Annotated in this window: 55 protein-coding genes (2 of these 55 cut by a window edge); 16 read left to right on the plus strand and 39 right to left on the minus strand. The window is 38.7% G+C overall.

The genetic code is table 11. The features are described 5' to 3' along the window. The 4 genes from EPA86_RS09815 to EPA86_RS09830 all read right to left on the minus strand — a co-directional run. A protein-coding gene (locus EPA86_RS09815) for an efflux RND transporter permease subunit (protein ID WP_140603269.1) crosses the window boundary here: on the minus strand, positions 1-2,429 show its 5' portion. It extends 853 nt beyond the left edge of the window; 2,429 of the gene's 3,282 nt are visible here — the first part of the coding sequence; its start codon is at positions 2,427-2,429; the stop codon falls past the left edge of the window. 126 nt (positions 2,430-2,555) lie between these two features. After that, entirely contained in the window at positions 2,556-3,680 is a 1,125-nt protein-coding gene (locus EPA86_RS09820) for an efflux RND transporter periplasmic adaptor subunit (RefSeq protein WP_140603270.1), read from the minus strand. A 588-nt stretch (positions 3,681-4,268) separates the two neighbouring features. Then, positions 4,269-4,790, minus strand: coding sequence for a substrate-binding periplasmic protein (locus EPA86_RS09825; protein ID WP_140603271.1), 522 nt, complete (start codon positions 4,788-4,790; stop codon positions 4,269-4,271). Positions 4,791-4,824: 34 nt separating this feature from the next. Further along, positions 4,825-5,022, minus strand: a complete 198-nt coding sequence (locus EPA86_RS09830) for a hypothetical protein (RefSeq protein ID WP_140603272.1) — start codon at positions 5,020-5,022, stop codon at positions 4,825-4,827. Positions 5,023-5,213: 191 nt separating this feature from the next. On the opposite strand from EPA86_RS09830, the gene EPA86_RS09835 reads away from it, so the two are divergent. Continuing rightward, the gene (locus tag EPA86_RS09835) at positions 5,214-5,447 is read left to right on the plus strand and encodes a hypothetical protein (RefSeq protein ID WP_140603273.1); all 234 of its coding nucleotides are present in this window, start codon (positions 5,214-5,216) and stop codon (positions 5,445-5,447) included. A gap of 74 nt (positions 5,448-5,521) precedes the next feature. After that, positions 5,522-6,304, plus strand: coding sequence for a metallophosphoesterase (locus EPA86_RS09840; RefSeq protein ID WP_281284875.1), 783 nt, complete (start codon positions 5,522-5,524; stop codon positions 6,302-6,304). 588 nt (positions 6,305-6,892) lie between these two features. Here the strand turns inward: EPA86_RS09840 and ssb are convergent. Together ssb and EPA86_RS09850 are read right to left on the minus strand one after the other, a co-directional pair. After that, on the minus strand, positions 6,893-7,570 hold the full coding sequence (ssb, locus tag EPA86_RS09845) for a single-stranded DNA-binding protein (protein ID WP_246058340.1): 678 nt from the start codon (positions 7,568-7,570) through the stop codon (positions 6,893-6,895). Positions 7,571-7,835: 265 nt separating this feature from the next. Further along, positions 7,836-8,237 (minus strand): acyl-CoA thioesterase, encoded by a 402-nt coding sequence (locus EPA86_RS09850; RefSeq protein WP_140603276.1) that lies wholly within the window; start codon positions 8,235-8,237, stop codon positions 7,836-7,838. Between the two features lie 111 nt (positions 8,238-8,348). Here EPA86_RS09850 and EPA86_RS09855 point away from each other — a divergent pair, with 111 nt between their 5' ends. Together EPA86_RS09855 and EPA86_RS09860 are read left to right on the plus strand one after the other, a co-directional pair. After that, positions 8,349-9,917 carry an amidohydrolase family protein gene (locus EPA86_RS09855; RefSeq protein ID WP_140603277.1) on the plus strand — a complete coding sequence of 523 codons (1,569 nt, stop codon included), beginning with the start codon at positions 8,349-8,351 and terminating at the stop codon, positions 9,915-9,917. A gap of 150 nt (positions 9,918-10,067) precedes the next feature. Beyond that, positions 10,068-11,825, plus strand: a complete 1,758-nt coding sequence (locus tag EPA86_RS09860; protein WP_211664926.1) for a BamA/TamA family outer membrane protein — start codon at positions 10,068-10,070, stop codon at positions 11,823-11,825. A 69-nt stretch (positions 11,826-11,894) separates the two neighbouring features. Here the strand turns inward: EPA86_RS09860 and pssA are convergent, their stop codons facing one another. Then, entirely contained in the window at positions 11,895-13,214 is a 1,320-nt protein-coding gene (gene pssA / locus EPA86_RS09865; protein ID WP_140603278.1) for a CDP-diacylglycerol--serine O-phosphatidyltransferase, read from the minus strand. Positions 13,215-13,308: 94 nt separating this feature from the next. Then, complete coding sequence (locus tag EPA86_RS09870; protein WP_140603279.1) at positions 13,309-15,339, minus strand: NADPH-dependent 2,4-dienoyl-CoA reductase; 2,031 nt, start codon at positions 15,337-15,339, stop codon at positions 13,309-13,311. A 224-nt stretch (positions 15,340-15,563) separates the two neighbouring features. Here EPA86_RS09870 and EPA86_RS09875 point away from each other — a divergent pair, with 224 nt between their 5' ends. Next, complete coding sequence (locus EPA86_RS09875) at positions 15,564-16,058, plus strand: hypothetical protein (protein ID WP_140603280.1); 495 nt, start codon at positions 15,564-15,566, stop codon at positions 16,056-16,058. Between the two features lie 16 nt (positions 16,059-16,074). Here EPA86_RS09875 and EPA86_RS09880 read toward each other — a convergent pair whose 3' ends face one another. From EPA86_RS09880 to EPA86_RS09890, 3 genes are all read right to left on the minus strand, one after another. Continuing rightward, entirely contained in the window at positions 16,075-16,290 is a 216-nt protein-coding gene (locus tag EPA86_RS09880; RefSeq protein ID WP_140603281.1) for a dodecin, read from the minus strand. A gap of 105 nt (positions 16,291-16,395) precedes the next feature. Then, on the minus strand, positions 16,396-17,766 hold the full coding sequence (locus EPA86_RS09885) for an MFS transporter (RefSeq protein WP_140603282.1): 1,371 nt from the start codon (positions 17,764-17,766) through the stop codon (positions 16,396-16,398). Positions 17,767-17,865: 99 nt separating this feature from the next. Beyond that, positions 17,866-19,245, minus strand: a complete 1,380-nt coding sequence (locus EPA86_RS09890; protein ID WP_140603283.1) for an SLC13 family permease — start codon at positions 19,243-19,245, stop codon at positions 17,866-17,868. A 143-nt stretch (positions 19,246-19,388) separates the two neighbouring features. Between EPA86_RS09890 and uvrA the strand changes: the two genes are divergently transcribed. The 4 genes from uvrA to EPA86_RS09910 are packed head-to-tail and all read left to right on the plus strand — an operon-like array spanning position 19,389 to position 24,416. Then, positions 19,389-22,214, plus strand: coding sequence for an excinuclease ABC subunit UvrA (uvrA, locus tag EPA86_RS09895; protein WP_140603284.1), 2,826 nt, complete (start codon positions 19,389-19,391; stop codon positions 22,212-22,214). Positions 22,215-22,243: 29 nt separating this feature from the next. Further along, positions 22,244-22,783, plus strand: a complete 540-nt coding sequence (locus EPA86_RS09900) for a GNAT family N-acetyltransferase (protein WP_140603285.1) — start codon at positions 22,244-22,246, stop codon at positions 22,781-22,783. A 42-nt stretch (positions 22,784-22,825) separates the two neighbouring features. After that, positions 22,826-23,485: a fused MFS/spermidine synthase gene (locus tag EPA86_RS09905; protein WP_140603286.1), complete on the plus strand. Its 660-nt coding sequence runs from the start codon at positions 22,826-22,828 to the stop codon at positions 23,483-23,485. Then, on the plus strand, positions 23,478-24,416 hold the full coding sequence (locus EPA86_RS09910; RefSeq protein WP_140603287.1) for a spermidine synthase: 939 nt from the start codon (positions 23,478-23,480) through the stop codon (positions 24,414-24,416). Before EPA86_RS09905 ends, EPA86_RS09910 begins: the two co-directional genes overlap by 8 nt. A gap of 110 nt (positions 24,417-24,526) precedes the next feature. On the opposite strand, the gene EPA86_RS09915 is transcribed toward EPA86_RS09910, so the two are convergent. After that, entirely contained in the window at positions 24,527-26,797 is a 2,271-nt protein-coding gene (locus EPA86_RS09915; RefSeq protein ID WP_140603288.1) for a collagenase, read from the minus strand. 204 nt (positions 26,798-27,001) lie between these two features. Between EPA86_RS09915 and EPA86_RS09920 the strand changes: the two genes are divergently transcribed. After that, positions 27,002-28,897 (plus strand): propionyl-CoA synthetase, encoded by a 1,896-nt coding sequence (locus EPA86_RS09920; protein WP_140603289.1) that lies wholly within the window; start codon positions 27,002-27,004, stop codon positions 28,895-28,897. A 21-nt stretch (positions 28,898-28,918) separates the two neighbouring features. On the opposite strand, the gene rluF is transcribed toward EPA86_RS09920, so the two are convergent. Further along, on the minus strand, positions 28,919-29,854 hold the full coding sequence (gene rluF, locus EPA86_RS09925) for a 23S rRNA pseudouridine(2604) synthase RluF (RefSeq protein ID WP_140603290.1): 936 nt from the start codon (positions 29,852-29,854) through the stop codon (positions 28,919-28,921). 107 nt (positions 29,855-29,961) lie between these two features. On the opposite strand from rluF, the gene EPA86_RS09930 reads away from it, so the two are divergent. Then, positions 29,962-30,675, plus strand: coding sequence for a glycerophosphodiester phosphodiesterase (locus tag EPA86_RS09930; RefSeq protein ID WP_140603291.1), 714 nt, complete (start codon positions 29,962-29,964; stop codon positions 30,673-30,675). 15 nt (positions 30,676-30,690) lie between these two features. Here the strand turns inward: EPA86_RS09930 and hutI are convergent, their stop codons facing one another. Further along, a complete protein-coding gene (hutI, locus tag EPA86_RS09935) occupies positions 30,691-31,926 on the minus strand; it encodes an imidazolonepropionase (RefSeq protein WP_140603292.1) in 1,236 nt (411 codons plus the stop codon). A 142-nt stretch (positions 31,927-32,068) separates the two neighbouring features. On the opposite strand from hutI, the gene hutC reads away from it, so the two are divergent. After that, positions 32,069-32,797 (plus strand): histidine utilization transcriptional repressor HutC, encoded by a 729-nt coding sequence (gene hutC / locus EPA86_RS09940; protein WP_140603293.1) that lies wholly within the window; start codon positions 32,069-32,071, stop codon positions 32,795-32,797. A 101-nt stretch (positions 32,798-32,898) separates the two neighbouring features. On the opposite strand, the gene EPA86_RS09945 is transcribed toward hutC, so the two are convergent. Both EPA86_RS09945 and hutH read right to left on the minus strand, forming a co-directional pair. Further along, the gene (locus EPA86_RS09945; RefSeq protein WP_140603294.1) at positions 32,899-34,902 is read right to left on the minus strand and encodes a urocanate hydratase; all 2,004 of its coding nucleotides are present in this window, start codon (positions 34,900-34,902) and stop codon (positions 32,899-32,901) included. A 12-nt stretch (positions 34,903-34,914) separates the two neighbouring features. Further along, complete coding sequence (gene hutH / locus EPA86_RS09950; RefSeq protein ID WP_140603295.1) at positions 34,915-36,426, minus strand: histidine ammonia-lyase; 1,512 nt, start codon at positions 36,424-36,426, stop codon at positions 34,915-34,917. Positions 36,427-36,616: 190 nt separating this feature from the next. Here hutH and EPA86_RS09955 point away from each other — a divergent pair, with 190 nt between their 5' ends. Together EPA86_RS09955 and EPA86_RS09960 are read left to right on the plus strand one after the other, a co-directional pair. Then, positions 36,617-37,513 carry a LysR family transcriptional regulator gene (locus EPA86_RS09955; RefSeq protein ID WP_140603296.1) on the plus strand — a complete coding sequence of 299 codons (897 nt, stop codon included), beginning with the start codon at positions 36,617-36,619 and terminating at the stop codon, positions 37,511-37,513. 86 nt (positions 37,514-37,599) lie between these two features. Continuing rightward, positions 37,600-37,989, plus strand: a complete 390-nt coding sequence (locus EPA86_RS09960; RefSeq protein WP_140603297.1) for a hypothetical protein — start codon at positions 37,600-37,602, stop codon at positions 37,987-37,989. Between the two features lie 5 nt (positions 37,990-37,994). Here EPA86_RS09960 and dusC read toward each other — a convergent pair whose 3' ends face one another. Genes dusC through EPA86_RS09985 form a run of 5 tightly spaced genes read right to left on the minus strand, consistent with a single transcriptional unit; the run spans position 37,995 to position 41,497 of the window. Beyond that, positions 37,995-38,927: a tRNA dihydrouridine(16) synthase DusC gene (gene dusC, locus EPA86_RS09965; RefSeq protein ID WP_140603298.1), complete on the minus strand. Its 933-nt coding sequence runs from the start codon at positions 38,925-38,927 to the stop codon at positions 37,995-37,997. After that, the gene (locus EPA86_RS09970; protein ID WP_140603299.1) at positions 38,927-39,163 is read right to left on the minus strand and encodes a hypothetical protein; all 237 of its coding nucleotides are present in this window, start codon (positions 39,161-39,163) and stop codon (positions 38,927-38,929) included. Before EPA86_RS09970 ends, dusC begins: the two co-directional genes overlap by 1 nt. Before the next feature lie 58 nt (positions 39,164-39,221). Next, the gene (locus tag EPA86_RS09975; protein ID WP_140603300.1) at positions 39,222-40,076 is read right to left on the minus strand and encodes an NAD-dependent epimerase/dehydratase family protein; all 855 of its coding nucleotides are present in this window, start codon (positions 40,074-40,076) and stop codon (positions 39,222-39,224) included. A 1-nt stretch (position 40,077) separates the two neighbouring features. Further along, positions 40,078-40,584, minus strand: coding sequence for a nuclear transport factor 2 family protein (locus EPA86_RS09980; RefSeq protein WP_140603301.1), 507 nt, complete (start codon positions 40,582-40,584; stop codon positions 40,078-40,080). 13 nt (positions 40,585-40,597) lie between these two features. After that, entirely contained in the window at positions 40,598-41,497 is a 900-nt protein-coding gene (locus EPA86_RS09985) for a bifunctional GNAT family N-acetyltransferase/hotdog fold thioesterase (protein ID WP_140603302.1), read from the minus strand. Positions 41,498-41,533: 36 nt separating this feature from the next. On the opposite strand from EPA86_RS09985, the gene EPA86_RS09990 reads away from it, so the two are divergent. Further along, complete coding sequence (locus EPA86_RS09990) at positions 41,534-42,295, plus strand: spermine/spermidine synthase domain-containing protein (RefSeq protein ID WP_140603303.1); 762 nt, start codon at positions 41,534-41,536, stop codon at positions 42,293-42,295. A gap of 472 nt (positions 42,296-42,767) precedes the next feature. Here the strand turns inward: EPA86_RS09990 and rpsQ are convergent, their stop codons facing one another. Genes rpsQ through rpsJ form a run of 11 tightly spaced genes read right to left on the minus strand, consistent with a single transcriptional unit; the run spans position 42,768 to position 47,719 of the window. Further along, positions 42,768-43,019: a 30S ribosomal protein S17 gene (gene rpsQ, locus EPA86_RS09995; protein WP_140603304.1), complete on the minus strand. Its 252-nt coding sequence runs from the start codon at positions 43,017-43,019 to the stop codon at positions 42,768-42,770. After that, complete coding sequence (gene rpmC / locus EPA86_RS10000) at positions 43,019-43,210, minus strand: 50S ribosomal protein L29 (protein WP_118958499.1); 192 nt, start codon at positions 43,208-43,210, stop codon at positions 43,019-43,021. The genes rpsQ and rpmC overlap by 1 nt, the downstream gene beginning before the upstream one ends. Beyond that, positions 43,210-43,623: a 50S ribosomal protein L16 gene (gene rplP / locus EPA86_RS10005; RefSeq protein ID WP_118958500.1), complete on the minus strand. Its 414-nt coding sequence runs from the start codon at positions 43,621-43,623 to the stop codon at positions 43,210-43,212. Before rplP ends, rpmC begins: the two co-directional genes overlap by 1 nt. A 12-nt stretch (positions 43,624-43,635) precedes the next feature. Beyond that, positions 43,636-44,331, minus strand: a complete 696-nt coding sequence (gene rpsC, locus EPA86_RS10010) for a 30S ribosomal protein S3 (protein WP_118958501.1) — start codon at positions 44,329-44,331, stop codon at positions 43,636-43,638. A gap of 11 nt (positions 44,332-44,342) precedes the next feature. Then, entirely contained in the window at positions 44,343-44,675 is a 333-nt protein-coding gene (gene rplV / locus EPA86_RS10015; RefSeq protein WP_118958502.1) for a 50S ribosomal protein L22, read from the minus strand. A gap of 11 nt (positions 44,676-44,686) precedes the next feature. Next, complete coding sequence (rpsS, locus tag EPA86_RS10020; RefSeq protein WP_118958503.1) at positions 44,687-44,962, minus strand: 30S ribosomal protein S19; 276 nt, start codon at positions 44,960-44,962, stop codon at positions 44,687-44,689. A 34-nt stretch (positions 44,963-44,996) separates the two neighbouring features. Continuing rightward, positions 44,997-45,821: a 50S ribosomal protein L2 gene (gene rplB, locus EPA86_RS10025; protein WP_140603305.1), complete on the minus strand. Its 825-nt coding sequence runs from the start codon at positions 45,819-45,821 to the stop codon at positions 44,997-44,999. Between the two features lie 11 nt (positions 45,822-45,832). Next, on the minus strand, positions 45,833-46,135 hold the full coding sequence (gene rplW / locus EPA86_RS10030; protein WP_130601358.1) for a 50S ribosomal protein L23: 303 nt from the start codon (positions 46,133-46,135) through the stop codon (positions 45,833-45,835). Next, a complete protein-coding gene (gene rplD / locus EPA86_RS10035) occupies positions 46,132-46,737 on the minus strand; it encodes a 50S ribosomal protein L4 (RefSeq protein WP_118958506.1) in 606 nt (201 codons plus the stop codon). The genes rplW and rplD overlap by 4 nt, the downstream gene beginning before the upstream one ends. A 16-nt stretch (positions 46,738-46,753) precedes the next feature. Then, the gene (rplC, locus tag EPA86_RS10040; RefSeq protein WP_140603306.1) at positions 46,754-47,392 is read right to left on the minus strand and encodes a 50S ribosomal protein L3; all 639 of its coding nucleotides are present in this window, start codon (positions 47,390-47,392) and stop codon (positions 46,754-46,756) included. Positions 47,393-47,407: 15 nt separating this feature from the next. After that, on the minus strand, positions 47,408-47,719 hold the full coding sequence (gene rpsJ, locus EPA86_RS10045; RefSeq protein WP_044833274.1) for a 30S ribosomal protein S10: 312 nt from the start codon (positions 47,717-47,719) through the stop codon (positions 47,408-47,410). A 687-nt stretch (positions 47,720-48,406) separates the two neighbouring features. Between rpsJ and fusA the strand changes: the two genes are divergently transcribed. Beyond that, positions 48,407-50,494, plus strand: a complete 2,088-nt coding sequence (gene fusA, locus EPA86_RS10050) for an elongation factor G (protein ID WP_140603307.1) — start codon at positions 48,407-48,409, stop codon at positions 50,492-50,494. A gap of 691 nt (positions 50,495-51,185) precedes the next feature. On the opposite strand, the gene EPA86_RS10060 is transcribed toward fusA, so the two are convergent. The 7 genes from EPA86_RS10060 to fis form a co-directional block, all read right to left on the minus strand. After that, the gene (locus EPA86_RS10060) at positions 51,186-52,061 is read right to left on the minus strand and encodes a M48 family metallopeptidase (RefSeq protein WP_140603308.1); all 876 of its coding nucleotides are present in this window, start codon (positions 52,059-52,061) and stop codon (positions 51,186-51,188) included. A 42-nt stretch (positions 52,062-52,103) separates the two neighbouring features. Further along, positions 52,104-52,586, minus strand: a complete 483-nt coding sequence (locus EPA86_RS10065; protein ID WP_140603309.1) for a YbjQ family protein — start codon at positions 52,584-52,586, stop codon at positions 52,104-52,106. Positions 52,587-52,589: 3 nt separating this feature from the next. Continuing rightward, positions 52,590-52,904, minus strand: coding sequence for a YbjQ family protein (locus tag EPA86_RS10070; protein ID WP_140603310.1), 315 nt, complete (start codon positions 52,902-52,904; stop codon positions 52,590-52,592). A 171-nt stretch (positions 52,905-53,075) separates the two neighbouring features. Then, positions 53,076-54,368, minus strand: coding sequence for a phosphoribosylamine--glycine ligase (gene purD, locus EPA86_RS10075; RefSeq protein ID WP_140603311.1), 1,293 nt, complete (start codon positions 54,366-54,368; stop codon positions 53,076-53,078). Between the two features lie 34 nt (positions 54,369-54,402). Beyond that, on the minus strand, positions 54,403-55,242 hold the full coding sequence (locus EPA86_RS10080; RefSeq protein WP_140603312.1) for a class I SAM-dependent methyltransferase: 840 nt from the start codon (positions 55,240-55,242) through the stop codon (positions 54,403-54,405). Between the two features lie 521 nt (positions 55,243-55,763). Continuing rightward, a complete protein-coding gene (gene purH / locus EPA86_RS10085) occupies positions 55,764-57,365 on the minus strand; it encodes a bifunctional phosphoribosylaminoimidazolecarboxamide formyltransferase/IMP cyclohydrolase (RefSeq protein WP_140603313.1) in 1,602 nt (533 codons plus the stop codon). A 141-nt stretch (positions 57,366-57,506) separates the two neighbouring features. Continuing rightward, positions 57,507-57,671, minus strand: partial view of a DNA-binding transcriptional regulator Fis gene (gene fis / locus EPA86_RS10090; RefSeq protein ID WP_118958520.1) — the 3' portion only. Its footprint extends 123 nt past the window's final position; 165 of the gene's 288 nt are visible here — the last part of the coding sequence; the start codon falls outside the window, past its right edge — the gene reads right to left on this strand; its stop codon occupies positions 57,507-57,509.

A 57,671-nucleotide genomic window follows, 5' to 3' on the forward strand; every position in this document is an offset into this window, starting at 1 on the left:
CGCACTAAAATATCAATTTTCCTATCGAGCAAAGTGTATTTACTGGCAATATTTCCGCCAACTTTCACCGCTAGCAAGCGTGCAATATCGGGGGCGTTTAATCCTAACTGGGCGATTTTTTGCTGATTGAAATGAATAGCTAATTCAGGCTGACCTTCACGCTGACTATTTGCCACATCAACAAACACCGGAGAACTTTCCATTTTTTGTGTTAATTGCTTACTGTATGTAGATAGCAAATCAAGATCATAGCTCGCAAGCTCAATACTAATAGGCTTACTAAAGGTGAACAGCTCAGGTTGATTTAACTGTGTTGTTGCACCTACAAGCTTACGAGTGAATTGTCGAATATCATCCATCACTTGTTGCTCATCTTCGCTATTATGAAGCATTACTTGCAAGCGTGCTTGGTGCTCACCACCTTTATCAGCACTACTGGTCATCAAACTACCACGACCAGTTAATGAGTAACTACTTTTTACCCTATCATCTTTTTGTAAGTATTCAGCGACTTGATTAATAGTGCGATCAGTAACAGCTAACGGTGTACCTGGTGCTAACTCTAATTCCACATAAAACTCACCTTGCGCAAGCGGTGGTAATAACTCAACGCCAATTCTTGGCAAAATAACTAATGCAGAACCAGCAAATAGAAGACTAATAAATAATGTCGTAACGCTATGCTTAAGAGATAGTGACAATGATTTCGCGTATACCTTAGCTAATTGCTCAAATAAGTAATTAAAACCCGCAGTAATTGGTTTCATGATAATAGAAGCGACTTTATTAACCCCATGAAACACTAATAAGACAATACGACTTATCAACATAGGCAGCCAAGTAAATAACAACTTAAATGGTAAACCCAATATGAAAATTATTTTTTTATGCCAGACTAACTGTTTAAATGAAGCAGATTTTGAGCTAGCTTCTGAGGCGGGAATATCTTCAGCCGACTTCATTTGTCGTGATGCCAACATAGGAATTAAGGTTAACGCGACAAACAAAGAAGCAATTAATGCAAAAGCAACAGTCATAGCTTGGTCTGCAAATAACTGTCCTGCAACACCTTCAACGAAAATCAATGGTACAAAAACCGCTAACGTCGTAAGTGTTGAGGCAATAATGGCACCACTTACCTCTTTAGTTCCTTTTCTAGCAGCTTCGATAACACTACAGCCTTGCTCTTTGTATCGCGCAATATTCTCTAGTACGACAATCGCATTATCCACGAGCAAGCCTGTAGCCAATGCAATACCACCAAGAGACATAATATTTAAGCTAATACCATTGCCATACATCATATTAAATGTCGCAATAACTGATACAGGAATCGATAGAGAAATAATCAAGGTTGGCGTAATTGAACGTAAGAATAAATACAAAATAACCATAGCAAGTAAGCCACCAATAATTGCAGCAGACTTCACTTCACTAATTGCATTACTAATAAAAGTCGATTGATCATAAACAACCGTTAACTCATACTTATCGCCTAGCAGTTTATTAATGCTATTTAATTTTCGTTTAATAAGCTGCGCCACTTGTACTGTATTGGCATCACCTTCTTTATAAATAGCCAATTCTACCGCTTCAATTGCATTAATACGTGTTACATCGGTACGCTCTTTATAACCATCCACAATAGTAGCAATATCATTCAACATAATGATTTGATCATTCTCACGATAAACCACCAACTCACCAATTTGACTGATATCGGTAAATTGATTCAAAGTGCGTACAAGATATTGCGTATTACCTTCAATTAATTTTCCTGCAGAGACATTAATATTTTCTGCATTAATGCGATTAATGATTTCCTGACTACTCAGGTTTAACTGCGCTAATTTGTGTTGGTCAATTATTACTTGGTACTCTTGCTCTAAACCACCGCCTAGTTTAACTGAAGCAACACCTAGTAACGATTCTAGTTGGCGCTTCACATCATACTCAGCAAAAGTTCTTAGTTTAGTTAGGCCAGACACCGAATTATCTTTGGTTTGTAAACCTAAACGAACAATGGGATCTAAAGACGGATTAAACTTGAGAATCAGTGGCTTTTGCACATCAAGAGGTAAACGTATTAAATCTAGTTTTTCTCTCACTTCTAAGCTGGTGATATCCATAGCGACGTCCCACTCAAACTCAAGTAAAACATCAGATTGACCTGCTTTCGATACAGAACTTATCTTTCTTAACCCTTTAACAACGCCAACGGCTTCTTCAATGGGTTTAGTGATTAATTGTTCAACCTCTGCTGGCGCTGCACCGGTATAATTGGTTCTCACGGTTAAGGTTGGATAAGACAGCTCAGGCAATAAGTTTACAGCAAGACGTGATAAGCCAACCAAACCAAATAGCATGACAGCAAAAGTAAACATCCACACCGTTACAGGACGTTTTATAGCAACATCAACAATACTCATGAAAGTGCTCCAATAGTATTAACACTCGCACATAGCAGCGTCAAAAAAGTAATGGCAACCGCAATGACGGGGTGTTTTGCCACGGAAAAGAATAAGGCATCAAATAAGTTAATCATGGCTAATCCTTTACTTACCTGCCTTGGCAATTGCAGTATCACTCTCTTTTACAACTTCATCAGATAGAGAACCTTCTTCTGATTTACCATTTAGCACTTCTACTAACGCATCGGCTTTTAGATTATGCTGACCATTAACAACGACAATATCACCTTCTTGTAATTCACCGCTTATTTCTGTTATTTGTTCTTGTACAAAGCCTTTTTCAATCACAACTTCAACCGCTTTATTATCTTTAACTAAGTACACCTTGCTTTGGTTATCTAGCGTGATAATGGCATCACTTGGAATCGTTAAAGTATTTTCATGGGTATCAAACGTTAAGGCTATTTGTGCAAACATACCTGGCTTTAATTCCAAGCTGCTATTGTCTAATGATAAAATGACTTTAAAAGTGCCGCTTCGGCTATCAATAACCGGTGAAATAGAACGAACTTCAGCCATAAACTGTTTGCCTTGACGGGCACTAAAACTTAGCAAGGCGCGTTGTTGTAATTTCACATGACTCAATTGATGTTCAGGTAAATAAACAACCGCTTGTAAACTTGATTGATCAACGATATGAAAAAGTTTCTGATAGCCTTGAGTAAAATGACCAGCTTTTACAAATCGCTTAGAAATATAACCTGAAATTGGTGCAACAATTTGGCTATCTTTTAAATCTAACGCTGCTAACTCTCTAGCCGCTACCGCGCCTTGGTGTTGATATTTCAACTTATCAGACGCTTGAGCACTTACCAATTGTTTTTCAGCCATCAAAGATAAACGTTGTAACTCTTGATTGATGCCAGCTAACTCAGCATCAGCTTTAGCTAATGCCAACTCATAACGACGAGGATCAATTCGAGCTAATACTTGCCCTTTCTCAACAAAATCACCTTCTTCGATGGTTAACTCTTCAATAATTCCGGTTACACGAGTAATAATATCTGCTTCATTACGTGACTCTAAGGTTGCTGTCGTATGAAAATTTGATGATATGTCATTACGCTCGATATTGGCTACCATCACAGGTATAGCAAATTCTTCTTTTACTGTTTCATCTTCTTTCGCTTTTGGTTCAGAACAAGCTGATAACAAGACTGTGGCGCTCATAGCAGTCACTAGTAATAATTTTTTTGATAAAGTAAGCATTAGTTATTTCCATATTTATTTTGATGCTTTTAAAATAGCACAGGGTATGCCAACAGGTTATTTTCTATATGTAACAACAAATTACATAACCTTACATAAAATTACCTGATGATAAATTAGTGAAATTGACTAATAGTGTGGTCAATTTAGTCAAATAGTAACAAGTCTTAATAAAGTCCTTATTTCATAGCTTTACAAATAAATTTGACGCATAAAAAAGCCTCGTAAATACGAGGCTTCGCATATAATAGTCATTTTCACTCAACGCTATTACCACATAAAAATTAATATAAATGTTAAATGTTTCTGTATTCTAATAAATTGAATAAAGTGCTTCTCAACTCAATCTATCTGAAAATTTCTCTTCAAAAGCCATTAAGACATCATGCAACTTAAGTGACAGACTATTTTAATAATTTTTACATCTTTTATTTTTTGCCAAAATGCTTACTAAACCAAGTAAATGCTCAATTATAGGATTCATGCTAGGCCCTATGGCTTTATTTCGGTAAGAGAGAAAAAAATATCAGGGGACTTTTGGACAATATCATTGTAGTGGCAGAAATATTGCCGCAATGGGGAATGCTATCAATATAGCCACTTAGTCATAATGTCATTTAACGAGCCGTCTATTTCCATTGCTCTAAAAGCATTCCTGTACTTTTCAACAAGGGCTTTTTCACTTTGTAGATTAAATGCAAACCCCAATTGCTGCTTATTTATAATTCCTGCGGATTCAACAGTAAATTTATCAAGGCAATACCCTAAGGTAATAATTTGATAACGCAAGGAGGTTTTACCAGCAACAATGTAGTCCACACGCTCCTTTACCAACATATCAATCGCTTGTGCAAAGCTGTTCACAAGATATAAGTTTGAGTTAATTTCAAGCCCTTTAGTTAACAACAAAGGCAAGTTTGAATCTTGCCTCGGAATAGCAGAAGTCAAACCCTGAACATTTACCCAGTTTAAAGGAGGTCGTTTTTTTCCGCTATTAAGGGTCCAAAAGCTAATTTCATCTTCCAATGGAATCAAACCAACCCATTGAAATAGAGATTCTCTTTCTTTCGTGTATGTCATACTGAAAATTAGTGTATTTGGCTTAGACATTGCTAATTTATATGCTCTAGCCCACGGATATACATTAATTTTTTTCTATATTAAGCCGTCGATTTAATTTTTTTACTATATCAATTGATACTCCCTCAACCCCATCACTGCTCTGAATTTGATAGGGTGGAAAGTGCTCTGTTACTATCTCTGCAACCTCTTGTGAAAAGACATTTGGCACTAAAAAAATGTAGCTAAAGACAACAGAAAAATAAACCGACAGTAAACGCATACAGCTCGCCTAATAAAGTGCCAATTACGAACATATCATTATATATACCCTCGCATTTGAAAACATCATAGGTAACTGACTTAACCTGATGAAAGCCTACTAAAGCTGATATTTGCGAAAGCAATATTGAGACGCTCTAACTAATCATAGACTATATGAAAAGATTTTATTCTTGCTAGGTATTGGAGCACATGAAGATCACCTTATTAGAATGTATTAGTTATGTAACGTTGTTAAGTTTAGCTACAGCACTTAACATAGATAAAGTTACTGCAAAACAAATAGACAATATTACCGATGGCCCATATGTTCGTTATGTTAACAATAGCGACTCTTTAAATTTTGTTTGGCTTTGCAATGGAAAGATTAATCAACGAGATATAAAATCCTCATCCCTAGAACGCAGTTTAATGAGTGCGGTTTAAAAGCTAATATCCCCAAAAACCTCTCGGTTATTCCGCCACATTCAGTTGAGCTAACCAAAGCAAAAATAGCAGCGATAAGTGATATTCATGGTCAAATTGATATTTTTAAAACTCTATTAGCTAAACACGCTATTACAGATAAAACGGGCAACTGGATATTTAACGACGGTCATTTAGTCATTACGGGAGATATCTTTGATCGTGGCGATAATGTGACAGAAATATTGTGGTTTTTGTTTGAACTAGAGCAACAAGCAGAGTTATCAGGAGGGAAATTACACCTTCTTCTGGGCAATCACGAGGTAATGGTGCTTACCAATGACCTAAGGTATTTAAGTGATAAATATCTTCACGTTGAAAAGTTATTAAATCAAAGCATGACAGAGTTATATGCACCAACATCAATATTAGGCACCTGGTTGCGAAGTAAGAATGTCGTTCTTAAATTAAATGATATGGTTTTTCTGCATGGTGGATTGCATCCTGAACTTGTAGACAAGTCTCTTTCCCTAGCGGACATTAACCAACTTTTTCGTCTGTATCTTTCTGAAAAATCACTAAGTGAAGTCGATAAAAATATTGCAGAGTATTTACATGGCATTGATGGACCAATTTGGTACCGAGGCTACTTTAACGAAGAGCAGCCAATAGGTTTTGCAAAGTTAATTGCTCATTTTAATGTATCTAAATTCATCGTAGGCCATACATCTCAAGAGCAAATTGAAACCAGATACAAAGATAAAGTTATTGCAATCGATTCAAGTATTAAATACGGAAACAACGGTGAAATACTGCTAATTGAAGGTGATAAATTTTATCGAGGCCTTCTTAATGGTCAAAAAATTCAACTTCTTTAAATTTAGCCTCGCAATAAAAATAAATTTATAGAGCAGTCTTATATTCAACAACATGTAACTTATAATTAAAGGTTAAAAAATGTCCCTAAAAAGCCAAGACCGTCAACAAATGAAGTTACCAATAATTTCAGCAGAAGACTGTCGAATATCTCCAGAGTTAATCATTTTATTTAAAAGTCTGCCTTTACCTTGCGAGGAATATAAGAGCCTTCCTATAATATTGGCCTATTGTGGCCTAAATTACGTGGAGCTTTTAGGAGAAAGCCATGTAGCTATGCTTTATGTTATGTACAAACATTGGCAGTTAACACAAAGTAATATTATAAAACAAACTGAACTAATTGACGCTTCAAATGCCCTTATAAATAACTCCAAGTTTAATAAGAGATATCAGTGGGCTAGATTGGTATCTAAGCAACCCCCTCATCATGGCTACTCATGCCAAATAGCAAACAATAGTAATGCATAATACATTCAAAATTCACATTTTTCATAAATATGGATATTAAAAAACCCGCTGACTAAGCGGGTTTCATAAGTTTTAGTAACACTGATATCATTCTAAGTGCGTTACATTTCTACGAGGTCTCAGAACGGGATATCATCATCAAAATCAATTGATGGTTCTTGTGGGTTTACTTTTGGTGCTTGTTGCTGCTGTTGTGGAGCAAAGCCACCTTGTTGTTGACCTTGGTTAGCAAAACCGCCACCTTGTTGTGGTTTATTATAACCTTGTTGTGGTGCAGCTTGCTGTTGGCCTTGGTTAAAGCCGCCTTGTTGCGGTTTATTATAACCTTGTTGAGGTGCCGCTTGTTGTTGGCTTTGGTTAAAACCACCTTGTTGTGGTGCTTGCTGTTGGAAGCCACCTTGTTGAGGTGCTGGTTGCTGGAAACCACCTGGCTGTTGGCCGCCTGATTGACCACGACCATCTAGCATTTGCATGGTACCATTAAAACCTTGAACTACCACTTCTGTTGTATATTGATCTTGGCCTTGCTGATTTTGCCATTTACGCGTTTGTAATTGGCCTTCAATATAAACTTTTGAGCCCTTTTTAAGGTATTCACCCGCAATTTCAGCCAACTTGCCAAACATTGCAACACGGTGCCATTCAGTTTTCTCTTTTTGCTCACCTGTTTGCTTATCTTTCCACGAATCAGACGTTGCAATAGTAAGGTTAGCTACTGCGCCACCATTTGGCATAAAACGTACCTCAGGATCTTTGCCTAAGTTACCTACAAGAATTACTTTATTTACACCTGCCATGAAAATTTCCTATTGAATGTGCATAGAATTTTATCGCGCTGTACACAATAAAATCACTTTTGAAAAAATTTAGTTAAGAGGACAATTCTATAGTGAGAAGGAATAATTTTCGAGAGATTTTTAATTAAATCGTGAATTATTTTGTTCTTCAACTTATCTTAATATTGAAAAGCTATACAGAAGAAAAACAACTTCTATTTTAGTTAATTGATTCTATTCAATTTAGCCTATTCTTTTAACTTTTAGCGTATTATTTAAAATGAAACTATTCTTGCTCTGCTATCAAATGTGTTTGTAATTTCGTTCTGATTTCATCTGAAATTTTCTTCGAAGCTTGAGCTTGGTAATCAAAGTTAACCATGGTCGCAATACCTGTAACGCATTTTTCATTATGCTGCCAAAGTTCTTGATATACTTCAAACGAAGCACCACCAATACGCTTAATAAAAGTACGCATTTCTATAGGCTGACCAAAGTATAATTGCCCTAAATAAGAAATTTCTACTTTAGCAATAATTAACTGCCACTTTTTAGGATCTAGATCAGGTGTGAAAAATCGAAAGATCCCTTCTCTACCACCTTCAAACCAAGTTGCCACTCTCGTGTTATTAATATGCCCTAAAGCATCAGTATCACTAAAACGTGGCGTTATATTCTCACTAAACATAAGTTTTCACCTACTCTTTTTCACATACTTATAAACAAGTTAAGCATCATATACCAAAACACATGAAGGTATAGTATCTTAAATTAACTTATCTATTTGCTCTGGTGCACTATGACAAAATTTATTCACTTCATTTTCATTATATTACTCTGTTTTTCAACAGCCTCAATTGCTTTTGCAGATTCAATAGCACCAGAGAGAAGTGTTGGTGAAGGTCCATATAAACGCTTAATACTAAGAGGTGGTATTGTTGTCAGTGGAGAAGGAGCTCCAGCAAGAGGGCCGATGGATATCGTAATAGAAAATGATCGCATAGTAAAAATGGTCAGTGTCGGTAACCCAGGGGTGCCAATAAAAAGCAAATATCGCCCTGTAGCTCGCAAGGGCGATGTAGAAATGAATGTAGAAGGCCAATATATTTTGCCTGGCTTTATTGATATGCATGCACATATTGGTGGTAGTGCCCCTAATATACCTGCTGAATATGTATTTAAACTTTGGTTAGCTCACGGCATTACCACCATCAGAGAGCCAGGTAGTTTTAATGGGGCAGAATGGGTAGTTGATCATGTTAAACGTAGTGAAAAAAATACCATTGCTGCTCCACGCATTGTTCCTTACTTTATGTTTGGACTAGGTGAAGATGCCCCTATTAATACTCCTAAAAAAGCGAAGCAATGGGTAAAATCGATTACCAAGCAAGGCGCTAAAGGGATTAAGTTTTTTGGCGCAACACCAGAAATAATGACAGCAGCGTTAACTGAGGCTAAAAAACAAGGATTAGGAAGCATGATGCATCATGCCCAGCTAGAAGTTACCAATATGAATGTGGTTGATTCAGCAAGACTTGGTTTAACTACAATGGAGCATTGGTATGGTCTACCTGAAGCACTTTTTGAACATCAGCACATTCAAAACTATTCGCCTGATTATAACTACAATAATGAACAAGACAGGTTCGGTGAGGCAGGAAGACTTTGGCAACAAGCTGCAAAAGAAGGCAGTGAAAAATGGTTAGCCGTTCGAGATGAATTACTCGCTTTAGACTTCACTTTAGACCCAACCTTTACCATATATGAAGCGAGTCGCGATTTAATGCGGGATATGAATGCTGATTGGCATAAAGACTACACCTTACCAACACTTTGGAACTTTTTTCAACCAAATCGCTATGCTCATGGCTCTTATTGGTTTGATTTTACCACAGATGATGAAATCGCGTGGAAAAAGAATTATCAACAATGGATGAGTTTTGTGAATGATTATAAAAATAATGGTGGGCGCGTTACTGTTGGCTCTGATTCCGGCTACATATTTAAGATTTATGGTTTTAGCTATATTCGCGAGCTGGAACTACTTAGAGAAGCAGGTTTTAACGCTTTAGAGGTCATCCAAGCAGCAACCATTAATGGCGCTCAAGCGTTAGGAATGGATAAAGATATTGGTTCAATTATAGTAGGAAAAAAAGCTGATTTAGTCATAGTAAATGAAAATCCATTACGTAACTTTAAAGTGCTTTATGGTACGGGTCATTTTCGTTTAAGTGATGACAACAAACCGATTAGAGCAGGAGGCGTAAATTACACCATTAAAGATGGTATCGTTTACGATGCTAAAGCATTGTTATCTCAAGTAAGAGCTCTAGTAAAAGCAGCTAAAGCTAGTGCAAAAAATGAATAGTTTTTTTAAGAAAAAATAACTAAAAACTCAACAATATTTATAAGTTAGCGCTATAGTTAAGGTAAGAATGAATTAACTCTTAGTTTAACTTGCGCTGATATAACCAGCCAATTCCCTTTAACTTATGATTTTTAAAGGTACGCTGTCTTCTTGTCAAAGTTCATAACAAAAATAACAACAGAGCCTAAACTCATTATTCATAGAAAAGCATGGCTAAATACTATTGTTTTTTCTGCTCTGCCAATCCTTTATCTTACTTGTGCGATAAATAATGCACAGGCACAAACGGCGACAACCCCAGTAACATCAAATACTCATACTTCTGTCTCTAGCATTCACCCAACTAACCCAAATAATGCCATCATTAGCCATGAAAAGTGTAATTCGGAACAGGCAAAGGTCATTTTTAAGCCACAAACCATATTTGATGAATCTGAAGACGGTATTATTTTCTTACATCGCTGGGCTAATGCGATTCATATCGACACTAAAGTGATGACATTAGAAAATGAAGCCGCTTTTTTTCTTAATAAGTGTACTAAAACATTCGCCGATATGGCCGAGTTAGAACGTCACCTTAGAAGCAGAAAATATATTCGAGATGCTAAGGTTAGTAGCGATGAAGATGGTGAAAACATTACCGTCACCACTTGGGATAATTGGTCATTAATGCCTACCATTAGCTTTGGTCGTAAAGGGGGGGTTAATACTTATAGTTTTGGTATTAAAGAGCGAAACTTACTCGGTTTGGGTATTGATGCTGAAATTGAATCATATAAAAATGCTCAGCGAAAAGGTTATAAAATTGTCAGCACGATCCCGCTTTTTCAAAAACAAAATACTGATATAAAACTGAGATTTTCTGACAATGATGATGGCGAACAAAAATCATTTTTTCTACAAAAGCGATTTGCTGCTTTTCATATTCCTTATGCCTATCGTGTCGGCTTTAATGATGACTCACGCGATGATACGATCTTTCAAAACGGCAGTGAACAAAGTATTTTCGCCCACGAGATTAATTATAAAACGTTAAGTTATGCATGGTTGAATTTTAATACACCAACAAACTTATTGCGTTATCGCTTGGGTTTTACCCAAGACGAACATGAGTTTTATGACGCAAGGCTTCCCAGTAATCAAGAAACTTCAGTGCAAACAACGCAACTGCCTTACGACAGAAAGTTTTTATATCCTTGGTTTGGTTTGGAATATATAGAAAAAGATTTTCGTAAATTAACTAATGTTCACCTTATTTCTCAAATTGAAGACTTTAATCATGGCTGGCAATTTAATGCTCAATTAGGCATAGGTAACGGTAATAAAGAAAACTCTGCTTGGTCATTATGGAAAATGCAAATTAAAAAAGGCTTCAATATCAATGCTAAAAGTTTATTACTGCTCAATTTAGCCTTTGCTGGTGATATTTATAAAGACAGAAGTAACCGTATATTAGCGAGTTTAAATAGCGAGTACTTTTATCGATTTAATAACCGTTGGGGCTTTTACCTAAACAACATCAACTTTATCAGTGATAACCAGTATTTAGATAAACCTGTCACTATGGGAGGAAACAGCGGTTTACGGGGTTTTCCTTTGCAATACCAACACGGAAAAAACAGCGTAAAACTTACTTCTGAAATACGCTATTACCCTAACATTAACTTGTTTAAACTATTCGATTTAGCAGGCGTTGCCTTTGTAGATGCTGGTAGAGCTTTCGGTGGCTCTCCTGTTGCGAATATTGAAAAAGATTGGCTCAGTTCTGCGGGTCTTGGTTTGAGGTTATATTCACCACACTCTGGCGGTAATCATCAAGTTATACATTTAGATTTTGCTTTTCCACAAAGCAAAAACCCTGACATCAATAGTTTTGAGATCAGGGTTCAAGCAAAAAAATCTTTTTAGTACGCTATATAACCTCAACTCGGGATAAAAAATTAGCTAGCTATCTAATTAGTATAGCTAGATCTAAATTTATAAAAAGCGTTTCAATATTTTATCTAGTTGTGTCACGCGAATTTTATTGAGTAATTTTTGCGGCTTTTCAGGGTAATCCTGTACTGATTCAATATCAGCATAGTTATTAATTTTATTAGTCTGCACTAAAATACCTAGAATTTCATCATTCACTTTCGGCATTAAGTGCTTAGACGGATCATCAACCAACAAACCGTTTTCTAAATCAAGAGTCCATGCTCTAGGGTTTAGATTACTTCCTGTTAGCATGTGAAAACGTTCATCGATAACGAGCCCTTTCAGGTGAAAGCTATTGCCTTCGTGCTTCCATAAATGAACATTGAGTAAGCCTTGATCAATAAACTTTTGATATTTTTTCAAAAAGCGTTTTAACAACATTTCATAAATATAAGGAACAATACAAATCGTACTAAACTTATCTTGCTCTGCAACATAGAAATCATTAGCCGTTTTATCACCGACGATCAACGAAATACTAACACCTCGCTTTAATGCTTTAACAACATCTTTTGCTAAAACTGGTGGCAAATTGAAGTAAGGCGTAAAGATAGTAATGCTATTTTGTGCATTTTGAATTAACTGACGGATGGAGCGATTTAGCTTATTACCACGACGTCCATAACCTACCAGAGGCGTTATGGTCATTTTATCTTTTAAGCTAGTAGATTTTCCTTCGTCCAAGGCGGCATATTGCTTGCTCTTTAACAGTGACTTTAACGCGATAATATTTCTTTTTTGCTCTGCTGGACTAGGCAAGTTCGCTTGATTAAGCTTTGGTGAATATCCTGGTTTAACAAAGACTTCACTTAAATAATGGCAAAAGTTATCTGCTAACGATTTGCTATTGATACTTGCATATCTATCAAGTCGATAACGATCGCCTTGATGAAGGTAGATATTGTTGATGCTCGCGCCGGTATAGAACAAGATATCGTCAAAGACCATACCTTTTAAATGCAGCACACCAAACAATTCTTTGCGCTTTACTGCAACGCCATAAATATCAATAGTCTGCTGATATTGCTCTGCTAATTTCAAATAAAGTGAACGATTACCTAAGCTCTCTTTTTCGCCTATTAAACCGCGTTGTCCTCGATGAAAATCAACAAAAACTTTAATATCTAAATCAGGATATTTTGCTTTAGCGTCATATAAAGCATGCAAGATTTCTCTGCCTGCTTCATCATCTTGAACATATAGTGCTGTGATGAAAATCCGCTGGCGTGCAGCGGATATCAGCGCTAATAACTGCTCTTTATATTGTTTAGGCGAAGAGTAAACTTCAATATCATTGCCGGTAACGACTATTTCTTTCACTGCACTTTATTTTATAAAATCTTCAATTATCACGAGTATACCAAGATTAAATATCTGGTGCACCAGACTTTTTGTTATCCTCTTGAAATCCTTATTATATCGAAGATGCAAGTTCCGCAGCTTGACGAATAGCACGCTTGGCATCCAACTCAGCAGCAACATTTGCCCCACCAATTAGGTGCACTTTTAAGCCACCTGCAACAAGTTGCTCTTGCAAATCACGATTAGGCTCTTGTCCTGCACAAATAATGACATTATCAACATCGATTAATTGTTCTTCACCATTCACTTCAATGACTAAGCCTTCATCATTTATCGCTTTATAAGTAGCGCCTGGTATCATAGCGACACCATTTTTTATCAGGTGAGCACGATGCACCCAACCAGATGTTTTACCAAGCCCTTTACCTACTTTACTGGTTTTACGTTGTAATAAAGTAATCTCACGCTTAGCTTTATGAGGCTCTGCTGTTGACGGTAATAACGCGCCGTTATTTTGGTAAGACTTATCAACTCCCCAATTTGTTAACCATGCATCTAGATCGTTTGTTAATGATTTTTCATCGAGCAAGTAACTTGCTACATCAAAACCAATACCGCCAGCACCAATAATGGCTACTTTGCTACCAACAGGCTCTTTATCACGCAAGACTTGTAAATAGCTTTTCACTTTTTCATGATCTATGCCTTCAATATCCAATCTTCTTGGCTTAATTCCCGTAGCTAAAATCACTTCATCAAAGCCTGCCGCTAATAATTGTTCAGCACTTTGCTCACTATTCAAATGAAGAGGAATATCAAGTAATGCTATTTTTTTATTAAAGTAACGTAAGGTTTCATAAAACTCTTCTTTGCCCGGTATTTGCTTAGCAACATTAAATTGACCACCTATTTCACTTTGCTTATCAAATAGTTCAACTTTATGACCGCGTTCGGTTGCATAGACACTAAAAGCTAATCCAGCAGGACCCGCACCAATAACGGCTAAGCGTTTTGATTGCGGAGTGTCTTTCAATACTAATTCTGTTTCATAACATGCCATCGGATTCACTAAACAAGAAGCACGTTTTTGCATGAATACATGATCTAAACAGGCTTGGTTACAACCAATACAAGTATTAATTTCATCCGCTTTGTTTTCTGCTGCTTTATTCACAAAATCAGCATCAGCTAAAAATGGTCTCGCCATAGACACCATATCAGCATGGCCCGAAGCAAGTACTTCTTCAGCAACCTCAGGAGTGTTGATCCTATTAGTTGTCACTAAAGGAATAGACACTTCCTTCTTCATTCGCTCTGTGATCCATGTAAAAGCAGCACGTGGTACTGACGTTACAATGGTTGGCACTCTTGCTTCATGCCAACCTATACCAGTATTAATGATGGTAGCACCTGCTTGTTCAACTGCCTTAGCCATTGAAACCACTTCTTCCCAGCTGTTACCGCCTTCAACTAAATCGAGCATGGAAAGACGAAAAATTATAATAAACTTTTCACCCACTTTTGCTCTAACCGCCTTTACCGTTTCTACAGCAAGGCGCATGCGATTTTCAATACTACCGCCCCACTCGTCTGTTCTCTTATTAGTGCGAGTACAAGCAAATTGATTGATTAAATACCCTTCTGAACCCATAATTTCTACACCGTCATATCCTGCTTTTGCTGCAAGTTTTGATGCGCTGGCGTAATCTTTAATCGTGCCTTTGATTTGTCGTACCGACATAGCGCGAGGTGTGAACGGCGTTATTGGTGACTTGACTTTGCTCGGTGCAACACTGAAGGGATGATAGGCATAACGACCTGTATGCAATAACTGTAAACAAATTTTAGTTGGATATTTATGAACCGCTTCTGTTACTTGTTTATGTTTTTTTACTTGCCAGAAATGACTTAACTCACTACCAAAAGGCGCAATTCGGCCTCTAAGGTTTGGACTAACACCACCAGTTACAATAAGGCCTACCCCGCCTTTTGCTCGAGCTTGGTAAAAAGCAGCTAGTTTTGCAAAACCACCCTTTTCTTCCTCAAGCCCTGTATGCATCGATCCCATCAGGGTTCTATTGGCGATTTGAGTAAAGCCCAAATCAAGTGGTTTTAATAAGTTTGGGTACTGTGATGTTGTCATAATTGCTCTCATTGGTCTAACCAGTAAGTATAAATTAAGCTTAATTTCACTAAATTTCAAGCTAATTTTGACACCTGTCAGATTGAATTATTATTAGCAATGTAAACTTACTGCTAGAAAAGGCATAATTTACTATAGTGCTTGATCACATTATTGATTAAATTAATCACTAATTATAAACACACAAAAAAACCATTTTATCGAATTCTGAGCTTAGCTTTCTTATGACGCACATTAAAACAGCTTACATTGACCAAATCATTACGCATTTAGAAGAGGAGTTGCAACATGCCATGACAGCAGCTAATGAAGCACATGCAGCAGCAACTGATGATCAAAGTGTTGCTGAAACTCAGTATGATACATTAGCCATTGAAGCTAGCTATTTAGCTCATGGGCAGTCACAAAGAGCTTATGAATATCAGCAAGGAATTATTGCTTATAAAGCACTGGCCAAGTCTTTAGAAAAGCACAGCCATATTGAAGAAGTAACTCTAGGCTCCTTGATTCAATTGAGTGAAGATGAACAGCTTAATAAATGGTACTTTTTAGGCCCCGCAGCAGGCGGTTTTAGCTTTAAAACACAAAACCTCACCATCATAATAATCACACCGCAATCGCCACTTGGTGAGGCACTTATGGGCAAAGCGGTAGAAGATGATATCAATCTAGCACTTGGTAACAAGCAACTTGACGATTACATTAGCCAAATAAGTTAGCACCCTCTACGCCACACTAACTATTTTCAATTCTAAAACCCACTTTAATGGTTACTTGGTAATGACCCACTTTTCCATCAACAATATGGCCGCGAGTTTCCACAACCTCAAACCAATCCATATGGTTAATTGATTTACTACATTGAGCTAAGGCATTTTCAATAGCTTCTTCAATAGAGTGTTTGGAAGAACCAACGATTTCAATTTTCTTGTAACTATGGTGATCTGACATGTGCTACCCCGTTAAGCATAATAACTATGCTTAACAGTAGTAGACATATGAGGAATGTTCCAATGGGCAGAAATATGATATTTCCAATGAAACAGGCTTTTACGATTAGGTTTGACTTTGTAACAGCGCTTTAATTTCAGCTAAATTAACCGTTTTATCATCAACTTTTAAATAAGCTACAGCTTCGGTGTGAACTAAAGTCGCCTCAATTACACCCGGCATATTAATCAGTTGCTCAGCAATTTCATCAGCTTTCTCTTCGCAGGTAATTGTGGTTGCAAAGCTAAAGCTTTTTGATTTTTTCAATTGTTGCATGCCAAAAGTAAGTAACAACCAAATAACACTTGCTAACGCCATAGCTAAGAAAATCATCTGTTCACCATATTGGCTTGCAATAAATCCACCAATAATCCCGCCAACAAATGCCCCTAAAAACTGGCTACTTGAATATATTCCCATAACACTTCCTTTTACGCCAGCTGGCGCAATGCGGGATAAAATCGAGGGCATCGTTGCTTCAAGATAATTAAAGGCGGTAAAAAACAACACAATAGAGAAAATTAAGCTGCCTAAGCCCATAGGTAAAAGCCACAGTAAAAATAGCGACAAGGCAAACAAAGTAACTGCTGCGCTAAACATGGCTTTTTCTTTTTGCTTTTTAATGGCAATAATCATAAATGGCACCATTAGAAAGAATGAGCCCAGTAAAGTAGGTAAATAAATTTGCCAGTGACTTTCTAGGGCTAAACCACTTTCAACAAATTGCTTAGGAAGTGTTACAAAGCAGGCCGTTAAGGCCATATGCAAAATAAAGACGCCCCAATTTAAACGAGATAATTGAGGGTGGCGAATTAAGGTTGATATTTGTTCAGGTAAAGCAACATTATCACCACGCGGCGCTTTGTTGACTGAATAAGGCACCATAAACTTTATCATAAACATGGCAATGATAGTCAACAAGCCAGTAAACCAAAACAAACCACTTAACCCAAAAGATTCAGCGACAATGGGCCCTAAGATCATAGCAAAAGTGAATGATAAACCAATAAACATACCGATAGTCGCCATGACTTTAGGTCGTTGTTCTTCTCGACTTAAATCAGCCGCTAAAGCTAGAACTGCACTCGCAATAGCGCCCATACCTTGAATTGCTCGACCAAGAACAACGCCATAGATAGTTTCAGACATGGCAGCGACAATGCTACCAATTAAAAATACTAATAACCCAGCAAGTATTACCGGCTTTCTGCCAAACTTATCCGATAAAATCCCCATAGGTATTTGCAATAATGCTTGCGTTAATCCGTATGCGCCAATAGCTAAACCTAACCAAATAGGGCTATAACCCACTAACTGCTCACCATAAATGGCAAACACCGGCAAGATCATAAACAAACCTAACATACGTACGCCAAATACACTGGCAAGAGAAAAAGCAGCTTTTTTCTCAATACGGTTTAAACCTGAAACACTCATGAAGATTTTTACCTAATTCTTAACTAGCGGGAAATTTGAATCGCCGTAGTTTATCACGCTAGCAGCAGTAGCCAAAATATTCCTGTGATTTGAATCAAATCATATGAGAATAAAATAACAAACCATCGCAACTATAGACGAAACAACGAAGCTAAGTAACGCGCCTTCAATAACCATATTCTTTATTGACACTTCGCCAGTACCAAACGCAATAGCATTAGGTGCAGTAGCAACAGGCAACATAAAGGCACAACTAGCAGCCATTGCCGCAGGTATCATAAAAACAGCGGGATCAACACCAGAGGAAATCGCCGCAACAGCTAATATTGGCATCAATAGCGTCGCGGTTGCTGTATTACTGGTGATTTCTGTTAAGTAGGTGACAAATAAGCAAATAGCTACCATCATCAGAACCGGTGGAAAACTTGATAATGACGTCAACCAATTCCCCAAAATAGTACTTAAACCAGAGGCACTAAAACCTTTGGCAATAGCAATACCGCCAGCAAACAATAATAACATCCCCCAAGGAATTGTTTTAGCGGTATCCCAATCGAGCAAACGCCCCTCTTTTTTACCGTTAGGGATCATAAACATTAGCACTACCGCAAACAAAGCAACGGTACTGTCACCGACACCTTTCACCCCTAACAAACCACTCCAACCACCAAAAGGCTCGCTACGCGTTATCCAAGCCAAAGCGGTTAAACCAAAGACCAAAAGTGTACGTTTTTCTTCTGTGCGCCAAGCACCAAGTTTAGGTAACACCAAATCCTGTTCTAATTTAACCTTTCTCGTCAGCCAAAAAGCCATAATAGGCAAAGAAATCAGTACTACAGGCACACCAATTTTCATCCAAGCAAGAAAGCCAAACTCCTGCCCTGTATGCTCTTCATAAATGCCAGCAAAAATAACATTAGGCGGCGTACCAATTAAAGTACCTATACCGCCAACACTGGCCGCGTAAGCAATACCTAAAATCAACGCCACTTTAAGGTTTCTATTATCAACATGCGCTAAAATAGCTAACGCCATAGGGAGCATTATCAAGGTAGTTGCCGTATTGGAAATCCACATACTTAAAAAACCAGCCGCTAACATAAAGCCTAGTACTAGACGCCTACCACTTGAAATGCCAACAATACGAATCATATAAACCGCTAGCCTTTCATGAGCACCACTTTTTTCCAGAGACTTAGACAACATAAAAGCCCCCATCAACAGCAATATCACATGACTGCCCAATGAGGCAGCAACCGCTTTATGGTCTAATATGCCAAACAAAGGCAACAATGCAAAAGGGACTAACGAAGTAGCGGGAATTGGTAAGGCCTCACTCACCCACCAAATAACGGTTAGTAAGGTAATGGCAGCAGCAATCGCTGGTTTTTCCGCAACAGCTATACTGCCTAAGAAAAAGTAAAAAGCTAGCGCTAGCAAAGGCCCAAGAACAATGAAGTGTTTTCTTTTTATTATCATTTTTTATTATTAATATCGATGGATAAACTAGCAGAGAAAATATCATTATTAGTTTAACTAAGCTACTGACAATTAATTCCCTTGCGTATGTTGGTGTGTCATAATAATCGGCTGATATTTTACCGCTAGATAAATAGATAAAAATGAAAAGTATTGAAGTTAGGGGCGCTCGTACCCACAACCTGAAAAACATCAATTTAGAAATTCCACGTGACAAATTAGTCGTGATTACAGGACTTTCTGGTTCAGGTAAATCATCTCTTGCCTTTGATACCTTATATGCTGAAGGTCAACGTCGTTATGTTGAATCACTATCAGCTTATGCACGTCAGTTTTTATCTCTAATGGAAAAGCCCGATGTCGATCACATTGAAGGTTTGTCACCTGCAATATCTATTGAGCAAAAATCAACGTCTCATAACCCACGCTCTACAGTGGGAACCATCACCGAAATTTATGATTACTTACGTTTGCTCTATGCGCGCGTTGGTGAACCACGCTGTCCAGAACATAACACGCCATTAGCTGCGCAAACCATTTCTCAAATGGTTGATAAGGTGCTAGAACTAGAAGAAGGCACTAAGGTAATGTTACTGGCGCCCGTTTTACAAAACCGTAAAGGTGAGCATGTAAAACTTCTCGATAACCTAGCCGCCCAAGGTTTTATCAGAGCTAGAATTGATGGCGAAGTATGTGATTTATCTGATCCACCAACTTTAGAACTTCATAAAAAACACACTATTGAAGTAGTCGTTGATCGACTGAAAGTACGCGACGATATTCAACTCCGTTTAGCAGAATCTTTTGAAACAGCCCTTGGCTTAACTTCTGGCACTGCCAAAGTTGCCTTTATGGATAAACCTGATCAAGATGAATTAATTTTCTCTGCTAACTTTGCCTGCCCACATTGTGGTTACAGCATGCAAGAACTTGAGCCCCGCCTTTTTTCATTCAATAACCCAGCAGGTGCTTGTCAAACCTGTGATGGATTAGGTATAGAGCAGTTCTTTGATAGCAAGCGTGTCATCGCCAATGAAGAGCTTAGTCTTGCTGGTGGCGCGATCCGCGGTTGGGACAAACGAAATTTTTACTATTTTCAAATGTTACAAGCATTGGCTGAACATTATAACTTTGAAGTAGATAAACCTTTTAATAGCCTGCCTAAAGAAGCGCAAAAAGTCGTACTTTATGGTAGTGGCAAACAAGAAATAGAATTTAAATACATGAACGATAGAGGTGATGTTGTTTTTCGTAAACACCCTTTTGAAGGTATTTTAAATAATATGCAACGCCGCTATAAAGAAACCGAATCTAATGCGGTGCGCGAAGAACTGGCTAAATACCTGAACAGTCAACATTGTCCAGATTGTAACGGCAGTCGTTTACGTCTTGAAGCACGTAACGTTTTCATTGCCGATACACCCTTACCGGTAGTTTCTGAGTTTGCCATTGCTGATGCCTTAGCCTTTTTCAAAGATTTACACCTTACTGGTCAAAAAGGACAAATTGCAGAAAAGATATTAAAAGAAATAAACGATCGCTTAGGATTTTTAGTAAATGTTGGCTTAAATTACTTAAACCTATCGCGTAGTGCCGATACTTTATCAGGCGGTGAAGCACAACGCATTCGCTTAGCAAGTCAAATAGGCGCAGGTTTAGTTGGCGTAATGTATGTACTAGATGAGCCTTCTATTGGCTTACATCAACGTGATAACGAGCGTTTACTTAACACCTTAATTCATCTAAGAGATTTAGGTAATACTGTTATTGTGGTTGAACATGATGAAGATGCCATTAGAGCAGCTGACTTTGTTATTGATATTGGCCCAGGTGCGGGTGTGCATGGGGGTAATATAATTGCTCAAGGTAAGGTTGATGAGATATTAGCTTGTGAGGACTCACTGACCGGAAAATACCTATCTGGTAAGGAAATGATCGAGATCCCAAGTGCTAGACATCCTTTTGATAAAGACAATATTGTCGAGTTAATAGGCGCCACGGGTAACAACTTAAAGAATGTTAACCTTACCATACCTAATGGTTTAATGACCTGTATAACTGGTGTCTCTGGTTCAGGTAAATCAACCTTAATTAACGATACTTTGTATAAGTTGGCGCATATTGAGTTAAATGGAGCTACCACGCAAGAGCCTGCGCCTTATAAAGAAATTAAGGGCTTAGATAAGCTTGATAAAGTTATTGATATTGACCAAAGCCCGATAGGTAGAACGCCACGTTCAAACCCAGCAACTTACACTGGTATATTCACCGCTATTCGTGAAATATTTTCTGCCACCCAAGAAGCTCGCTCACGTGGTTATAAACCAGGTCGCTTTAGCTTTAATGTTAAAGGCGGTCGCTGTGAAGCCTGCCAAGGTGACGGATTAATTAAAGTAGAAATGCACTTTTTACCTGACGTCTATGTACCTTGTGATGTTTGTAAGAGTAAACGATATAACCGTGAAACCTTAGAAGTGCTTTACAAAGGCAAGAATATTCATGAAGTACTCGATATGACCATTGAAGATGCTTTTGAATTCTTTAATGCCATTCCTGCGGTAAAACGTAAACTTCAAACCCTGATGGATGTAGGTTTAAGTTATATTAAATTAGGGCAATCGGCCACTACACTCTCTGGTGGTGAAGCGCAACGAGTTAAGCTTTCAAAAGAGCTCTCTAAACGTGATACCGGTAAAACCTTGTATATATTAGATGAGCCTACTACAGGTCTTCACTTTCATGATATTAAGCAGTTATTGCAGGTTATTCATCGTTTACGTGACCACGGTAATACCATTGTGGTTATTGAGCATAACCTTGATGTGATTAAAACTGCCGACTGGATTGTCGATTTAGGCCCAGAAGGGGGCTCAGGCGGTGGTGAAATACTAGTGACAGGTACGCCAGAGCAAGTGGTAGAACATAAAACTTCACATACGGCGCATTTTTTAAAGCCATTACTAACATAATAAAGAGTTAACATTATTAAGGATTAACAATGAAAGTGATGAACTCTGAACGACTCAGCTATCGGCTAATGGATCAAAATGATGGTGAAATATTATGGCAGCTTGATCAAGACCCTGAGGTAATGAAATATATCAGCGGTGGAAAAATTAATACCATGGACGATATTAATACCATCTTTCTACCGCGTATGGCCAAATATACCAACCCTGAACAAGGTTGGGGGTTATGGCAAGTATGTGACAAAATTAGCCAGGAGTACCTAGGTTGGGTTTTAGTTAGACCAATGGATTTCTTCAGTGATGAGCCTAAATATAAAGATATAGAACTTGGCTGGCGCTTTTTCAAAAAAGCTTGGGGTAAAGGCTATGCCACTGAAGCTGCTCAGGCAATAAAAGATGCACTCGTTGAGCAAACTGATATTGATTATGTGTCAGCCATTGCCTTAGAAGAAAATGTGGGCTCAATAAATATCATGAAAAAAATAGGGATGACGTTCCTTAAGAAAGAACTTCATCAAGATCCACTTGGCGATTTGGATGCAGTTTACTACCAAATGCCGACAAAATAATTTACAGTGCTGGTCTAGTTTATAACAATAAATAAAAAACCTATGCCAGCTTCAAACAAACCGTTTACTCCTTTACACCTTTTTATCTACTGCCTCGCCTTTACGAGTGGCTTTTCCATCATGGGCATTGAACTACTCGCAGGTAGAATTTTAGCGCCCTTCTTTGGCTCTAGTGTTCATATTTGGGGCAGTATCATTACAGTGTTTATGTTGAGTTTATCTTTAGGCTACTTGTTAGGTGGTAAGCTCTCAACCAAATCAGCATCATTAACTCGCTACGGTTTTATTTTTATACTGGCAAGCATCACCATTTTACCTGTGGTTACTTCAAGCCAATGGTTAATGGAAGCAATATTTTTAACCATTGAAGATTCGCGTTACGGTTCGTTATTAGCCTCTACGGTCTTGTTTTTCATTCCTACCGTAATTTTAGGTATGTTATCTCCCTACTCTGTTAGATTATTAGTCACCAACTCCAACGAAAGTGGTCAAGTAGCAGGCAAACTATACTTTGTTTCTACCCTAGGTAGTGCCTTAGGTACCATCATTACCTCATTCTACTTCGTTATGTGGTTTGAAATTAACACCATAATTGTCAGCTTCAGCTTAATCCTTGGTTCTTTAGGACTATTAGCCGTAGTCGTCGACAAAATATCACTCAACAGTCTTTCAACCGCAACAAAGAGTACTTGCGATGTTTAGTCATAACACATTTAATTTCACCCTGATAACTACCCTAGGTTTTTTACTATTAATTTCGCTCCTCTCTCAGCCAGTGAGTGCTAAAGTGGTGCATAAAGAGCGTTCGCTTTATCGTAATATTTTAATTGAAGATAAGGGCGATTTACGTTGCTTAAAATTTAACGTAAAAAGCAGTAAAACACAGCAAAGTTGCTTTTTAAAAAGCCAACCAGAAAGGCTCTACTTTAATTATACAAAGTTGCTGTTATCAAGTTTACTCATCAACCCAAACCCTGAAAAAATACTTATTATTGGCCTAGGTGGTGGCACAATGTCTAACACCTTGCATCAATTACTACCAGATAGCCAAATTGATAATATTGAAATTGATAACAGCGTTATTAAAGTTGCCCGAGAGTACTTTAAATTTTTTGAAAATGACCACATCAAAGCCATTAGTCAAGATGGTCGGGTATTTGTTAAGCGTGCCTTATTAAAAAAGCAACAATACGATTGGATTATTCTTGATGCTTTTAACGGTGACTACATCCCTGAACACTTAATGACAAAAGAATTTCTAGAAGAAATTAAAAACTTACTAACACCCCAAGGTGTGTTAACAGCCAATACTTTTTCAGTGAGCAAGCTTTACGATTACGAGTCAGCCACTTATAAAGATGTTTTCGGCGACTTTTATCAAGTCAGAAATTTAAAAAATAGTAACCGTGTCATTCTAGCAATGAACCCTCAGCATAATGTGCATAACGCTGATATTAGTGCAATAACAAAGGCTAATGTTAAAGCGCTAGAAAAGCCGCTAAAACAATTTGGTGTCGATATACAGCTTTTAGTAGAAAGCATGAGCTCTACAAAAAATGCAGAAGACTGGCCTAGAAATACACCTGTTTTAACAGATCAATTTGCACCAGCTAACTTACTTAACATGAAATAGAGCCAATTAAGAAAATACCAAACATAAAAAGGCCCATCAGCTTTAAACTGATGGGCCTTTATTATTCATTTATAATTAAATTAAATAATTAATTCAAATAACTAAGTTGTTTACTCAAAAAGTGACGAATCAATAACAAAGCCATTATTGGTTGCACCTAAATCGAGTACACCTAAACATTGCTGCGCACTGTCTACTAATGCCATGCGATCACCTTCAACCCAGTAATCAGCACTGTACGACTCACCATTATTTAATGTGCCATAGTCACTTCCAAGGCTCATTTGGCCAGTTGCATTATCAACCCAATGAAGTGTAACCGCAGTATCAGTCATGTTCGTTACACTAAATCCTGCTGCTGAATTGCTTGTACGAGTATATGGCTCAAGTAAATCACAACTTCCAATCTCTGGCGCAGGTAATTCAATAACATCGGCAACGAGTTCATCTGAGATGGTGTACTCATTATCTTCGCTATTTAAAACAGCTACGCCTAAACAGTTCTGATTTTCATCAGTAATCATCAGGCGGTCGCCCTGTGCCCAATAGTCTGCTGTATAGCTTTCACCTGAAACTAAGGTTGCATAGTTAGTACCAAAACTCGGAGAGCCGTTAGTATTAATCCAATAAAGATTAACTGGTACATCTGTTGGGTTAGTTACACTAAAGCCTTCTGCTGTAATAGTCGTTCTATCATAGTAGGCAGTCGCTAAATCACACGTACCTATAGTACCAGGATCAGGTAACGGTACTGACACAGGTAATTCTGGCGTAGTAATTTCTTTTAAAGTAACAGGCTCAGGTAACTCAACTGAACAGTCACTTCCTGAACAGGCTGTAATATACATATCAACGATATCAGTACCTGAGTAGCTGCTGTCTATTACAGCATAATAAGTACCAGCACGAACATCAGTAAAGCTACAACTTTCCTCATTACCAGCATTCCCTTCTGAATAAGTATCGCACTCAATAGGGTCTGCATATGACCAATGCGGTACAGTATCTTTATTAACCATTAAAGCAACATTACCTGAGCCACCTGATGTTGCAATAGTGATATCAGATACGCCTTCTGGCACTTCTACAGAGTATACCCAACCACCACGGCCTTCCACTTTTTTAAACTCACCTAAAGCAAGTGGCTTTGCACTGCCTTCAAATTGTGCGCGAACATCATTAGTATAATAGTCAACAAATTCGGTTTCATAATTTTCAGTAAATGTTGTTAATAACGCATTAAACTCATCCCACTCACCTGCACGCATATGAGATAGCATTGTCGTAACATCACTTGGATGTTTTTCTATTAAGAATGCAACGGCTAACTGCCCCCATGAATACGGACTTGGTGTGCCATTATTATTATGTTGATCAAAAATCTCAGCCAAGGTATATCGAGTATCACCTGAAACAGATGTTTCAAAACGTTGATATGGCTCGTTATAATATGTGCCCAAATATTCAGCTAGGCCTTCTGACCACCAGCCCATATCTCTTTTATAGCCACCTTCTTTGTTATATCGACCATCTAAAGCATGGATATACTCATGATCTAATGAGCGAATAATGTGACGACCGCCTGACCATTCCAAGCCATTAAAAGTATTTACAATAGAGCTATGATAAAACTCAGTTGGCGCTGTCTCATAATAAATTCCCGACTCATTATTACTATCAAACAAATAGCCCATCCAAGCTTTATGGTTGGTTAAGTTTGCGAAGATATTAATATCAGTAAATTCATTTAAATCATTAGGGACAGGCGTTTGAAATTCAGGGGCAACACCCGAATTTAGTACCTCATCGAACCTTACTTTCGTTTCAGCCAATACATCACATGCTTGTGTTAATTCATCATCAGTTAAATCTTGAGCGCGAATATTTACTGGCACTTCACAAGTTTTTGCATTTGAGAATAGACTTGTTGATGCCCAAAGTGTTCCATCGTTCACAGCTCCAGCAGCATCAACTAAAACGTAATACCTTCCCGCCTGTGGTTGGTCAATAACACAAACTTCGCTCCAATCAGCGCCATTATAAGAAATACAATCGAAATTACCTGCTTCACCCGCTGTTGGCTTTTCTGCAAAACGCACATAAATATCAGGGTCGCCTAAGCTCTCATTGGCAAGCCCTACAGCCATACTTACCGTTAAGGTTGCACTATCTTCAGGTACATCGACATAGTACATAGTGCCTTCTGTTATGTTGACATGCTCAATGGCTTGATCTAGCTCTAATAGCTCTGCGGTTTCAACAGGCTGAACAACTACCGGTGTTTTTTCTACTTCTGGTTCATCACTGCTCGAACCTCCACAACCAAAAAGTAGGAAAGAGCTTGCTAGTGCAAGGCTTATTTTTGTTAACTTAAAATCCATCACAACCCTCTTATTGTAATTTTGTTATATTGAATGCAAAACACAATATACCAAAATAAACTAAGAGTGAAATATTTAAACAAGATATAGTTAAAGCCTTTGGGTATATAAGGAAGAATGCAACACTAGCCAAAAGTCTAATGGCTAAATTTTGTCGACAGATCTACAGTAGGTTAATTGTATAATAACGACAGCGATATACTCATGAGCACACAAGAAATCACCACAGAATCGAATATAGAGCATTGGAGAGAGCAAGCAAAACTTGTTTCTTGGTATAAACAGCCCCAAAACATATTGTCGACAAATGACATTGGTTGGCATGATTGGTTTGCCGATGGTGAGCTTAATACAAGCTACCTTGCTCTGGATTATCATATTGAGCAAGGCAGAGGTGATGAAACTGCCTTGATATACGATTCTCCGGTAACTGAGCAAAAAATTAAATACACTTACGCACAACTTAAAACTGAAGTGGCTAAATTTGCGGGAGTTTTACAATCACAAAATGTTAGCAAGGGCGATAGAGTGCTAATTTATATGCCTATGATCCCTCAGGCGGCTATTGCCATGTTAGCCTGTGCGAGATTAGGTGCAGTTCATTCGGTTGTATTTGGCGGTTTCGCTGCAAATGAGCTAGCGGTACGTATTGATGACGCTAAACCTACTGTCGTTGTTAGTGCAAGTTGTGGTATTGAAATTAACAAAGTTATTCCCTATAAACCGCTATTAGATCAAGCAATAGAAGTTGCTGAGCATAAACCAAGTAGCTGTGTTATTTTTCAGCGACCGCAAGTGTCAGCCGAATTAACAGCCAATAGAGATTACGCCTGGCAGGAATTAATGAGCACAGCCAGTGAAGTTGAACCTGTCTCGGTAAAATCAACGGATCCTTTATATATTTTGTACACCTCAGGTACTACAGGCAAACCTAAAGGTGTAGTACGTGATAATGGTGGCCATGCCGTCGCTATGCTTTACAGTATGAAGAACATTTACGGTATGAGAACGGGTGATACCTTCTGGGCAGCTTCTGATGTAGGTTGGGTCGTAGGTCACTCATATATTGTGTATGGACCTCTTATGGCAGGTTGCAGCACTATTTTATACGAAGGAAAACCAATAAAAACACCTGATGCTGGTGCGTTTTGGCGTGTTTGTGCTGAATATAATGTCAATGCTTTATTTAGTGCGCCGACTGCATTTAGAGCTATTGCAAAAGAAGACCCAAATGGCAGCTTAATTCAAGAGTATGATCTATCTTCGTTAAAACGATTATATTTAGCTGGTGAGCGTCTCGACCCAGCAACTTATTATTGGCTACAAGAAAAAACTAACTTGCCTGTTATTGACCATTGGTGGCAAACCGAAACGGGTTGGGCAATAGCAACAACACCTTTACAAGCTGAAGGTGATGACTTTACGCCATTAAAAACCAAAGCAGGTTCTGCAGGATTTCCTGTAACAGGCTTTGATGTGCAAATACTTGATGCTCACGGTAAGCAAGTGCCCGCAGAACAGCAAGGCACTGTCGCCATTAAATTACCTATGCCTCCAGGTTGCTTAGCTACTATTTATAATGATGTTGATCGCTTCCACTCTGGCTACTTAAATACCTACCCAGGCTATTACATTACGGGTGACGGCGGTTATATCGATGAAGAAGGCTATCTGTTCATTATGGGTAGAACCGATGATGTCATTAATGTGGCAGGCCATCGCTTATCAACGGGTGAAATGGAAGAAGTACTTTCTGAACATAGCGCGGTAGCAGAGTGTGCTGTCGTTGGCATTCAATGTGAACTCAAAGGGCAAGTACCGCTAGGTCTTGTAGTCATAAAAAATGGCATTGAAGCCTCTGATAATGAACTATCGGGTGAATTAAAGCAGAAAATTCGTAATGATATTGGTGCAATCGCCTCATTGAAAGATTTATTAATTATTGAACGCCTGCCAAAAACACGTTCGGGTAAGATACTAAGAAAAACCTTACGGCAAATGATTGATGGTCAGCAAGTTGAAATTCCTTCGACCATTGATGATCCTGAAGTTATCAAAGAGCTTTCAGCCAAGTTTAAGCAAAATAAGGTTATGGCTTAGTTTTGAAAGCTAATAGTTAAGTCATTTTTTTAATGACAATTTTTTGCGGGTTGCTGATACTTTCTTCTGATCAGTAGCCCTTTTTTTTATAGCTTTTTTATTATCAACTTGGTATTTACTCGCTGAGTTTTTATCGCTTTTAATTGTTTTTGCTCTTTGTGAATTTGTGTCTGTTTGCTTTTTCTCTATGCTTTCTTTAGCTTTTGTTTGTTTTTGCGCACCGTCACTCGCTGTTTTTGTTGAATGAGCAACCGCTTCATTAATCTCAGTCATTTCTTTTTCAGTTAAATCGCGCCACTGACCTGGCTTTAATTTACCTAGTTCTACTTTCATAATGCGAGAGCGTTTTAGCTTAGTGACTTCATAACCTAAATACTCACACATACGACGAATTTGACGATTTAACCCTTGCGTTAAAATAATGGTAAAGACAAAACGACTTTTTACTCTAACAATGCAAGGCTTAGTGATAGTGCCAAGAATAGGCACACCGCGCGACATACGCTCAATAAATCGCTCACTAATAGGCTTATCAACTGTAACTATGTACTCTTTATCATGGGCATTTTCAGCACGCAAAATCTTATTTACAATATCGCCATCACTGGTTAAAAAGATCAGCCCTTCTGATGGCTTATCTAATCGTCCAATAGGAAAGATTCTTTCTTTATGACCAATAGCATCAATAATATTGCCTTTAACATGCCGCTCTGTAGTACAGGTAATGCCAATTGGCTTGTTATAGGCTATATAAATTCGATCAGATTTATCTTCTTTACTGGCAAAAATAGCTTTACCATCAACTTTCACAACATCGCCTGGCATCACTTTAGTCCCAAGTTCAGGATGCTTATCATTTATAGTAACTCTATTCTCTTCAATTAATTTATCGGCGCCACGACGTGAGCAAAATCCTGATTCACTGATATATTTATTTAGTCGTTTAGCATCGGTCATGGCAATTGGTGTTCTTATAGTAGCGGGTAAGTTAGTAAGGTACTTTCTAATTATTTCGTATTATACTAAAAATTAACCATGAATATAGCGAACTTAGTCTGATCACTATGTTAATTTTTGCCCACCGCGGTGCTAGCGGTATTGAACCGGAAAATACATTACGCGCAATTCGCAGTGCCCTTGATGCCAATGTAGATGGTATAGAAATAGATGTTCATCAGGTTGAAGATAAACTGGTCGTTATTCATGATCGATGGTTAAAACGAACCACATCGGGCAATGGACAACTAAAACACTACAGTTTTGAACAGTTACGCGCCCTTGATGCAGGTCATGGCGAAGTCATACCGACCTTAGATGAAGTGCTCGCGTTAACAGCAAAAAAATGCCTAGTAAATATTGAATTAAAGGGCATTAAGGATATCAAACTGCTCTTTGAGTATTTAGACAACGCGATAGCGAACATGAAATTCAAGCAAGAGCACATTTTGTTATCTTCTTTTAATCACCGCTTATTAGCGTTAATTCACCGAACAAGGCCAGAGTTTACTATTGGTGCACTCACCTCATGCTATCCACTTGAATACGCAAAGTTTGCTGAAAAGTTGTCAGCATATTCAGTACACTTAGATGTAGATTTTATCAGTGAGCATTTTGTTGAAGATGCTCACAATCGAGGGTTAAAGGTTTTTGTTTACACTGTGGATGAAACTGAAGACATTAGCGCAATGAAGGCGCTGGGCGTTGATGGCATTTTTTCAAACTACCCAACACGAAGTAAAAGCCATATTGCACATCTTATTAATAACTCAGATAGCTAATGCCTAGAATTCAACCTAAATAGCCTTTTTACCATTTTGGTATAACGCCATTAATGGGTTAACGCCAAATTGATAGCAAAGTTCAGCAGGCTGGCTAATATTCCATAAAGCAATATCGGCATCATAACCCACAGCTAACTGTCCTTTACTTTCACTTACCCCTAATGCTTTAGCGCCATGACAAGTAACACCTGCTAATGCTTCTGCTGGGGTTAATCTAAATAAAGTACATGCCATATTTAACATAAGTTGCAATGAACAAATGGGAGAAGATCCAGGATTGGCATCCGTAGCAATCGCCATAGGAACACCTTGCTCTCTCAACGCTGCAATCGGCGGCAGCTGTGTTTCTCTTAAAAAGTAAAAAGCGCCAGGTAAAAGTACTGCAGTCATATCTGCAGCTTTCATTGCTTTCACCCCATCCTCAGATAAAAACTCAACATGATCTGATGACAGTGCATTATATTGAGCTGCCAGCTTTGTACCACCTAAATCAGATAATTGTTCAGCATGCACCTTCATGGCTAGACCATGTTTTTTAGCACTAGCAAAAACACGCTCGGTTTGGGTGAGATTAAAACCAATATTCTCGCAAAAAACATCAACCGTATCTGCTAATGATTGCTCAGCGATTTGTGGCATCATTTGCTCGCACACCAAATCTAAATAGCCATCAGGGTTTCCTTTATATTCAACAGGTAAAGCATGAGCTCCCAAAAAAGTACGCTTAACCGTAACAGGCAAGCTCTCAGCTAATCTACCTGCCACTTTCAGCATTTTAATTTCAGTATCAACATCCAAGCCATAGCCAGACTTAACTTCAACGGTAGTGACACCTTGTTGATGCAATGCTGTTAAACGAGTAAGCGCACTTTGAAATAATTCATCTTCACTGGCGGCTCGAGTCGCTTTCACAGTAGAAACAATACCACCACCGGCTTCTGCTATTTCTTGGTAACTTTTACCCTGTAAGCGCATTTCAAACTCATTAGCGCGATTGCCACCAAAGATTATATGGGTATGACAATCAATTAAGCCAGGGGTTAACCATTTTCCCTGACCATCGATAACATCTACCACATCACTATCATAGTCAGGCAAGTCACTTTGTTTACCTAACCAGACGATTTTGTTATCACTTATTGCTAATGCGCCCGCTTTAATTTCACCATAACCATTGCCACCTTCGGTCATGGTTGCTATGTTTACGTTTACCCAAAGGGTCTGCCAATGCTGGGATTGAGTTGTCATAAGGTATCTTTTACATTGCTATGTTTATATCGGTAACTCTACCTGAGCAAAAGTAAACAATCAAGCTTGTATATACAACCATTGCGCTCTGGTTAAAAATATGAGATTGTAAAGACAAGTTCATAATCACTAAGCTTTATTTATGACTGCGATCGCATCAAATAAAAATAACAAACCCGCTAAATATACCATTATAAAACAGTATATTTGTGAAAATATCGAATCAGGTAATTGGCCTCAACACAGTAAAGTACCTTCTGAAAATGAACTCACTTTACAATTTAATGTGAGTCGCATGACGGCCAGACGTGCTTTACAAGAGCTAACAGAACAAGGGATTTTAGTGCGTTCTCAAGGAGCTGGTACCTTCGTAGCCACGTTTAAATCTCAATCTTCTTTACTTGAAATCCGCAATATTAGTGATGAGATTAGTGAGCGTGGCCACCTACACAAAGCCAAGCAACTTATGCTAAAGGCAGTGTCTGTCTCTGAAGAAGTAGCTATATTACTGAACTTAAAAAACAAAGAGCATGTCTACTTTTCACAAGTTTTGCATTTTGAGAACAACCAACCTATTCAGTTAGAGCAACGTTATGTTAATGCTGCATTAGTACCAGATTACTTATTGCAAACATTCACTGAGATAACACCACACGAGTATCTCTCCTCTGTTGCACCGCTAACAGAAGCTACCCATGAAGTTGAAGCTATATTAGCCACAGAAGATATTTGCCAGCTTCTTGATATAGAAACCACAGCGCCTTGTTTACAAGTAAAACGCCGTACATGGTCAAAACAGGGCATTGTCAGCTTAGCTATTTTGACATCGCCTGGTAGTAAGTATCGCTTAGGTAGCCATTTAGTTTTTTAAGCTAATTCTTAGCAGTTAGCATCATTCAATAAAAAAGCGCTAAGCCAACTTTTAAGTTAGCATAGCGCTTCTTTAATGGTTATTGCTTTGGTATAACTGTGCTAGAACGATAATTTATTTAAAATATCATCTTCCACTAAATTAGCTAAGGTAACCTTAAGTTTAGGTGTACGCGCCATCTCTCGTTTAATGGCAAAGTTTGCCTCTTCGTTACGTGCCCAACTACGACGAGCAATACCGTTGTTTACATCAAATAACAGCATTGATTTCAATCGACGTTCAGCTGCAATAGAGCCATCAAGCAACATACCAAAACCGCCGTTAGTCACCTCACCCCAACCTACACCACCACCATTATGGATAGAAACCCACGTAGCTCCACGGAAACTATCTCCAATGACGTTATGAATAGCCATATCTGCTGTAAAACGGCTACCATCATATATGTTTGATGTTTCTCTAAACGGTGAATCCGTACCTGAAACATCATGATGATCACGCCCTAAGACCACTGGGCCAATTTCGCCAGCTTCAATGGCATCGTTAAAGGCTTTAGCAATTTCCATACGACCTTGGGCATCAGCGTAAAGAATACGTGCTTGTGAGCCAACAACTAATTTATTTTGCTTCGCATCTTCAATCCAAGTGATGTTATCTTGCATTTGCTGCTGAATCTCTTCAGGCGACTCAGCCATGATTTCTTTCATTACACGCGCAGCAATCGCATCAGTTTTGTCTAAATCATCAGGGTTTCCTGAAGCACATACCCAACGAAATGGACCAAAGCCATAGTCAAAGCACATAGGGCCTAAAATATCTTGTACGTATGATGGGTATTTAAAGTCTATACCATTTTCTGCCATTACATCACCACCTGCACGCGATGCTTCAAGTAGGAAAGCATTACCGTAGTCGAAAAAGTAAGTACCACGTGCTGTGTGTTTATTTACTGCTTCAGCGTGGCGCTTCAATGTCGACTGTACTTTAGTTTTAAAGAGTTCTGGCTCTTCACGAATCAAACGGTTTGATTCTTCATAGCTAATATCTACTGGGTAATAACCGCCTGACCAAGGGTTGTGAAGTGAAGTTTGGTCTGATCCTAAATGAACATAGATATTTTGCTCATAAAAGGTTTCCCACACATCTACAATGTTACCTATAAATGCAATAGAAACGACTTCTTCATTTGCTTGCGCTGCTTTAACACGAATGATTAGCTCATCCATGTTATCAATTAATTCATCTACCCAGCCTTGCTGATGACGCTTAACCGCAGCATTAGCATTTACTTCAGCACATACGGTAATGCAATTAGCAATATTACCTGCTTTTGGTTGAGCGCCGCTCATGCCGCCTAAACCAGCAGTAAGGAAAATTTTACCTTGAGGGCTTTCTCCCTTGTTTAGCACTTTACGAAATGCATTCATCACAGTAATGGTTGTTCCGTGTACGATGCCTTGCGGGCCAATGTACATAAATGACCCCGCAGTCATTTGACCGTACTGAGTAACACCCAAGGCATTAAATTTTTCCCAGTCATCAGGCTGAGAGTAGTTAGGGATCATCATACCGTTTGTCACAACAACGCGTGGCGCATCTTCACTTGAAGGGAATAATCCCATCGGATGACCAGAGTAGATATGCAAGGTTTGATCACTTTCCATTTCACTTAAGTACTTCATAGCAAGTAAGTATTGAGCCCAGTTTTGGAACACAGCACCGTTACCACCATAGGTAATTAGCTCTTCTGGGTGTTGTGCAACAGCTGGATCTAGGTTGTTATCAACCATCAACATAATTGCTGCAGCTTGCTGACATTTTGCTGGATAATCAGTTACAGAGCGTGCTTTCATGTCATAGTTAGGCTTAAAGCGGTACATGTAAATACGACCAAAATCTTTAAGCTCTTGAGCGAACTCTTTTGCTAACTCTTCATGCCATTCTTTTGGAAAATAGCGTAAGGCATTTCTTACCGCTAATTGCTTTTCATCAACACTCAGAATATCTTTACGCTTAGGCGCACGGTTAGCATTTTCTGGATAAGGTTTCGCTTCAGGCAATTCATTTGGGATACCTTGTTTGATTATTTCTACAAAGCTATTCATGGTAACTCCTTATTATCTTTCTACGCTAACGGTAAATGCTTGAGATTTAACTAAAGCAATAATGGCATCAATATCAGGCTTTAATAATCTATCTTCTTCAAGCTTGGCAACTTTTTCCCTAATCACTTGATGGTTCAGTTCAATAATATCTGAACATTTGTTGGGGCGTCTAAAATCTACAGCTTGAGCCGCATACATCAACTCAATCGCAAGTATTTTTTCTAAGTTACCTAAAATTTGATTTAGCTTTCTACCTGAGATACTCCCCATAGAAACATGATCTTCTTGACCCATCGACGTTGGAACACTATCGGCAGAAGGTGGGAAACACAGTGACTTATTTTCAGTAACCAAAGCGGCTGTTGCATATTGTGGGATCATCATACCCGAATTTAAACCACCTGAAGAGGTTAACAAGCGCGGTAAACCATGTAAGCCTTCAAGCAATAAATAACAACGTCTGTCTGAAATATTACCTAACTCTGCAGCAGCAATTGATGTGTAGTCAAGTACCATAGCAAGCGGCTGACCATGGAAACTACCTCCTGAAATAGCTTCTTCTGAGCTGATAACAATAGGGTTATCAGTTACCGAATTCATCTCAATCTCTGCCAACTCTTTTAAATGATTGTAAGCATTTCTAGATGCACCGTGAACTTGCGGAATACAGCGTAAAGAATATGGATCTTGTACACGATCACACTCTTCATGATCTGCCATATTTTGTGACCCTTTAAAGAAGCTTCTCATACGCGCAGCGACTTCAACATTACCTGGGAATGGGCGTGTTGCGTGCAACTCCTCTCTAAATGGTGATTCACTGCCCTGCATGCCTTCAATACTCATTGCACCGGTTAAATCTGCGAGATCTAATAAATAACGCATTTTAGTTAAACCAGTAATGGCATGAGATAAAATAAACTGCGTACCATTAATTAACGCTAAACCTTCTTTAGCGTGTAATTCCATTGGCGCTAAACCATGCTCTGCAAGTAACTCAGCGGCAGGTATTGTTTTACCTTCTTCTTTTTTATCCCAGAATTCACCTTCACCGAGTAATGGTAAAAATAAATGTGAAAGTGGTGCTAAATCCCCCGAGGCACCTACTGAGCCTTGCTCAGGCACGACAGGAATTAAATCCAGTTCTAGAAAAGCCAACATGCGCTCAACGGTTTCTAATCGAATACCTGAAAAACCTTGGCTTAAAGCATGTACTTTAGTAATTAACATTAACTTAGAGATTGCTTTCGCAATAGGTTCACCAACTCCAACTGCATGAGTAATCAGTAAGTTTTTCTGTAATAAGTTAGTTTCTTCAGGGGTAATTTGCGTATCACATAAAGGACCGAAACCAGTATTTATACCGTAAACTGCCTTATCAGAAGCTGCCATTTTCTCAACGCGCTCTCTGCTAACTTTTATATTATTCAATGCTTCTTGGCAAAGTTCTGCTTCGATACTACCGTTCGCAATACCGTTAACAATATCAAGGTCTAGACGGTCGATACCATACTTAAACGTCATTTCAATGCTCCTAAATATTTTCTGTTTGATGTAACACTGCACTAAAGCATAGTGCTAAATGCTATTAATACATTTATTTTATCTTGTTAGGGATGTTTTATGAATGCATAATAATCGTAATTCATTCCGAATTTATCGAACTTAAATTTTTAGGTGAAAAAGATCATGACAACACTCAGAGGGTTAACAAATGCAAGTTCATGACGTTGATTTACGCTTATTGCGAATATTTGTCGCCATAGTGGAATGTGGCGGCTTATCAGCAGCCGAATCACGATTAAACATTGGTCGTTCTACCATCAGTTCTCATTTATCAGATTTAGAAGTTCGTTTGGGCTTAACGCTGTGTAAACGTGGTAGAAGTGGCTTTGAAATCACCGAATCAGGTCGAGTAACTTATCAAGCTTCCCTTGAGTTATTACAACAATGTGAAGCCTTTGCCAGTACAGTTGCAAGCTCCAAAAATGAACTTTCAGGTCGAGTAACCATTGCTACCATCGATACTTTTGTCAGTGATCCTCGTTGCGGTGTTCCTCTGGTAATTTCAGCGTTAAAAGCAAAAGGGGAAAATATTCAGTTTGATATCAATGTTTGCGAAGCGCGCGAGGTAGAAACTTCTGTGGCCAATGGTCGTTCATTAGTGGGTTTAGGGGTCAGTCGTCACCACCTTCGAGGGCTAGATTATTATCCGCTGCATAATGAAACTAACTTCCTGTACTGTGCAAAAGGTCATAAATTATTTGACTGTAAACCATCGCAAGTGACTAAATTACTTGAGTCAGCCGAGGTGATCACCAGTAACTATATGCGAGATAAAGAAGTACGAAATGACGGGTTAAATTATCAAAACAGTGCCACAGCCTATCATGATGAAGGCATAGCTCATTTGATTTTATCGGGTGAATTTATCGGGTACTTGCCTGAACACTATGCCAGTTACTGGGTAGATAAAGGCGTATTTAAACCAATTTTACCCGATAAGTACTCCTATCAAATCCCTGTGATGCTTATTTCCTCAAAAACTAACGCAATGTCGCCTTTAGCAAACGCCCTGATTGAAGAAATTAAACGCTGTCATGGTGAATAAAGTACCGTATGAATATTTTATGTATTGTTTTATTAAAATTTTACCATAAACTTAACAATAACAAGTCACAGTGAAGTGAGGCTTACTTGCTTGATCCTAGTTCAACTCAACATTTCGATGATTTCTCGCAACCAGTTTTAGTGGTTGAATACACTCATAAAAGCTTAAATCATAAGTTAGTGTATCAGAATAAGAGTTTTATTAAGGCCATCGGTTGGACACTTGATGAAATTCCTGACAAAGAGCATTGGTGGCAAAAAGCCTACCCCGATCCACAATATCAAAAGGTCGTTGAAAACCTATGGGAAATTGAAATGGAGTCCATTGACTTAAATGCGGATGAGTTTGTGGTGATTACCGTAAACATCATGACTAAGCATAATAAGATGAAGCGCTTTGAAGTAAGAACTGAATTAAAAAGTAGTGTTACTGAGGGTTATTATGCTGTTATTTTTGATGAAGTTAATACCGCGTGATTTACTTATAAACTAGCCTGAATAGCTTCTGCTGTTTTTAACGTTCTAATTTCTTGAAACAGTTCATCAGCTTCAACATATTGTAATTTTAGGTATTTAAGCCACTGTTTTATTCGATTTGGATAATACTTACTCTTTGCACCGTAGGTTTCATATTCCGTATACTTAGCCAATAATAACCGCACATCTTGCCATGGCATTTTAGTGCCTTCTTGCTTGATGACTTTGGCCAAATTAGGTACAGCTAAGGCACCACGACCTACCATAATATCGCTACAGTTTGATACTGCCCTACATTGCTGAGCATCAGCTAAATCCCAAATTTCACCATTAGCAATAATCGGTAAGTTAACTTGTTCTTTAATCTTTGCGATCCACTGCCAATGAGCAGGTGGCTTATAGCCTTCAACCTTAGTACGCGCATGAATAGTTAGTTCATTGGCGCCAGCAGACTCTATTGCTTGTGCATTCTCTATTGCTAAAGTTTTATCTTCATAACCTAAACGCATTTTAGCACTAACAATTGCATCATGAGGAACCGCCGCTTTTACCGCAGAGATTATTCGATACAGGTTTTCAGGATCTTTTAATAAAATTGCACCACCGCGACTTTTATTGACGGTTTTAGCGGGACAACCAAAATTAAGATCTATGCCTTGCGAGCCTAATTCAATGGCTTTAACAGCATTTTCTGCAAGGTAATCTGGCTCTTGCCCTAAGAGTTGTACACGTACAGGTGTGCCCGCCTTTGTGGTGCAACCGTACACGCCAGCATCTTTTAGCTCAGGGCATAATCGGTAAAAACCTTTGTCTGAAATGACTTGATCAACGACACGAACAAACTCGGTAACGCATAAATCATAACCGCCAACTTGGGTGAGTAAATCTCGCATGAGGTGATCAAGTACCCCCTCCATCGGCGCTAAAACAACTCTCATTATGATGGCTTTTTATTCGCTGTCAGCTTTGAAATAACAGCTTTTATGAATAAGTAAAATAGGATGCTAACAACAGCAATAATGACATGAGTGATCAGTGTTTTAATCTCACTGCTTTCTTGCCATAAAAACAAAGAGCCTCTTTGAGTAACGTTGAGAAAATCGAGCAAACTCACATGCAGCCACAAAGTAACAAATAATAATTTAGTTTGGTGACGCGCAATAAAGTCTTTCAAAAATGATCTCATATTAGTCAGGGAAACTTAATGCACTAGTTATGCAGGTATCGCGCTATTATAACCAAGCTATAAGGTCTGGGTAAACATATTGATAGCTTAACTCCGCTGCAGAGCGATTATCAGTAACAATACGAGTCGAAACAGGCTTATCACTTTCTTTAAACTCAGGAGCAGGTAAAGATAACGCTTTGGCGGCTACACCATAGTATTCTTTTTTAGTCGGATGAATAGCACAAACACCATTATAAACACCATAAGCATTTGAGTGGCTCATTAATGCTAATATCAGCCCAATAGCATCTTGCTGATGAATTAAATTCACTTTAGCGTCGCCATCAGCCAGAACAGTACCACGCTCTTGTCTACGCTTAATGAAAGTACCAGGATGACGATTTGGGCCCACTAACCCAGCCAACCTCAAGGTAACTGAATTATCACTAAAACCCAACACAGATTTTTCTGCCTGTTGCAGAATTTCAACTTTTTCTGCACTAAAATCAAGTGCAGTGTTTTCGTCAACCTCACCCGTTAAACCATTATAAATGGCCGATGAATTCAATAGGATAATGCGTTGTGTTTTTCCTCTGAGCTTTGCAGCAGCAACCACTTGTTCAACTTTGCTACCATAATCTGTTCTTTGGCGCTTAAATTGTGGGGTTATTGCGATGACCAAAGTATGTTGATTAAAAACATCATTGCTACTTAGTACTTCGGCTGTCTCAGGTAATACCAACTGACGGGCGGGAATTCCTTCAGCTATTAGTGACTCTACATTGTTAATTTGGCTACTCGTGCCAATAACTGAACCATTTTGCTGGAGTAAGTGCTTCGCCAATGGCTTACCTAACCAACCACAACCTATAATTCCTACACTACACTGTGTTGAATGCTCTGCATTAATTTCTGTCATTTCATTGCTCTTTAGTAATAGGTTGCTGCTCATATAACTTTATTTGCTTTATAACTTGAGTTGCTACGCCATTTGGTACAGTAAAAGTTAAGTTATATTGTTTAATTTTCCAGCCTTGCTTGGTTTTTTCTAAAACACCTGTACCTCGACAACGCCCATACTTTTCGTTGTAAACGATTTCATCAAATATTGCGACACTGCCTTGAGCAATAAACTCAATATGTCGCTCCTTCATGGTATACAACCAACCTTCACCATCAGCAAAGGCTGGCATTGCATACTTTTTAAACTCATCTTTTGACCAACGCTCGCTCGCATCAGTACCTAAAAAAACAGCATCATCAGAGAGCAAATTAAAATAAGTTGCTCCATCGCCAATAGCAGCCGCTTTATGAAATCCATCCAGCACGTTACTTACTTGAATTTGTGCTTGTTTATCACTATGTGCCTTTGTCACTACAGGAATACTAAGCAACAACATAGCCACTAGCCATATAACATTTCTCATTATTTTTACCTTGTTATGAAGATTTTTTAGGGAGCACAGCGAATTGACCATGAAATGTAGCAGCAACTTTATCTCCACTATATAAGTTTGCCATAACTTGCATTTTAGCCTTTTTACCTTCTTTTAAAGAAGTTAACTCACCAATAACTTCCTCAAAGTCTAACTGGCAATGAGCTGTACCTTTAATAGGCGCTCGATATTTTATATCTGCATTGGCTAATACAATATCACCCTCCAGCTCAGCTTGCTTCAATTGTAAATATACCCAGCCCCAACCCGTTAAGGTTGCTAAGGTATAAATACTGCCAGCAAACATAGTCTGATGAAGATTTTTATTAAATGCAGGATCGCAATGAGTGATGAGTTTAGCTTTATCGTAATAGCTAATTTCAATATTCATTGCCTTACTCATCGGGATTGTATCATGCCATGTATTTTGTAATTCATTAACTAGCTCAGCATGATGATTATCATGAGCAGACAATGACTTTTGCATAGTAAAGTGCTGTATTTCATTAAATAACAAATGAGATTTATTTACTTGCAGATAGCCGAGCTTTTCATAAAAACCAACAGCTTTCTCTCTCGCTTCTAGTACAATTTGAGTTATACCCAACTGCTGCGCCAATGCCTCTAGTTCAACAACTAATTGTCGCCCTAAGCCTTGACCTGACGTAGTTTCAGAGACCGCCATGTAGCGGATTTTACCTTGATGTTGACCATTTCGTTCTAATCGCCCTACAGCTAACACTTCATCTTTACTGTTTATTATCATACGGTGATAGCTTTGTTCTTCTAGATCATCTTTTTCTGAACCAACAGGTTGCTGCCACGGCTCGCGGAGCATTTTCCATCTTAATTGATAATATTTAGTAAATTCAGCTGAGTTTTTAGGTGATCTACAACAATTCATTGGCTATTCTTACTCTATTAATAGAAAGGTATTTAAATGCAATTAGAAAAACATCTTGCTCAAGGGCATCTAGTGTATTTAAGCCAAGCTGATGATGCAATATCTGTCAGTGAAAATGCCTATTTTCGCTGGATGAGTTTCAGCAATGTAGTTCAAAGTGTTATGCATAAACGTAAGCCTTGGCAATTAACACTTCCTCACCAAACAGCCTTATTACTCCCGCTACTATTTTATCGACCAAGTCATATCCTACAGCTTGGGCTAGGTGGTGGTAACTTAGATCGCTACCTCACTCACCTGTCAACTGACATTTCATTAACCAGTGTTGAAATGAGCACCAAGGTTATCGAGTGTTTCAATCAATACTTTAACCCTGAAAATGCTAAGATAGATATTGTTAATAGTGATGGTTTACAGTGGCTTAAAACACAGGATGAGGAATTTTTTGATTGGATCATTTGTGATATTTATAAAGATGATTCATTACCCTTTTCAAACACGATTGAGCAGTTAGAGCAAATAACCAGTAAAATACATAAATACGCTTGCGCATCTATTAATTTACCCGACATCAGTGATGATGAAGTGAATTTAGCACTTACGGTGCTCCAGCAATTACTGCCTGAACATCAGCTAGTGTATTTTCATATCCCTAATTATTTAAATATTGTTATTCATTTATGCCCAGCTCATTGGCAAGTTGATAGCTTAGTTAAAAAGAATAAACAAAGTTATTTACCTAAGAAAGTGTATAAACGTTGGCGAAAATTCTGGTTTCATGGAAATCAGGTTAGTTAGACTTAGTAACTACGTCATTTACTTATATGTGTGTCCAAGATTTAACTCTTGCTGTACTTATCATATCGTCTTCTCCAAAACGATAAGCATAAAAAAACCCTACCACAAAAAGTGATAGGGTTTCTTAATAGTAACTTCGTTAGTTATTCAGCAATTAAGCTGTAGTAACTAGATCATTCACTGATATGTGTGTCTAAGATTTAACTCTTGCTGTACTTATCATATCGTCTTCTCCCATACGATAAGCATAAAAAAACCCTACCACAATAAGCGATAGGGTTTCTTAATAGTAACTTCGTTAGTTATTCAGCAATTAAGCTTTAGTTACTACGTCATTTACTTATATGTGTGTCCAAGATTTAACTCTTGCTGTACTTATCATATCGTCTTCTCCCATACGATAAGCATAAAAAAACCCTACCACAATAAGCGATAGGGTTTCTTAATAGTAACTTCGTTAGTTATTCAGCAATTAAGCTTTAGTAACTACGTCTACTAATGTCCAAGATTTACTCTTAGAAATAGGAGCACATTCACGAATTGTTACTACATCACCTTCGTTACATACGTTAGCTTCATCATGTGCTTTCAACTTAGTTGAACGCGTAATGAATTTACCGTACATAGGGTGCTTAACGCGACGTTCAATCTTAACAGTGATAGACTTATCCATTTTGTCACTGACAACAACGCCTTGTAGTGTGCGGATTTTGGCTTCGCTCATTACTTACCTGCCTTTTCAGTTATGATAGTCTTAACACGCGCGATATTACGGCGTACTTGTCTTAGCAAATGAGTTTGTGCTAATTGACCAGTGCTTGCTTGCATGCGGTAGTTAAACTGCTCGCGTAGAAGCTCTAGTAATTCAGCGTTAAGCTCTTCAATGCTTTTTGCTTTAAGTTCGCTAGCTTTCATTACATTACCGTCCTAGTTACGAAAGTTGTTTTGAACGGAAGTTTAGCAGCAGCTAAAGCAAAAGCTTCGCGCGCTAATTCTTCAGAAACACCTTCCATTTCATAAAGAACACGACCAGGTAGAATTTGGCAAACCCAATATTCTACTGAACCCTTACCTTTACCCATACGAACCTCAAGAGGTTTCTTAGTAATTGGCTTATCAGGGAATACACGTATCCAGATTTTACCTTGACGCTTAACATGACGAGTCATGGCACGACGAGCGGCTTCAATTTGACGCGCAGTCATACGACCACGTTCAACTGACTTTAAGCCGTAAGTACCGAAACTAACTGAACTACCAGTGTGCGATAAGCCACGGTTGCGCAGTTTCATTTGCTTACGGAATTTAGTACGTTTTGGTTGTAACATTACTGATTCCTCTTACTTAGGCTTACGGTTGTTCTTTCTTTTAGGCTTAGCAGCTGGTTGCTCTGCTTGTAATGGCATGTTGCCAATAATTTCGCCTTTAAAGATCCAAACTTTGATACCGATCGTACCGTAAGTTGTTTCGCCACGCGCAGTTGCGTAGTCGATATCAGCACGTAATGTATGTAAAGGTACACGACCTTCACGATACCATTCTGAACGTGCGATGTCAGCGCCGCCTAAACGACCACTAACTTCAACTTTGATACCCTTAGCACCTAAACGCATTGCATTTTGTACTGCGCGCTTCATAGCACGACGGAACATAACACGACGCTCTAACTGGCTACCAATGCTGTCAGCAACAAGCTGCGCATCCATTTCTGGCTTACGAACTTCAGCGATGTTGATTTGAGCAGGAACACCAGCAATTTTAGATACTGCTAAACGTAATTTTTCTACGTCTTCGCCTTTCTTACCGATAACAACACCTGGACGAGCCGTGTGAATTGTTACGCGGATAGATTTAGCTGGACGCTCAATAACTACTTTAGACAATGATGCTTTTTTAAGCTTCTCTTTTAAATATTCGCGAACCTTATGATCGCCGTCTAAATTGTTTGCATAGTCTTTGCTGCTTGCAAACCAAGTAGACGCGAAAGGCTTAGTGATACCTAAGCGAATACCGGTAGGATGTACTTTTTGACCCATACTAATATCTCCTAGCTATCAGACACAATCACAGTGATGTGACTTGTGCGCTTTATAATGCGATCGGCACGGCCTTTAGCACGTGGCATGATACGTTTCATTGTTGGACCATCGTCAACCATAATAGTTTTAACGAATAATTCATCAATGTCTGCACCTTCGTTATGCTCAGCGTTAGCAATTGCTGAATCAAGCACTTTTTTAACTAAAACAGCAGCTGATTTGTTGCTGTAAGTTAAAATTTCAAGTGCCTTTTCAACGTGCTCGCCACGGATTTGATCCGCAACTAAGCGTGCTTTTTGAGCAGAACCGCGGGCAAATTTATGTATAGCTTTAGCTTCCATTATAATTTCCCCTATTTCTTCGCTTTCTTATCAACGACATGGCCGCGATAAGTACGAGTTGGTGCAAATTCTCCTAATTTGTGACCGATCATTTCTTCGGTTACAAATACAGGAACGTGTTGACGGCCATTATGGACAGCTATGGTCAATCCGATCATGTTAGGGATGATCATTGAACGACGGGACCAAGTTTTAATTGGCTTTTTATTCCCGCTTTCCACCGCTTTCTCTACCTTCGTCAACAAGTGTAGGTCAATAAAAGGACCTTTCTTGAGGGAACGTGGCATGGTGATTCCTTAATATTTAGTTAATAGGTACTAATTACTTAGTACGACGACGTACGATAAATTTATCGGTACGCTTGTTCTTACGAGTCTTGTAACCCTTAGTTGGTACACCCCAAGGTGATACCGGGTGACGACCGCCAGATGTTTTACCTTCACCACCACCGTGTGGATGGTCAACTGGGTTCATAGCAACACCACGAACAGTTGGGCGAACACCGCGCCAGCGTGAAGCACCAGCTTTACCCAGAGAGCGAAGCATGTGTTCAGCGTTGCCGATTTCACCTAAAGTAGCACGACAATCTGCTTCGATTTTACGCATTTCGCCTGAACGAAGACGTAAAGTAACGTAAGCACCATCTTTCGCAACTAATTGTGCGTAAGTACCAGCAGCACGTGCGATTTGCGCGCCCTTGCCTGGCTTAAGTTCGATTGCGTGAACAACACTACCTAATGGCGTGTTGCGAAGTGGCATTGTGTTACCTGCTTTGATAGGCGCATCTACACCAGACTGGATCGTATCACCAGCTTTTAAGCCTTTAGGGGCTAAGATGTAACGACGCTCACCATCTGCATATAATACTAACGCGATGTTAGCACTACGGTTTGGATCATACTCCAAACGCTCTACTTTTGCAGGGATACCATCTTTAGTACGTTTAAAGTCGATCATACGGTAATGGTGCTTGTGACCACCACCAACGTGACGAACTGTAATACGACCAGTATTGTTACGACCACCTGATTTAGACTTAGTGTCTAATAGTGGTGCGTAAGGCTTACCTTTATGTAGGTCTTTGTTTACCACTTTAACTAGGTGACGACGACCCGGAGAAGTAGGTTTACATTTTACGATAGCCATTATTCTATCTCCTATTGCTCTGAGCCAACGAAGTCGATGTCGCTACCTTCAGCAAGAGTAACGTATGCTTTTTTCCAATCGCTTCTGCGACCAAAACGAGCACCAGTACGTTTTGTTTTACCCTTAACATTCAGTGTACGAACACCTTCAACAGAAACTTCAAAAAGTTTCTCAACAGCGGCTTTGATTTCAGCTTTAGTAGCAGTAGTAGCAACTTTGAAAACAACAGTGTTGTTTGCTTCAGCAGCCATTGTGCTCTTTTCAGAAATATTCGGTGCTAAAAGCACTTTTAACAAACGTTCTTCGCTTATCATGCTAAAATCCCCTCAATTTCTTTTACTGCATCAGCAGTGATTAAAACTTTTTCGAAACCAACTAAGCTAACTGGATCGATTGCTTGAACGTCTACAGCGTCAACTTTATATAAGTTACGTGCAGATAAGAACAAGTTCTCATCAACTTCTTTAGTTACAATTAAAACGTCTTTAAGCTCTAAACCTTTTAACTTAGCAACTAAGTCTTTAGTTTTAGGCGTTTCTACCGCAAAGTTTTCTACAACTACTAAACGCTCTTGACGTACTAGTTCAGAAAGGATGCTAGCAATAGCACCACGGTACATTTTACGGTTAACTTTTTGGCTGTGATCTTGAGGTTTAGCAGCGAATGTTACGCCACCAGAACGCCAGATTGGACCACGAGTAGTACCAGCACGTGCACGGCCAGTACCTTTTTGACGCCATGGCTTCTTGCCACCGCCGCTAACTTCTGAGCGAGTCTTTTGAGCACGAGTACCTTGACGAGCACCAGCTGCATATGCAACTACTACTTGGTGTACTAAAGCTTCATTAAACTCACGTCCAAAAGTTGCTTCAGAAACTTCAAGAGCACCTGATGCGTCTTTTAATGATAATTCCATCACAAAATCTCCTGGACTAAGCTTTAACAGCTGGTTTGATGATTACGTTACCGTTGATAGCACCCGGAACTGCACCTTTAACAAGTAGCAAGTTACGTTCTGCGTCAACGCGAACCAATTCTAAGTTCTGTGTAGTAGTCTTCACAGCACCCATGTGACCAGACATTTTTTTGCCTTTGAAAACACGACCTGGTGTTTGACACTGACCGATCGAACCGTTTGAACGGTGAGAGATCGAGTTACCGTGAGTAGCGTCTTGCATGCTGAAATTCCAGCGCTTGATACCACCTTGGAAACCTTTACCTTTTGAGGTGCCAGTAACGTCAACTAATTTAGTGTCATTGAATAACTCAACAGTGATTTCACTGCCTGCTTCAAGACCTTCACCTTCAGTTGCATTTAAACGGAATTCCCACAAGCCGCGGCCTGCTTCGATACCTGCTTTTGCGAAATGTCCAGCAGCTGGTTTGTTAACACGGTTAGCTTTTTTGCTGCCCGTAGTAACTTGTAGTGCTGAATAACCATCGTTATCTACAGTTTTAACCTGAGAAACACGGTTCGCTTCAACTTCTAGAACTGTAACAGGAGTAGAAACACCATCTTCAGTGAAGACACGAGTCATACCCACTTTACGTCCAACTAGACCTATAGTCATTGTTAAAACCCCCTATTAACCCAAGCTGATTTGAACGTCAACACCAGCTGCAAGATCTAAACGCATTAACGCGTCTACAGTCTTTTCAGTTGGTTCAACGATATCAATCATGCGTTTGTGAGTACGAATTTCGTACTGATCTCGCGCATCTTTGTTAACGTGTGGAGAAATCAAAACTGTGAAACGCTCTTTACGAGTAGGAAGTGGAATTGGACCACGAACCTGCGCGCCAGTACGCTTTGCAGTATCAACGATTTCTGCTGTAGATTGATCAATCAAACGATGATCGAACGCTTTCAAACGAATGCGAATTCTTTGATTTGACATGAAGACAAATCCCCTTTTAAAAGAACAAAAAAATACATCCCTCTGCTTCCTTATGTGCCGGAAGGGGGTGTATTGCTATATAACATTCAACTCAAAATTAGAGTTGCTGTAAAAATAGGTAATTAATTATTTCATTACCTAATCATTTGTAATTGCATTTTGCTGTTACAAATCACACTTAGTCAAGCCAAACGTGAGCGCGTATTATACATAGATAAAAAATTATTACAACTACCACCTAAGAATAAGCTAAAGACATGGTCAAAAATAAGCCCAACTGAATTATCTAAATTTAGTACTTAATAATTTATCTTGATTGCGAAAAACAATCACAAGAATTAGTAGCGAATAATAGCTCATGTATTCTTTCAAAGAAGAGTGATTATTAAGGAGTAGCTTCGCTACTTTTTTTTAATTTCTGCTAATTCGACCAAAGCCATTTATAATAAGCTAAAGCAGAATATACCTTTCACTTTTTTAAATACCTATATATAAGCAGAATCAGTACACTTTTTTAGCTATTTACTTTTATCTGACAAATTATTTGTCAATCTTCTACCGATCTTTGTCGAGTAATGATATACTCGCGCGCAAATTTTCAACAGTTCTGCTTTCTCATGCTTATATATAGCTATGCGTAATAAGCATGAGAAAGCAGAATAGACATTAACTAAGTAGAGTAATCTAATGGCAGATTTATCAAAATACAGAAACATTGGTATTTTCGCTCACGTTGATGCGGGTAAAACCACAACAACTGAACGTATCCTTAAACTAACCGGTAAAATTCATAAGACTGGTGAAGTACATGACGGTGAGTCAACAACTGACTTCATGGAACAAGAAGCTGAGCGCGGTATTACTATCCAGTCTGCTGCGACTACATGTTTCTGGAATGATCACCGCATGAACATCATCGATACTCCTGGTCACGTTGACTTCACTGTTGAAGTTTACCGTTCACTTAAAGTATTAGATGGTGGTGTTGGTGTTTTCTGTGGTTCTGGTGGTGTTGAGCCTCAGTCAGAAACTAACTGGCGTTACGCTAACGACTCAGAAGTAGCTCGTTTAATCATGGTTAACAAACTTGACCGTTTAGGTGCTAACTTCTACCGTGTTGTAGACCAAGTACGTAACGTATTAGGTGCTAATCCACTAGTAATGACTTTACCAATTGGTGAAGAAGACGGTTTTGTTGGTGTTGTAGACCTTCTTAGCGAAAAAGCTTACGTTTGGGATGACACTGGTCTTCCAGAAAACTACGAAATAACAGATATTCCAGCTGACTTAGTAGACAAAGCTGCAGAATACCGTGAAGAATTAATCGAAACTGCTTTAGAGCAAGACGATGACTTATTAGAAGCTTACATGGAAGGTGAAATGCCAACTATGGAGCAAATCAAAGCATGTATCCGTAAAGGTACACGTGATATGTCTTTCTTCCCAACTTACTGTGCTTCTGCATTTAAAAACAAAGGTATTCAATTAATTCTTGATGCTGTTGTTGATTACTTGCCTTCTCCTACAGAAGTTGATCCACAACCAATCACTGATGAAGCAGGCGAGCCAACTGGTGAAGTTGCAACTGTTTCTACTGATGGTCCTTTACGTGCGTTAGCATTTAAAATTATGGATGACCGTTTCGGTGCCCTTACCTTCGTTCGTATCTACTCAGGTACATTAAACAAAGGTGATACTATCCTTAACACATTCACTGGTAAAACTGAACGTGTTGGCCGTATGGTAGAAATGCACGCTGATGACCGTACTGAGCTTTCTTCTGCACAAGCAGGTGATATCTTAGCTATCGTTGGTATGAAGAACGTTCAAACTGGTCACACTTTATGTGATCCTAAGTTCCCAGCAACATTAGAGCCAATGGTATTCCCTGAGCCAGTAATCTCTATTTCTGTTAAGCCTAAAGATAAAGGTTCAACAGAGAAAATGGGTATTGCTATCGGTAAAATGGTTGCAGAAGATCCTACGTTTACTGTTGAAACTGACCAAGATTCAGGTGAGACAATCTTACGTGGTATGGGTGAGCTTCACTTAGATATTAAAGTAGATATCTTACGTCGTACATACGATGTTGATTTAGAAGTTGGTAAGCCACAAGTTGCATACCGTGAAACTATCACACAAGCAATCGAAGATTCTTACACGCATAAGAAACAATCTGGTGGTTCAGGTCAATTCGGTAAGATCGATTACCGTATCAAGCCAGGTGAACCAGGTTCAGGTTTCGTATTCTCATCAACAGTTGTTGGTGGTAACGTACCTAAAGAATTCTTCCCAGCTGTTGAGAAAGGCTTTAACTCTATGATGGAGACTGGTGTTCTTGCTGGCTTCCCTGTATTAGACGTTGAAGTTGAATTATTTGATGGTGGCTTCCACGCAGTTGATTCATCTGCAGTTGCTTTCGAAATCGCTGCTAAAGGCGCTTTCCGTCAATCAATTCCAAAAGCTGGTGCTCAGTTAATTGAACCAATCATGAAAGTTGATGTGTTTACTCCTGATGATCACGTTGGTGATGTTATCGGTGATTTAAACCGTCGTCGTGGTATGATCAAAGACCAAGAAGCTGGTACTTCTGGTGTTCGCATCAAAGCTGACGTACCTCTTTCAGAAATGTTCGGTTACATCGGACACTTACGTACAATCACTTCAGGTCGTGGTCAATTCTCTATGGAATTCTCACACTACATGCCGTGTCCACAAAACGTAGCTGACGAAGTAATTGCTGAAGTTAAAGCAGCAAACGAAGCTAAGAAGTAATTAATACTTTTAAGTAACTTCTAAAAAGGATGCCTCGGCATCCTTTTTTAATGCCTGAGAATTAATCATGCCCTGCGATTATATAGTTACATAGGAATTATCTAAGCTAACAAAGCAAGTGCCGTATCCACAAAACGCGGTGACGAAGTAATTGCTGAAGTTAAAGCAGCAAACGAAGCTAAGAAGTAATTAATACTTTTAAGTAACTTCTAAAAAGGATGCCTCGGCATCCTTTTTTAATGCCTGATAATTAATCATGCCCTGCGATTATATAGTTCCATAGGAATTCTCTCAGCTAACAAAGCAAGTGCCGTATCCACAAAACGCGGTGACGAAGTAATTGCTGAAGTTAAAGCAGCAAACAAAGCTAAGAAGTAATTAATACTTTTAAGTAACTTCTAAAAAGGATGCCTGAGAATTGATTCTGCCCTGCGATTTTATAATTCCACAGGAATTCTCTCAGCTAAGCTCTTATCACACACAACATCAGATGAAATAAAAAAAGGGTATGAGTCTTGGAAAGAAGATATGGGTGGCGCTATTCAAGCATCAGATATAGCTAGCACAGTGACTTTTGTTTATAGCCAACCTCAAAATGTGTGCATTAGGGAAATAGTAGTCGCTGCGACTAAACAACAGCCATAATACACTGACAGTTAATTTTATTCGATTTACTATTTTATTATGCTCATTATTCAGCGCTTTGTTGTAACTTATTCTGCTGCACAAGCTCTTGAATATGAGCAGGTATTTTTACAGACTGTCCTTTTGTAGGCCAATTATTGATTCCTGATACGGTTTCTGTATTTAATAAACGCTTAGTCACTTCTGGGTGAGTATGAAACACACTCAATACTTCTACGCCGCTTTGCTGACTTTCCTCTAACAAGACATTAAATAATTCAGAAGCGCCTTGCGTATTTCGGTAATATTCGTGTAAAACACGTAAAGCCTCATCATCTGCAGCTTGCTCTTGTGAGCGACTAAAGCCAAGAAAAGCAAATTGGCTAGTGCCAGAGAAAAGCCCTGAGACATCAGTATTACTTTGACCGCTCAATACCGCATACAACAAGGTAAATAATGCGCCTTTGCTAAGTGCTTTAACTGGGTGGCGTAACTTAACATGTACGATTTCATGGGCCAGCAACATAGCCAAGGCATTTTCACTAGGTAATTTTTCTAACAAACCTCTGAAAATGAAAATATTGCCACCTAATGTTGCCACACCATTAACAGTATCGCTATTAACATAATGAAGGGTAATCTCGACGTCATCTTCCAAGGCCATTAACGGCGTCATATCATCAGCGAGACGCTGTAAATAAGCTGCTACCTCATTTTGTTGTGTTGTAGGATTACCTTTGAACTGTTTAACCCAAGGCTCAGCTAACTCTTGTTCATAAGCAAATGGAATAAATTTGCTACTCCAATCAAGCAAACTCCCTAGCAAATAAATAGCTAGTATAATAATTGCGATAGCGCCAGAGGCAAGTAACGCAAACTCTTTGACAGGGTTTGCGTTACTGTAGTTTATACCTTCAGGTATTTTAGGGTTACGGTAAATCATAAATACCAGTGCAGTACAATTAGCACAAAAATAACAGCTAAACTAATCATTTGAAAACCCTCCTTGATTGACTCGACTAATTGCAGTGCCATAAGCCAGTACTTCCACTGAACCTATGTTACCTGCAGCATTTTTTGAAATAGAGGCAGTCTCTAATTTGATATTAAAAATACGATCGGCATTTAAGCTTCGCGCCTCTTCCTTCATCCGTAAAATAGCCTCTCTTCGTGCTCTATCGAGCAATGTTTCATACGAAGTAACCCTACCACCAAAGATAGTACGTAGTAAGGCTAAAAAACGTTTAAAATAATCTACTGAAATAACCACACTACCCGTCACCAACATACCTGGCTTGGCACTATCTTCAGCTGTAGTCACTTTACTGGCTATAGATAAAACATCTCGATACTCTTCTTCACGCTGCCTTATCGAATGAAAGTGTCTTTTCTCAGCATGACGACCAAAGAAGTAACCCAATAATAATAAGAGTATCGATATACCGATTTCAAATTGAAATTGTCCCATGGGCTACCTCAAAATAACTGCACTACCATAGGCGAATAATTCAGCCGCCCCTTGTGTCACTGATGAGGTTGAAAACCTTACATTTACCACCGCATTTGCACCAACAGCCTGAGCCTGCTGCTTCATACGCTCAACGGCTTCTTCACGAGCCTCTTGGAGCAATTCGGTATAACCAACAAGTTCGCCACCAAAAATATTCTTAATACCAGCCATAAGGTCACGCCCTACATGTTTACTACGCACTGTACTGCCTTGTACCAAACCTAAATGTTGGGTGATTTCTTTTCCCGGTATGATTTCTAAATTACTAATTAACATATAACGTTCCTCAACATCCATTTCATTAATACGATTGTTTTGCTAATTACATTATATTGCATGACATAATATGTCAAAGAAATTATTAATCAACTTGTTTCAAATTATTTTCCCCATAAAAAAAGCCGATATAAAATATCGGCTTTTAAATTATCTCAGTAAACTTATTACTTAAGCATTTTGCTCACGTTCAATGGCGCGATATGCAATGTCAGTTCTAAACTCAACACCTTGCCAAGTAATTTGGTGTAATAATTCATAAGCTGCTTTTTGCGCTTCAGTGACACTATTACCTAACGCGGTAGCACAAAGTACACGACCACCTGCAGTAACCACCTCACCTGCATCATTTAATGCTGTACCTGCATGGAAGGTTTTAGCTGAATCGTTAGTATTAGTATTTAAGCCAGAAATCACATCGCCTTTAGGGTAACTTGCTGGGTAACCTTGAGCCGCTAATACAACACCAACGGCAGCACGACTATCAAACTCTGCAGTTACTTTATCTAACTCACCACGTGTCGCTGCTATACAAAGTTCAACTAAGTCTGATTGTAAACGCATCATAATCGGCTGTGTTTCAGGATCACCAAAACGACAATTATATTCAATCACATTTGGTGTACCATCAGCTGCAATCATTAAACCAGCGTATAAGAATCCTGAGTAAGGTGCTTCTTCTGATGCCATACCTTCAACTGTTGGCATAATGACTTCGGCCATAATACGGTTATGAATTTCTGGCGTTACCACAGGCGCTGGTGAATAAGCGCCCATGCCACCAGTGTTAGGACCTAAGTCTCCATTTAAAGCTCGTTTGTGATCTTGGCTTGTTGCCATAGGTAATACATTTTTACCGTCTACCATCACAATAAAGCTGGCTTCTTCACCTTCAAGAAACTCTTCAATCACAACACTATGCCCTGCTTCACCAAAGGCATTACCTGCTAGCATATCTTTGATTGCATCTTCAGCTTCTTCAAGCGTTAAAGCAACAATAACGCCTTTACCCGCTGCTAAGCCATCTGCTTTAACAACAATAGGTGCACCTTGTTCGCGAACATAAGCCAGTGCTTCATCTACATCAGTAAAGTTTGCATAGCTTCCTGTAGGAATTTTATGACGCGCTAAAAAATCTTTAGTGAAAGACTTAGAGCCTTCAAGTTGTGCCGCTTTTGCGCTTGGGCCGAAAATAGCTAAACCTTGAGCTTGAAATGCATCAACTACACCATCAACAAGTGGCTGCTCTGGGCCAACAATAGTTAAAGCAATGTCTTCTTTTTGAGCAAAAGCTACTAAACCTTCTAAATCACCAACGCTAATGGCAACATTTTCTAATTTAGTTTCAGTTGATGTACCAGCATTACCCGGCGCTACAAAGACTTTGCTTACTTGAGACGATTGTGCCGCTTTCCACGCCAGTGCATGTTCACGACCACCACTACCAATAACTAAAATGTTCATTTAATTTTCCTATTTTTACCCAAGCTATTAAGTTTTACTTACTTTTGGGTTTAACAAATTTTAAAGTCATACGATCGCTTTCGCCAATCGCTAAATATTTTTCTTTATCTTTATCTTTATCACCTAAAGCTAAACGAGGCGGTAATGTCCATACCCCTTTCGGATGTAACGCCGTATCTTTCGAGTTAGCATTTACTTCACTTGAACCTGCGAATCTAAATCCGGCCGCTTTAGCTTGTTTGATGGTTTTCGCTTCTGATACATAACCACGTGATTTTTCAGCATCACCACCTGCTGGTAATCTGTGCTCTACTACACCTAGAACGCCACCTGGTTTTAATGCGTTATAAGCATCTTTAAATACTTGCTCTACACCTGCATCTTTCCAGTTGTGGAGATTTCTGAAAGTTAGCACTAAATCAGCACTGCCTTGAGGCGCTAATTCACTTTGCTTACGTGGTACAAAATCGGTTAAAACTACTTCACTGAACACTACGTTTGAAGCAAGTTTCTTTTCTAATTTTTTACGTGAATTACTGTAGTAATTATCTTCACCGGTATCAGGGTAATGTGCGCCATATAATTTACCCGTGCCTTTAAGGGCAGGAGCTAATATTTCAGTATACCAACCACCACCAGGTGTTATTTCTACTACTGTCATGTTTGAATTAAAACCAAAGAAACTTAAAGTTTCTACAGGGTTACGATATTGATCACGTGCTTTATTATCAGCTGAGCGATGTTCACCTGCTACCGCTTTCTCAAGCTTGGCATCGTGTTGAGCATGCGCAGCAGCATTTAAACTAATTAATGCTCCACATGTTAATGTCGCTGAGATAAGAAGAGATTTTAAGTTGTTCTTTTTTAATAACATAACTATTTCCATTGTTGAGTTTTTAACCAAAATTACACCTATAAACCAGATGTAGTATTGAGGTTTTTAATTTCAACCAACATTTATAGCAGATTTTAAATAAAGAAACAGTGCTGTTCACCGTGAACTAGGGCACTGTTTAAGCTAATTTGTAACAAGATTTCTTCAAACAATAGAAATACTTGTATACATGAACGCCATATTCAAAATAAGTAACCGCATACTAGCTAAACTACTCATTCTTAAAAACGCTCTAACTTATTAGCCTCAGAGCGAATCATTATTAATAAAGATTTTATAAGTTGAAAGGCTTAAATTTAAAGGTAAAAGCGCGGAGCGTATGACTATACGTGAGCACTTTTAACGAATAAATTTAACCTCTAAACAATAAAAATCAACTCCAATCAATGATAGTTTTTTAAGTTATAGGGTTTAAAAAACAAACGATAAGCACGGAGCGTATGACTATACGTGAGTACTTATCGTGCAGAGTTTTAGCCCTATAACGACAAAAACTGAAATTAATGGCGGAAGTGGCGCATTCCGGTAAATACCATAGCAATGTTATGCTCGTCTGCGGCGGCAATAACTTCATCATCACGCATTGAACCACCTGGCTGAATTACTGCTGTAATACCTGCTTCAGCAGCTGCATCTAGACCATCACGGAATGGGAAGAATGCATCCGATGCCATCACTGAACCTTTTACTTCTAGGTTTTCATCAGCGGCTTTAATTCCAGCAACTTTTGCTGAGTAAACACGGCTCATTTGGCCTGCACCAACACCAATGGTCATGCTGTTTTTAACATAAACAATCGCGTTAGACTTAACGTATTTAGCAACTTTCCAGCAAAATTGTAAATCACGCATTTCTTCTTCTGAAGGCTGACGCTTAGTTACTACTTTTAAATCATCGCTTGCAACTTTACCTTGATCGCGGTCTTGTAATAACAAACCACCATTTACACGTTTGTAGTCTAAACCTGTGGTTTGGTTATCCCACTGACCACATTCTAATAAACGTACATTTGGCTTAGCTGCAACAATTTGAGCCGCTGCATCAGAAATGCTTGGTGCAATAATCACTTCAACAAATTGACGAGAAACAATCGCTTCAGCAGTATCTGCATCTAACTCACGGTTGAACGCGATAATGCCACCAAAAGCAGAAGTTGGGTCAGTTTTAAAAGCACTTTCATATGCGGCTAAAATATTATCGCCAATTGCCACGCCACAAGGGTTTGCATGCTTAACAATAACACAAGCCGCTTCATCAAATTCTTTAACACATTCTAATGCAGCGTCTGTATCAGCAATGTTGTTATAAGATAATGCTTTACCTTGAATTTGCTTGGCAGTAGATACTGATGCTTCTGTTGGGTTAGCTTCAACATAGAATGCAGCATCTTGATGAGAGTTTTCACCGTAACGTAAGTCTTGCGATTTAACAAATTGGCTGTTAAAGGTACGTGGGAATTTGGCTTTTTCTTCAAATGAAGGAGTTGCTTCATTGTCACCGTATGCTGGTAACATTTTACCAAAGTAGTTAGCAATCATACCATCGTAGCTTGCTGTGTGCTCGTAAGCAGCAATGGCTAAATCAAAACGTGTTTTGTAATTTAATGAATCATCGTTTGCATCCATTTCAGCAATAACACGATCATAATCACCCGCGTTTACAATAATGGTTACGTCTTTATGATTTTTCGCGGCTGCGCGAACCATTGTAGGACCACCAATATCGATGTTTTCAATAGCGTTTTCTAACGTACAGTTTTCATCGCTTACTGCGTTAGCAAATGGGTAAAGGTTAACCACAACCATATCAATCGCGCTAATGTTGTTTTCGCTCATTACTGCTTCATCAGTACCGCGACGAGCTAAAATACCACCATGTACTTTAGGGTGTAATGTTTTAACACGACCATCCATAATTTCAGGATGACCTGTGTAATCTGACACTTCAGTTACTTTAATGCCATTTTCAGCTAATAATTTTGCTGTGCCACCAGTAGAAAGAAGATCAACACCTTTGTCGCTTAAGCTTTTAGCAAATTCAACAATACCTGTTTTATCAGATACACTTAATAGTGCGCGTTTGATTGGACGTGGATTATCCATTTTTTATTTACCTTTTAATGTTTAAATACTAATTCTTTTTTGCTTTGATTTAGTTCATTTAATTAGGGCTTATAACCATAAAACACAAAGCATATAAACGATAAAAGCACCCGAGGGTGCTTTTATGTTAAAAAGTCGATATTAGTTCATACCGTATTTTTTTAATTTCTTACGTAATGTTCCGCGGTTAATACCTAACAAGTTAGCCGCACGCGTTTGGTTACCGCGAGTATACTTCATTACTTCTTCAAGCATAGGCGCTTCAATTTCACTTAATACAAGGTCATACATATCATCAACATCGTT

The organism is Litorilituus lipolyticus (assembly GCF_006439335.1).
In the GTDB taxonomy this organism is placed as follows: Bacteria; Pseudomonadota; Gammaproteobacteria; order Enterobacterales; family Alteromonadaceae; genus Colwellia; species Colwellia lipolytica.

Bases quoted from the DNA above. Each gene is read 5' to 3' on its own strand.
- hutI (WP_140603292.1), bottom strand. From the start codon at position 31,926: ATGACAACTCAATCCCAGCATTGGCAGACCCTTTGGGTAAACGTAAAC.
- EPA86_RS09835 (WP_140603273.1), top strand. From the start codon at position 5,214: ATGAAGATCACCTTATTAGAATGTATTAGTTATGTAACGTTGTTAAGT.
- rpsS (WP_118958503.1), bottom strand. From the start codon at position 44,962: ATGCCACGTTCCCTCAAGAAAGGTCCTTTTATTGACCTACACTTGTTG.
- EPA86_RS09905 (WP_140603286.1), top strand. From the start codon at position 22,826: ATGCCAGCTTCAAACAAACCGTTTACTCCTTTACACCTTTTTATCTAC.
- EPA86_RS10065 (WP_140603309.1), bottom strand. From the start codon at position 52,586: ATGGGACAATTTCAATTTGAAATCGGTATATCGATACTCTTATTATTA.
- rplC (WP_140603306.1), bottom strand. From the start codon at position 47,392: ATGACTATAGGTCTAGTTGGACGTAAAGTGGGTATGACTCGTGTCTTC.
- purD (WP_140603311.1), bottom strand. From the start codon at position 54,368: ATGAACATTTTAGTTATTGGTAGTGGTGGTCGTGAACATGCACTGGCG.
- EPA86_RS09920 (WP_140603289.1), top strand. From the start codon at position 27,002: ATGAGCACACAAGAAATCACCACAGAATCGAATATAGAGCATTGGAGA.
- rplD (WP_118958506.1), bottom strand. From the start codon at position 46,737: ATGGAATTATCATTAAAAGACGCATCAGGTGCTCTTGAAGTTTCTGAA.
- hutH (WP_140603295.1), bottom strand. From the start codon at position 36,426: ATGACGTTTAAGTATGGTATCGACCGTCTAGACCTTGATATTGTTAAC.
- rpsC (WP_118958501.1), bottom strand. From the start codon at position 44,331: ATGGGTCAAAAAGTACATCCTACCGGTATTCGCTTAGGTATCACTAAG.
- rpmC (WP_118958499.1), bottom strand. From the start codon at position 43,210: ATGAAAGCTAGCGAACTTAAAGCAAAAAGCATTGAAGAGCTTAACGCT.
- EPA86_RS09955 (WP_140603296.1), top strand. From the start codon at position 36,617: ATGCAAGTTCATGACGTTGATTTACGCTTATTGCGAATATTTGTCGCC.
- ssb (WP_246058340.1), bottom strand. From the start codon at position 7,570: ATGGCAGGTGTAAATAAAGTAATTCTTGTAGGTAACTTAGGCAAAGAT.
- EPA86_RS10060 (WP_140603308.1), bottom strand. From the start codon at position 52,061: ATGATTTACCGTAACCCTAAAATACCTGAAGGTATAAACTACAGTAAC.
- rplW (WP_130601358.1), bottom strand. From the start codon at position 46,135: ATGATAAGCGAAGAACGTTTGTTAAAAGTGCTTTTAGCACCGAATATT.
- EPA86_RS09985 (WP_140603302.1), bottom strand. From the start codon at position 41,497: ATGAATTGTTGTAGATCACCTAAAAACTCAGCTGAATTTACTAAATAT.
- rplV (WP_118958502.1), bottom strand. From the start codon at position 44,675: ATGGAAGCTAAAGCTATACATAAATTTGCCCGCGGTTCTGCTCAAAAA.
- EPA86_RS09980 (WP_140603301.1), bottom strand. From the start codon at position 40,584: ATGAGAAATGTTATATGGCTAGTGGCTATGTTGTTGCTTAGTATTCCT.
- EPA86_RS09870 (WP_140603279.1), bottom strand. From the start codon at position 15,339: ATGACAACATCACAGTACCCAAACTTATTAAAACCACTTGATTTGGGC.
- EPA86_RS09930 (WP_140603291.1), top strand. From the start codon at position 29,962: ATGTTAATTTTTGCCCACCGCGGTGCTAGCGGTATTGAACCGGAAAAT.
- EPA86_RS09855 (WP_140603277.1), top strand. From the start codon at position 8,349: ATGACAAAATTTATTCACTTCATTTTCATTATATTACTCTGTTTTTCA.
- EPA86_RS10080 (WP_140603312.1), bottom strand. From the start codon at position 55,242: ATGTTATTAAAAAAGAACAACTTAAAATCTCTTCTTATCTCAGCGACA.
- EPA86_RS09990 (WP_140603303.1), top strand. From the start codon at position 41,534: ATGCAATTAGAAAAACATCTTGCTCAAGGGCATCTAGTGTATTTAAGC.
- rluF (WP_140603290.1), bottom strand. From the start codon at position 29,854: ATGACCGATGCTAAACGACTAAATAAATATATCAGTGAATCAGGATTT.
- fusA (WP_140603307.1), top strand. From the start codon at position 48,407: ATGGCAGATTTATCAAAATACAGAAACATTGGTATTTTCGCTCACGTT.
- EPA86_RS09910 (WP_140603287.1), top strand. From the start codon at position 23,478: ATGTTTAGTCATAACACATTTAATTTCACCCTGATAACTACCCTAGGT.
- EPA86_RS09830 (WP_140603272.1), bottom strand. From the start codon at position 5,022: ATGCGTTTACTGTCGGTTTATTTTTCTGTTGTCTTTAGCTACATTTTT.
- rpsQ (WP_140603304.1), bottom strand. From the start codon at position 43,019: ATGAGCGAAGCCAAAATCCGCACACTACAAGGCGTTGTTGTCAGTGAC.
- EPA86_RS09915 (WP_140603288.1), bottom strand. From the start codon at position 26,797: ATGGATTTTAAGTTAACAAAAATAAGCCTTGCACTAGCAAGCTCTTTC.
- EPA86_RS09880 (WP_140603281.1), bottom strand. From the start codon at position 16,290: ATGTCAGATCACCATAGTTACAAGAAAATTGAAATCGTTGGTTCTTCC.
- EPA86_RS09820 (WP_140603270.1), bottom strand. From the start codon at position 3,680: ATGCTTACTTTATCAAAAAAATTATTACTAGTGACTGCTATGAGCGCC.
- EPA86_RS09850 (WP_140603276.1), bottom strand. From the start codon at position 8,237: ATGTTTAGTGAGAATATAACGCCACGTTTTAGTGATACTGATGCTTTA.
- rpsJ (WP_044833274.1), bottom strand. From the start codon at position 47,719: ATGTCAAATCAAAGAATTCGCATTCGTTTGAAAGCGTTCGATCATCGT.
- rplB (WP_140603305.1), bottom strand. From the start codon at position 45,821: ATGGCTATCGTAAAATGTAAACCTACTTCTCCGGGTCGTCGTCACCTA.
- rplP (WP_118958500.1), bottom strand. From the start codon at position 43,623: ATGTTACAACCAAAACGTACTAAATTCCGTAAGCAAATGAAACTGCGC.
- dusC (WP_140603298.1), bottom strand. From the start codon at position 38,927: ATGAGAGTTGTTTTAGCGCCGATGGAGGGGGTACTTGATCACCTCATG.
- EPA86_RS10070 (WP_140603310.1), bottom strand. From the start codon at position 52,904: ATGTTAATTAGTAATTTAGAAATCATACCGGGAAAAGAAATCACCCAA.
- EPA86_RS09890 (WP_140603283.1), bottom strand. From the start codon at position 19,245: ATGATAATAAAAAGAAAACACTTCATTGTTCTTGGGCCTTTGCTAGCG.
- hutC (WP_140603293.1), top strand. From the start codon at position 32,069: ATGACTGCGATCGCATCAAATAAAAATAACAAACCCGCTAAATATACC.
- EPA86_RS09875 (WP_140603280.1), top strand. From the start codon at position 15,564: ATGACGCACATTAAAACAGCTTACATTGACCAAATCATTACGCATTTA.
- EPA86_RS09945 (WP_140603294.1), bottom strand. From the start codon at position 34,902: ATGAATAGCTTTGTAGAAATAATCAAACAAGGTATCCCAAATGAATTG.
- purH (WP_140603313.1), bottom strand. From the start codon at position 57,365: ATGGATAATCCACGTCCAATCAAACGCGCACTATTAAGTGTATCTGAT.
- EPA86_RS09900 (WP_140603285.1), top strand. From the start codon at position 22,244: ATGAAAGTGATGAACTCTGAACGACTCAGCTATCGGCTAATGGATCAA.
- EPA86_RS09825 (WP_140603271.1), bottom strand. From the start codon at position 4,790: ATGTCTAAGCCAAATACACTAATTTTCAGTATGACATACACGAAAGAA.
- EPA86_RS09975 (WP_140603300.1), bottom strand. From the start codon at position 40,076: ATGACAGAAATTAATGCAGAGCATTCAACACAGTGTAGTGTAGGAATT.
- EPA86_RS09885 (WP_140603282.1), bottom strand. From the start codon at position 17,766: ATGAGTGTTTCAGGTTTAAACCGTATTGAGAAAAAAGCTGCTTTTTCT.
- uvrA (WP_140603284.1), top strand. From the start codon at position 19,389: ATGAAAAGTATTGAAGTTAGGGGCGCTCGTACCCACAACCTGAAAAAC.